This window comes from Variovorax sp. CCNWLW225 (assembly GCF_037204045.1).
Lineage (GTDB): Bacteria > Pseudomonadota > Gammaproteobacteria > Burkholderiales > Burkholderiaceae_C > Variovorax.
On sequence record NZ_JBBCBV010000027.1, the window covers coordinates 1 to 53,524 of the forward strand.

The 53,524-nt window shown below is 67.2% G+C and carries 42 protein-coding genes and 1 riboswitch; of the genes, 9 read left to right on the forward strand and 33 right to left on the reverse strand.

The genetic code is table 11. The features are described 5' to 3' along the window. Positions 1–223: 223 nt before the first annotated feature. Positions 224–2,368 carry a glycoside hydrolase family 3 N-terminal domain-containing protein gene (locus V9L20_RS25510; protein WP_337298678.1) on the reverse strand — a complete coding sequence of 715 codons (2,145 nt, stop codon included), beginning with the start codon at positions 2,366–2,368 and terminating at the stop codon, positions 224–226. A gap of 133 nt (positions 2,369–2,501) precedes the next feature. Between V9L20_RS25510 and V9L20_RS25515 the strand changes: the two genes are divergently transcribed. Genes V9L20_RS25515 through V9L20_RS25530 form a run of 4 tightly spaced genes read left to right on the forward strand, consistent with a single transcriptional unit; the run spans position 2,502 to position 9,204 of the window. Next, positions 2,502–3,797 carry a glucoamylase family protein gene (locus V9L20_RS25515; protein WP_337298679.1) on the forward strand — a complete coding sequence of 432 codons (1,296 nt, stop codon included), beginning with the start codon at positions 2,502–2,504 and terminating at the stop codon, positions 3,795–3,797. After that, positions 3,794–5,182 (forward strand): glycoside hydrolase family 15 protein, encoded by a 1,389-nt coding sequence (locus V9L20_RS25520; protein ID WP_337298680.1) that lies wholly within the window; start codon positions 3,794–3,796, stop codon positions 5,180–5,182. The genes V9L20_RS25515 and V9L20_RS25520 overlap by 4 nt, the downstream gene beginning before the upstream one ends. A 3-nt stretch (positions 5,183–5,185) precedes the next feature. Beyond that, a complete protein-coding gene (locus V9L20_RS25525) occupies positions 5,186–6,946 on the forward strand; it encodes an ABC transporter ATP-binding protein/permease (protein WP_337298681.1) in 1,761 nt (586 codons plus the stop codon). Next, positions 6,943–9,204: a CocE/NonD family hydrolase gene (locus tag V9L20_RS25530; protein ID WP_337298682.1), complete on the forward strand. Its 2,262-nt coding sequence runs from the start codon at positions 6,943–6,945 to the stop codon at positions 9,202–9,204. The genes V9L20_RS25525 and V9L20_RS25530 overlap by 4 nt, the downstream gene beginning before the upstream one ends. Here V9L20_RS25530 and V9L20_RS25535 read toward each other — a convergent pair. From V9L20_RS25535 to V9L20_RS25545, 3 genes are all read right to left on the reverse strand, one after another. Next, a complete protein-coding gene (locus V9L20_RS25535; protein ID WP_337298683.1) occupies positions 9,189–10,862 on the reverse strand; it encodes an alpha-amylase family glycosyl hydrolase in 1,674 nt (557 codons plus the stop codon). The genes V9L20_RS25530 and V9L20_RS25535 overlap by 16 nt on opposite strands. 304 nt (positions 10,863–11,166) lie before the next feature. After that, positions 11,167–12,597 carry an aldehyde dehydrogenase family protein gene (locus V9L20_RS25540; protein WP_337298684.1) on the reverse strand — a complete coding sequence of 477 codons (1,431 nt, stop codon included), beginning with the start codon at positions 12,595–12,597 and terminating at the stop codon, positions 11,167–11,169. 13 nt (positions 12,598–12,610) lie between these two features. Then, positions 12,611–13,633 carry an alpha/beta fold hydrolase gene (locus tag V9L20_RS25545; RefSeq protein WP_337298685.1) on the reverse strand — a complete coding sequence of 341 codons (1,023 nt, stop codon included), beginning with the start codon at positions 13,631–13,633 and terminating at the stop codon, positions 12,611–12,613. 346 nt (positions 13,634–13,979) lie between these two features. On the opposite strand from V9L20_RS25545, the gene V9L20_RS25550 reads away from it, so the two are divergent. Then, entirely contained in the window at positions 13,980–14,801 is an 822-nt protein-coding gene (locus V9L20_RS25550; RefSeq protein ID WP_337298686.1) for an alpha/beta fold hydrolase, read from the forward strand. A gap of 29 nt (positions 14,802–14,830) precedes the next feature. On the opposite strand, the gene V9L20_RS25555 is transcribed toward V9L20_RS25550, so the two are convergent. From V9L20_RS25555 to V9L20_RS25610, 12 genes are all read right to left on the reverse strand, one after another. Continuing rightward, positions 14,831–18,586 carry a molybdopterin cofactor-binding domain-containing protein gene (locus V9L20_RS25555; protein WP_337298687.1) on the reverse strand — a complete coding sequence of 1,252 codons (3,756 nt, stop codon included), beginning with the start codon at positions 18,584–18,586 and terminating at the stop codon, positions 14,831–14,833. A 58-nt stretch (positions 18,587–18,644) separates the two neighbouring features. Beyond that, positions 18,645–19,145 (reverse strand): (2Fe-2S)-binding protein, encoded by a 501-nt coding sequence (locus V9L20_RS25560; RefSeq protein WP_337298688.1) that lies wholly within the window; start codon positions 19,143–19,145, stop codon positions 18,645–18,647. Next, positions 19,123–20,283, reverse strand: a complete 1,161-nt coding sequence (locus V9L20_RS25565) for an ABC transporter substrate-binding protein (RefSeq protein ID WP_337298689.1) — start codon at positions 20,281–20,283, stop codon at positions 19,123–19,125. Before V9L20_RS25565 ends, V9L20_RS25560 begins: the two co-directional genes overlap by 23 nt. Positions 20,284–20,348: 65 nt before the next feature. Next, complete coding sequence (gene pncA / locus V9L20_RS25570) at positions 20,349–21,071, reverse strand: bifunctional nicotinamidase/pyrazinamidase (RefSeq protein ID WP_258503351.1); 723 nt, start codon at positions 21,069–21,071, stop codon at positions 20,349–20,351. Positions 21,072–21,119: 48 nt separating this feature from the next. Beyond that, the gene (locus V9L20_RS25575) at positions 21,120–21,854 is read right to left on the reverse strand and encodes an ABC transporter ATP-binding protein (protein ID WP_337298690.1); all 735 of its coding nucleotides are present in this window, start codon (positions 21,852–21,854) and stop codon (positions 21,120–21,122) included. Positions 21,855–21,912: 58 nt separating this feature from the next. Further along, on the reverse strand, positions 21,913–22,728 hold the full coding sequence (locus V9L20_RS25580) for an ABC transporter ATP-binding protein (protein ID WP_337298691.1): 816 nt from the start codon (positions 22,726–22,728) through the stop codon (positions 21,913–21,915). Beyond that, entirely contained in the window at positions 22,725–24,647 is a 1,923-nt protein-coding gene (locus tag V9L20_RS25585) for an ABC transporter permease (protein ID WP_337298692.1), read from the reverse strand. The genes V9L20_RS25580 and V9L20_RS25585 overlap by 4 nt, the downstream gene beginning before the upstream one ends. A gap of 23 nt (positions 24,648–24,670) precedes the next feature. After that, complete coding sequence (locus V9L20_RS25590; RefSeq protein ID WP_443098628.1) at positions 24,671–25,876, reverse strand: ABC transporter substrate-binding protein; 1,206 nt, start codon at positions 25,874–25,876, stop codon at positions 24,671–24,673. 82 nt (positions 25,877–25,958) lie between these two features. Further along, on the reverse strand, positions 25,959–26,543 hold the full coding sequence (locus V9L20_RS25595) for an amino acid synthesis family protein (protein ID WP_337298693.1): 585 nt from the start codon (positions 26,541–26,543) through the stop codon (positions 25,959–25,961). A gap of 34 nt (positions 26,544–26,577) precedes the next feature. Next, positions 26,578–27,219 (reverse strand): amino acid synthesis family protein, encoded by a 642-nt coding sequence (locus V9L20_RS25600; protein ID WP_126746691.1) that lies wholly within the window; start codon positions 27,217–27,219, stop codon positions 26,578–26,580. Positions 27,220–27,239: 20 nt separating this feature from the next. Then, complete coding sequence (locus tag V9L20_RS25605) at positions 27,240–28,157, reverse strand: UPF0280 family protein (RefSeq protein WP_337298694.1); 918 nt, start codon at positions 28,155–28,157, stop codon at positions 27,240–27,242. 161 nt (positions 28,158–28,318) lie between these two features. Continuing rightward, positions 28,319–29,953 (reverse strand): 6-hydroxynicotinate reductase, encoded by a 1,635-nt coding sequence (locus tag V9L20_RS25610; RefSeq protein ID WP_337298695.1) that lies wholly within the window; start codon positions 29,951–29,953, stop codon positions 28,319–28,321. 315 nt (positions 29,954–30,268) lie between these two features. Between V9L20_RS25610 and V9L20_RS25615 the strand changes: the two genes are divergently transcribed. Genes V9L20_RS25615 through V9L20_RS25625 form a run of 3 tightly spaced genes read left to right on the forward strand, consistent with a single transcriptional unit; the run spans position 30,269 to position 32,974 of the window. Further along, a complete protein-coding gene (locus V9L20_RS25615) occupies positions 30,269–31,042 on the forward strand; it encodes a ferredoxin--NADP reductase (protein WP_258503341.1) in 774 nt (257 codons plus the stop codon). A 19-nt stretch (positions 31,043–31,061) separates the two neighbouring features. Further along, positions 31,062–31,820 (forward strand): TetR family transcriptional regulator, encoded by a 759-nt coding sequence (locus V9L20_RS25620; protein WP_337298696.1) that lies wholly within the window; start codon positions 31,062–31,064, stop codon positions 31,818–31,820. Then, on the forward strand, positions 31,775–32,974 hold the full coding sequence (locus V9L20_RS25625) for an amidohydrolase family protein (RefSeq protein ID WP_337298697.1): 1,200 nt from the start codon (positions 31,775–31,777) through the stop codon (positions 32,972–32,974). Before V9L20_RS25620 ends, V9L20_RS25625 begins: the two co-directional genes overlap by 46 nt. Before the next feature lie 127 nt (positions 32,975–33,101). On the opposite strand, the gene V9L20_RS25630 is transcribed toward V9L20_RS25625, so the two are convergent. The 5 genes from V9L20_RS25630 to V9L20_RS25650 form a co-directional block, all read right to left on the reverse strand. Next, entirely contained in the window at positions 33,102–33,491 is a 390-nt protein-coding gene (locus tag V9L20_RS25630) for a GtrA family protein (RefSeq protein WP_337298698.1), read from the reverse strand. Continuing rightward, complete coding sequence (locus tag V9L20_RS25635) at positions 33,488–34,462, reverse strand: glycosyltransferase family 2 protein (protein ID WP_337298699.1); 975 nt, start codon at positions 34,460–34,462, stop codon at positions 33,488–33,490. The genes V9L20_RS25630 and V9L20_RS25635 overlap by 4 nt, the downstream gene beginning before the upstream one ends. Then, positions 34,459–36,276 carry an ArnT family glycosyltransferase gene (locus tag V9L20_RS25640; protein ID WP_443098629.1) on the reverse strand — a complete coding sequence of 606 codons (1,818 nt, stop codon included), beginning with the start codon at positions 36,274–36,276 and terminating at the stop codon, positions 34,459–34,461. Before V9L20_RS25640 ends, V9L20_RS25635 begins: the two co-directional genes overlap by 4 nt. 52 nt (positions 36,277–36,328) lie before the next feature. Beyond that, positions 36,329–39,043, reverse strand: a complete 2,715-nt coding sequence (gene metH / locus V9L20_RS25645) for a methionine synthase (protein ID WP_443098630.1) — start codon at positions 39,041–39,043, stop codon at positions 36,329–36,331. A 60-nt stretch (positions 39,044–39,103) separates the two neighbouring features. Next, a riboswitch (S-adenosyl-L-homocysteine riboswitch) is annotated at positions 39,104–39,209 on the reverse strand. A 48-nt stretch (positions 39,210–39,257) separates the two neighbouring features. Continuing rightward, complete coding sequence (locus tag V9L20_RS25650; protein WP_337298702.1) at positions 39,258–39,719, reverse strand: PACE efflux transporter; 462 nt, start codon at positions 39,717–39,719, stop codon at positions 39,258–39,260. A gap of 104 nt (positions 39,720–39,823) precedes the next feature. On the opposite strand from V9L20_RS25650, the gene V9L20_RS25655 reads away from it, so the two are divergent. Continuing rightward, positions 39,824–40,741: a LysR family transcriptional regulator gene (locus tag V9L20_RS25655; RefSeq protein ID WP_337298703.1), complete on the forward strand. Its 918-nt coding sequence runs from the start codon at positions 39,824–39,826 to the stop codon at positions 40,739–40,741. Here the strand turns inward: V9L20_RS25655 and V9L20_RS25660 are convergent, their stop codons facing one another. The 12 genes from V9L20_RS25660 to hutC all read right to left on the reverse strand — a co-directional run bounded on the left by V9L20_RS25660 (position 40,742) and on the right by hutC (position 53,368). After that, complete coding sequence (locus V9L20_RS25660) at positions 40,742–41,542, reverse strand: SH3 domain-containing protein (protein WP_337298704.1); 801 nt, start codon at positions 41,540–41,542, stop codon at positions 40,742–40,744. Between the two features lie 84 nt (positions 41,543–41,626). Beyond that, a complete protein-coding gene (locus V9L20_RS25665) occupies positions 41,627–42,676 on the reverse strand; it encodes a homocysteine S-methyltransferase family protein (protein WP_281149082.1) in 1,050 nt (349 codons plus the stop codon). A gap of 48 nt (positions 42,677–42,724) precedes the next feature. After that, positions 42,725–43,540 carry an N-formylglutamate deformylase gene (hutG, locus tag V9L20_RS25670; protein ID WP_337298705.1) on the reverse strand — a complete coding sequence of 272 codons (816 nt, stop codon included), beginning with the start codon at positions 43,538–43,540 and terminating at the stop codon, positions 42,725–42,727. A 5-nt stretch (positions 43,541–43,545) separates the two neighbouring features. Next, the gene (locus V9L20_RS25675) at positions 43,546–44,931 is read right to left on the reverse strand and encodes a formimidoylglutamate deiminase (RefSeq protein WP_337298706.1); all 1,386 of its coding nucleotides are present in this window, start codon (positions 44,929–44,931) and stop codon (positions 43,546–43,548) included. Beyond that, a complete protein-coding gene (gene hutI / locus V9L20_RS25680) occupies positions 44,928–46,178 on the reverse strand; it encodes an imidazolonepropionase (protein ID WP_337298707.1) in 1,251 nt (416 codons plus the stop codon). The genes V9L20_RS25675 and hutI overlap by 4 nt, the downstream gene beginning before the upstream one ends. Positions 46,179–46,202: 24 nt before the next feature. Beyond that, positions 46,203–46,775, reverse strand: coding sequence for a HutD/Ves family protein (locus tag V9L20_RS25685; protein ID WP_258503315.1), 573 nt, complete (start codon positions 46,773–46,775; stop codon positions 46,203–46,205). Positions 46,776–46,917: 142 nt separating this feature from the next. Continuing rightward, positions 46,918–47,586: an amino acid ABC transporter permease gene (locus tag V9L20_RS25690; protein ID WP_337298708.1), complete on the reverse strand. Its 669-nt coding sequence runs from the start codon at positions 47,584–47,586 to the stop codon at positions 46,918–46,920. Between the two features lie 12 nt (positions 47,587–47,598). Then, entirely contained in the window at positions 47,599–48,351 is a 753-nt protein-coding gene (locus V9L20_RS25695) for a transporter substrate-binding domain-containing protein (RefSeq protein ID WP_258503311.1), read from the reverse strand. Between the two features lie 51 nt (positions 48,352–48,402). Then, entirely contained in the window at positions 48,403–49,134 is a 732-nt protein-coding gene (locus V9L20_RS25700; RefSeq protein ID WP_337298709.1) for an IclR family transcriptional regulator, read from the reverse strand. A 141-nt stretch (positions 49,135–49,275) separates the two neighbouring features. Then, positions 49,276–50,994: a urocanate hydratase gene (gene hutU / locus V9L20_RS25705; protein WP_337298710.1), complete on the reverse strand. Its 1,719-nt coding sequence runs from the start codon at positions 50,992–50,994 to the stop codon at positions 49,276–49,278. Between the two features lie 23 nt (positions 50,995–51,017). After that, positions 51,018–52,571 carry a histidine ammonia-lyase gene (gene hutH, locus V9L20_RS25710; protein WP_337298711.1) on the reverse strand — a complete coding sequence of 518 codons (1,554 nt, stop codon included), beginning with the start codon at positions 52,569–52,571 and terminating at the stop codon, positions 51,018–51,020. A 59-nt stretch (positions 52,572–52,630) separates the two neighbouring features. Continuing rightward, complete coding sequence (gene hutC, locus V9L20_RS25715; protein ID WP_281149069.1) at positions 52,631–53,368, reverse strand: histidine utilization repressor; 738 nt, start codon at positions 53,366–53,368, stop codon at positions 52,631–52,633. Between the last annotated feature and the right edge of the window lie 156 nt (positions 53,369–53,524).

A 53,524-nucleotide genomic window follows, 5' to 3' on the forward strand; every position in this document is an offset into this window, starting at 1 on the left:
GTTCAACCCTTCCCGCGGGCCCGGGCGCGTCTTGCACGCGGGGGGATCATAAAACATGCTGGTGCGGCGCGGACTTCTCGTGCGCGCTGCTGCAGCAGGCATTTCTTGTGTCGAACTCTGAGGTTACAGTCGGCAAAAAAAGCCGGACGTCGAGCGTCCGATCCACATGAAAAGGCACGTATGGATTCGCCGCTAGGAAGCGTCATATGAAATCCGCAGTGCTTCAGTGCAACTCGATGACTTGGCGCAGCAACCCTGATTCCTCAGCACTCGGCCCGACAAAGATCTCCACCTCGCCTGCCTCGAACAAAGGCTGCAGGTCCGGCCCGAGGTAGCGCAACTCGGCCGCCGGCAGTTCCAGGTTCACCGAGCCGGCAACGCCAGGCATCAATCGCAGCTTCGCGTAGCCCTTGAGTTCCAGCAACGGCCGCGTGACACGGCTTCGCTTGCCACGAATGAACAGGAAGACTGTTTCTTCAGCCTCGCGCGCACCAACGTTGCGCAGTTTGACGCTGATCTTCAGCGTGTCCTGCTCGCACACGCGGCGCGGCTCGGCCTGAAGCTCTTCGTAGATAAACCGGCCGTAGGTCAAGCCGTGGCCGAAGGCATACAGCGGTGTGTTTTCGACGTCCTGGTACTTGCTCGTGAAGTAGTCGGCAGGGTTGATTGGACGGCCGGTGGGACGTTGGCCGAAGTAGATAGGCACCTGCCCGACGGCGCGCGGCCAGCTCATCGGCGTGCGACCGCCAGGCGACAGCCGGCCCGTGACCACATCGGCGATCGCATGGCCGGCTTCGATGCCGATGAACCACGCAGCCAGGAGCGCATCGGCGTGCTGGGCCAGCCAGGGGACGACCAGCGGGCGGCCCGAGAACAAGATCGCGATGACGGGGATGCCGAGCGCGTGTGCGCGTGCCGTTACCGCTTCGGCCAGGGCCTGTTGCAGGCCGGGAAGCGCGGGCGTGGCGCGGCTCGCCGCCTCGCCGCTCATCGTGGCACGCTCGCCCAGGCACAGCAGGATGGCGTCGGCGCCGTCGCAGAGCGCAATGGCAGCTTCGATGCCGCTGTCGTCACCATCTTCGATGGCGACGCCGGGTGCATGGCGAATGTCGGTGTGCGGAAGCGCGGCCCGCAAGCCGGCAAGCACGCTGACGGCCGGCTCGTGTTCGCCGGCACCCCACCACGGGCCTTTCATCTCGGTGCTTGCGTCGGCCAGCGGACCGATGACGCACAGTGCCTTCGGCGCAGCAGGCAAGGGGAGGGTGTCCCGCTCGTTCTTCAGCATGACGATGGCCTTGCGGCCAGCGTCTCGCGACAGCGTGTGCCGCTCGGCGACAACCGCCGCAGGCTCCGGTGTCGCGCCGCGGCGGTAGGGGTCGTCGAACAGGCCGAGCTGCTCCTTGAGCCGCAACACGCGGCGCACACTCGCGTCGATCTCTTCGATGGTCACCCGTCCCTGCTCGAGCGCGATCGGCAGGCCCTTGCGATACGCGTCGGCCATCATGTCCATGTCGACGCCGGCCTTCAGCGCCAGCACCGCGGCATCGACGAGATCGGCCGCGACGCCGTGCTTGATCAATTCCGCGATCGCGTTGTAGTCGCTGACGATGACGCCGTCCCAGCCCATCTCTCCGCGCAGCCAGTCGCGCAGCAAGGGGATGTGCGCCGTCATCGGCACGCCGTTGAGATCGGTGAAGGCGGGCATCAGCGTCGCAACGCCGGCGCGCACCGCTGCTGCGAAGCCCGGCAGATGCACCTCGCGCAAGGTGCGCTCCGAGATGTCCACGGCGGCGTACTCCCGCCCCGCGTTGACTGCGCCGTACGCGACGAAATGCTTGGCGCAAGCGGCCAGCGATTCGGCCGATGACAGGTCGGCCCCCTGGAAGCCGCGCACCTTCGCCTGTGCGATGCGTGCGTTCAGCCAGGGGTCTTCGCCGGGTCCTTCCGCGGTCCGGCCCCAGCGTGGATCGCGCGATACGTCGAGCATCGGCGCGAAAGTCATCGCCAGGCCGTCGGCAGCGCCTTCGCGCGCGGCCTCGCGCGCCGTTCGCTCCCAGAGGTCTTCGTCGAAGGTGCCGGCCTCGGCAAGCGGAATCGGGAAGAGCGTGCGATGGCCATGAATGATGTCCAGGCCGATCAGCAGTGGAATGCCAAGCCGTGACTTCTCGACGGCCAGCCGCTGCATCTCGTGCGTGGGACCGGCGCCGACCATGTTCAGCAGATTGCCGACGGTGCCGTCGATGATGGACTGCGTGGAGTCTCCAGCGAGCACCGGCCCGGTGACCGTGTAGCTGGAGGCAGTCATCGTCAGTTGACCCAGCTTTTCGGCTAGCGTCATCCGGGCCATGAGGGTGTCGATGCGGCTCATCAGGGATTTCGAATAGAACCCAGGGGCCTTAATGATGGCATGCTGCGGGCGGAGAGTGCTCGGCCGCGTTGCGCTGCCGACAATTCGGTGAAACCAAACGTGTTACCGAGACGAACAACGAAAGGAGCCGTTCGTGCTGAAGGATGACAGGAACCCGAGGGCACTGGCAGCCCTGCCCGATGAAGCCTTGATCGACGCCGTGCAGAGGCAGACCTTCCGCTATTTCTGGGACGGTGCGGATGCCGCCAGTGGCTTGGCGCTCGACCGCCGCACGCTCGTCGGCGCCACGGGCGAAGACTTGGCGGACGAAAGGGTCGCGATCGGCGGCACCGGCTTCGGCATCATGGCCTTGATCGTCGCGGTGGAGCGCGGCTGGGTCGCGCGGGACGCAGCGCTGGAGCGCCTGGGGCGCATGCGGGACGCGCTCTTGCGCGCCAAGCGCTACCACGGCGCCTTCCCGCACTTCATGGACGGGGCGAGTGGCGCCACGATCCCGATGAGCCCCAAGGACGACGCGGGCGACCTGGTCGAAACCTCGTTCCTTTGCATGGGCCTGCTGTGTGCGCGCCAGTATTTCAGCGAGGACACGGCCATGGCGCGCCGGTTGCGCGACGACATCGACACGCTGTGGCACGAGGTCGAATGGAACTGGTTTACCCAAGGCGGACAGGATGTGCTGTATTGGCACTGGAGCCCGAACCACGGCTGGGCCATGAACCATCAGGTGCACGGCTGGAACGAGTGCCTCATCACCTACTTTCTGGCGGCGGCCGCGCCACGCCATGCGATCGATCCGAAGGTCTACCACCGCGGCTATGCCTCCGGCCCCGACTTCCTCAACGGCCACTCGTATCACGGCATCGAACTGCCGCTGGGCCCGCCTAACGCCGGCCCGCTGTTCTTTGCGCACTACTCGTTCTGTGGCCTCGATCCACGCGGCCTGAAGGATCGCTATGCCGACTACTGGGATCTGAACAGCCGCCACGTGCAGATCAACCGCGCCCATTGTGTCGCCAATCCTCGGGGCTATGCGGGCTACGGCGAATCGTGTTGGGGACTGACCGCGAGCGACGACCCCGACGGCTACCTTGCGCACGATCCGAACAACGACAACGGCACCATCTCGCCGACGGCCGCACTGGCCAGCCTGCCGTACGCGCCGGCCGAGGTCATGCGGGTGCTGCGGCATTTCCTCACCGCGCATGGCGAGCGGGTGTGGAGAGACTACGGCTTCGTCGATGCGTTCTGCGAGCAGCGAGGATGGTTCGCAGACACCTATCTTGCGATCGACCAGGGGCCGATCGTCGTGATGATGGAGAACCATCGCACGGGCCTTTTGTGGAAACTGTTCATGAGCGTGCCTGAAGTGCAGGCCGGGCTGCGGCGCCTGGACTTCAGCAGCCCGCATCTCGTGCCACCGGAAGCATGAAGTCCAGCGCGTCGAGCCTGCAAGACCCGGCTTTCGAGTCCTGGCTCGAAACACAGCTGCGCCATTCAGCGGCGGCGATGCTGACCAGCATCTCGCCGGTGTCGATCGTCAAGCATCGCCCGGGCTTCGGCCAGACCATACGCCCGCTTGCCGGCGCCATCGTCGCCTCGCCCGTCCTCGCCGACTACAACCCCGACCCCGACTACTTCTTTCATTGGTTCCGCGATTCCGCGGTCGTCATCGATGCACTGCGCCTGCTCTACGCCGAAGGGCGCGTCGGCGATGAAGCCCTGCAGCACCTGCGCGACTTCACTCGCTTCAGCCTCGACTTGAACCGGCTCGACGGCCGCGCGGCTGCCGCGGTGGAGGACCGCAGCGCGTGCGTGGCCCCCGAGCTCCTGCAGTACCTGCGCGAGGACCATGACCTTGCGAAAGCTTTCGGCGACCTGGTGACCGCCGAGACACGGGTGAACCCCGACGGCACGCTCGACGCCTGCCGATGGAATCGCCCCCAGCATGACGGCGCCCCGCTGCGCGCGCTGGCCCTGCTGCGCTGGGCAGCCGGCGGGCACCTCGACGCGCTGCTGCTGGCGGAGGTTTCCAAGCTGATCCGCTTCGATCTCGACTTCACGCTGCGTTATTGGCGCGAGCCGTCATACGACATCTGGGAGGAGGAACTCGGCCACCACTACTACACACTGCGAGTTGCAGGGGCCGCGTTGGCCGAAGGCGCGGCATGGCTGGAGGGCTCGGGCGACACCGCGAAGGCGCAGCGCTGCCGGGAAGAGTCGCAGGCCGTGCTGCGGCTGCTCGACGACTACTGGGTCGATGAACGGGACGGCGCGGCACACGGCTACTACCGCTCACGTGCGCTGGTGGATGGGCGGCCCGGTCCGAAGGCGCTGGACATCGCGGTGATCCTGTCGGCGATCCACAGCTCCGGCACCGGGGACGCGCACGGACCGTCCGATCCGCGCATGCAGGACACGCTGGCGCGCCTGGACGCGCTGTTCGATGCGGCCTATCCGATCAACCATGGCCGGGGCGCAGGCCGCGGTGCGGCAATGGGTCGCTACGGCGGCGACGTGTACTACTCGGGCGGCGCGTACTACTTCTCGACCCTCGGCGCCGCCGAGTTCTGTTTCCGCGCCGCGGCGGCGATGGGCGGCGATGCACGCCATTGGAACGAGTGGATGGGGCGCGGTGACGCCTACCTCGCCACCGTGCGCGCGTACACGCCCGCGGGCGGCGATCTGTCGGAACAGTTCGACCAGCGCAGCGGCGCGCAGACCTCTGCGAAGCAACTGGCATGGAGCCACGCCGCGTTCATTTCGTGCGTCTCAACGCGCCGCATCGCGGCCGCTGCCTGCGAGGCGTCGCAGTAGGCAATGAGCGCGAGGCCGGAGAACCGCGTCGAGCCAGCCGCAAGGACCGGCTTCTTCCGCCAGGTCAGCGAGCTGCTCGGCGCCTTGCGCGTGTCCCCGGTCGCGAGGACGCTTGTCGCGCTGATGGCCGCGATCGTCGTGGTCGTCGCGCTCACGGCGTATGGGCAGATCGAGCTCAACAGCTGGAACAAGCCGTTCTACGATGCAATCTCGCGTCGCGACCTGAACGAATTCGTGGTGCAGGTCGGCGTCTTCGCGATCATTGCGGGTGTGCTGCTGGTCTTGAATGTCGCGCAGAGATGGCTGGGCGAAACCTTGCAACTGAAGCTGCGCGAGGCCGTGGTCAAGGACCTGGTAGGGCTGTGGCTGCAGCCCCGCCGTGCGTTCTGGCTCCAGGCCAGCGGACCGATGGGGGCCCACCCCGACCAGCGCATGCACGACGACACGCTGAAGCTGTGCGATCTGTCGGTCGCCCTCGGCGTAGGTCTGTTGCAGGCAGCGGTGCTGTTCGGCAGCTTTGCGAGTGTGCTGTGGGTCCTCTCCAAGGACTTCAGTCTCTTTTTCGATGGCAGGGACCACGTGCTGCCGGGCTTCATGCTGTGGGCGGCCATCGCTTATGCGATCGCCGGGTCGCTGGTCACTTACTGGGTCGGCAACGGCCTGATCGCGCGCAACGCCGAGCGCTACGCGCGTGAAGGCGAACTGCGCTTTTCGCTGACGCGCATCAACGAGCATCTCGACGGCATCTCCCTGGCGGGCGGCGAGGCCGACGAGAAGCGCCGCGTCGCCATGCATTTCGGCGACGTCTTGCGCGCTACCTCTCGCGTGGTGCTCGGGCTGACCAACCTGACCTGGGTCACCGCAGGCTTCGGCTGGGTCACCATCATCGCGCCGACGCTGGTGGCCGCACCCCTCTACTTCTCAGGGAAAGTTTCGTTCGGCGGCCTGATGATGGCCGCCGCGGCCTTCACACAGGCTCAGTCGTCGCTGCGCTGGTTTGTCGACAACTTCAGCATCATTGCCGACTGGCGCGCCACGCTGCTGCGAGTCGCCGACCTGCGCCGGATGCTGGCGTCCGATCTGGAGGCACAGGCAGGCGGCAGCCGCATCGCCTATGAGGAGGGCGAAGCCGAGGCGCTCGCGATCGAATCGCTCGAGGTTCGCTCCTGGAGCGGCCACGACCGGCTGGACGCCCAGGAGCTCGTTGTGCACCGCGGCCAACGCGTCTTGATCCTCGGCACACCGGGCACCGAGAAGACCTTGCTGTTCCGGGCGCTCGCGGGCCTTTGGCCCTGGGGCTCCGGCACCGTACGCCGGCCCGCCGGCGAGGCGATCCACTACATGCCGCGCGGCACGCCCTACATTCCCCGCGGCACGCTGGCCGAGGTGCTGTCGTATGCGATGGAACCGGCAAGCTACCCCAGAGAAGCCATGGTGGCCGCACTGGCGAGTGTGGGCCTCCAGCGCCTGGAACCCTTGCTGAACAAGACAGCTCGCTGGGAGCGCGAGCTCAGCATGGACGAGCAGTTGCGCCTGGGCTTCGCCCGGGTGGCGCTGCAGGCACCGCCCTGGCTGGTGATGGACGAAGCCTTCGGCGCGTTCGACGACGACACGCTCGCACTCATCATCGATGTTCTGGGCAAGCTCGCGCACACGGGCGTTGTCCACATAGGCTCGGCCGGACAAGCGCACGACCGGCTGTTCACGCAGGTGGTGCATCTGGTCAAGGCACCCAACGCCGTGCCCGAGGAGCAGCGACCATGAGACGCCCCGAGTCGACCTTCAGTCGTGCGCGTCGCGCCCTCATGCGGCTGATTCCTGTGCTGCCCGCGTGGGCCTGGGCGGCGGATTTCGGCTTCCGGCCACCGCGCGATCCTGAGGATGCCACCGCGGCGGACCTGATGCGCGATCTGGCCCAGCGCATCCTGCCTGTGTACCAGGAGGCGGACACCGACGTCTTTCTGGCCAACCTGGCCGCCCTGCAGATCGTCAGCGGCGCCTATCGTGCAGCCTCCGACAGCAGCGCGTCACTTCGCAGCCGCCGCAAAGGCAAGCCGTTCGACGACCTGGTCCAGCGTGCGATCCTCGACGGTATCTATGCGCGTGCGCGCGCACTCGAAGCGGAGGCGCGCCTCGGCTTTGCCGAAGCCTTCGCGCGCGCGTTCCAGGAACTGGTGTCGCCGCTCGACAACGCGCAAGCCCAGGCCATCATGGCGCGGCTCGAAATCCCGGCGGCCGTGTACAGAGAGCCGCTACGCCAAGCTTTCGATCTGTGGCGCGCGAAAGGCAGCCTCCCGCAGGCCGATGCGCTGGCGCTCGTGCGAACCTGGCATTCGTACCAGTCGCGCCGCAGCTTCGCTGCGCTGCTGCCCGAATTGTTCGCGGCGGAAAACCGCGCCCGCTATGTGGCGGAGACCGACCTCAGGATTCCGGTGCGCGGCGGTGTCATCTTCGCGAGCCTGGTTCGGCCCGGCCGCACGAGCGATGCTCTGCCGACGCTGCTGCGCTTCACGCTCGACCCCGCCGAGGACGACGCCCATCGCAGCGCCGTCAAAGGCTACGTCGGCGTCACGGCGTACGTGCGCGGACGCATGCCCGACGGCACGGGCGCCGTGTGGCCGTTCATCCGCGACGGCGAAGACGCCGCCGCCGTCATCGACTGGATTGCCCAGCAGGCGTGGAGCGACGGCCGCGTGTGCATGCTCGGCGACGGCTACTCCGGCTACGCCGCCTGGGCCGCCGCCCGCTTGAGACCGGCCGCCCTCAAGGCCATCGCCACCATCGCGCCGATGGCGCCGGGCATCGACTTTCCGAAGGCCGGGCAAATCTTTCGCAACGCCATGGTCCGCTGGGCACAGGAGCATGCGAATGCCGAGCCGCTGCGGGCCGGCCCAGACGCCAACCCGGACGCGACATGGCAGGCACTCGACGCGCGGTGGTATCGAGGCAATCGCCCTTACTGGGACATCGACCGCGTCCTGATCGGCAAGCGCAGCAGGCTGATCCGCACCTGGCTGACGCACCCCAGCCACGACCGCTACTGGCAGAAGTTCCTGCCGTCGGCGCAGCAGTTTGCGCGCATCGACATTCCGGTGCTCAGCTTTGCCGGCTACTACGGCGCCGACGCCGGCGCGCTCTACTTTCACCAAGAGCATCTTCGCAACCGGCCGCAGGCCGACACGACGCTGCTGCTCGGCCCCTACGACGCGGCCTCGATTCGGCTCGGCACGGCGCCGACGCTGCGCGGCTACACGCTGGACCCCGTCGCACGCGTCGACCTGCCCGAGCTGCGCTTGCAATGGTTCGACCACATCCTGAAGGGCGCGAACAAGCCGTCTCTGCTGATGGACCGCATCAACTACCAGGTGATGGGCGCGGACCAGTGGCGCCATGTGCCGGCGCTGGAAGCGCCGAAGCGCACCCCGCTACGCCTTTACCTCGACACCCGCGAGCGCGAGGAACCGCGCCGCCTGTTGCCGACGGCGTCCGAAGGCGGTGGCAACGCGCGGCTTTCGGTCGATCTGGCCGATCGGCGTGACGTGCGCATCCCGTGGCCGGACGCGCTGCGCGCAAACCAACTGCCGACGCGCAACCGCATCAGCTTTGCCAGTGATCCGCTCCTGGAGGACACCGAGATCGTCGGTAGCCTGCGCGGCGTGTTCGACATCACGCCCTCGCGCCAGGACGTGGACTTCAACGTCTCGGTGTACGAGCAGACGGCAAGCGGCGAATACCGGCTGCTGTTCGATCCCTACGACTTCCGCGCCAGCTACGCCGCCAATCGCGTGCGCCGCAGGCTTCTGCGGGCTGGCGAACGTCAGCTGCTTGCGTTCACCGCCGAACGCGTGACGGCGTGCAGGCTGGCGGCAGGCAGCCGCATCGTGCTGCTGATTGGCCTCAACAGGCGCGCCGACCGGCAGGTCAACTACGGCAGCGGCAAGGACGTGAATTCGGAAACCATCGCCGACGCGAAGTGGCCCGTGCGCGTGCGTTGGCACGCGCGCAGCTACGTCGAGATATAGACCGGCAAGCCTTGATTGCCCATCGTGTCGTCGGGGCCCTTGTCGCTCGCGGTGCCGATAACGACGCCTTCGCAAGGCGCCAGCACCAGAGGCCCCTGGATGAACTCGGCGCGCGCAGCATCGGTCGATGCCAGCACGATCGGCTGGCGCGGCGTCAACGCCGGCGAGATCGGCGCCGGGCTGGCGCCGAAGTTGAGCAGCACCACCAGCCGCTGCCCTTCGCCGTTGCGCGCATAGGCGAGCACCTCGCCCTCGGTGTCAAGCGCTTCATAGTTGCCCCGGTTCAGCGCAGGCTGCCTGCGGCGCAACGCAATAAGGCGGCGGTAGAGCGTCAGCATCGACCCTGCGTCGCGTGATTGCGCTTCCACATTGTTCGTGGGCCAATCGGACGCCAGGCGCAGCCACGGCGCACCGGTCGTGAAGCCCGCGTGCTCTTCGGCGCTCCACTGCATGGGTGTTCGCTCCGGGTCGCGGCCCAGGCCCATGCCGGGCTTGTTCTTCTCGAACGGGTCCTGCACTTCATCGGCGGGAATGGGAACGTCCGTCATGCCGATCTCGTCGCCGTAGTAGAGCGTTGGCGTGCCGCGCAGCGTGAGCAGCAGCATGGCCGCGAGGCGCGCCATCTGTGGCCCGACGCGGCTCGCAATGCGGGATCTGTCGTGGTTGCCCAGCACCCAGTTCGGCTGGGCACCCGCGGGCAGGGCGGCTTCGTAGTCGCGCACGAAGCGGTCGATGCGCGCCGCCTGCCACTCGGTCGCAATCAGCTGAAAGTTGAAGGGCAGCTGCACGCCTTCGAGCACACCTTCGGCGTTGAGTCCGTAGTAGGCGACCAGCCGCGTGAGCGGCAGGTAGAGCTCGCCAATCAGCACGCGCGACGAGCGTGTGTCGCTGAACGCGTCGACCACCCGGCGCATCTCGGCCACGATGGGCTGCACCTCCGGCAGGTCCGTGTTGTAGAGCATCAACCAGCGAAAGAACGGGTCTTGGCCCTCCACGAAGTCCGGATTCGGCGGGTTGTCGCGGAACTCCGCGTCCTTGATGATTTGAGAGAGCACGTCGACGCGGAATCCATCGACGCCGCGCCGAAGCCAGAAGCGCAGCACCTCATACATCGCGGCTCGCACTTCGGGGTTGCGCCAATTGAGGTCGGGCTGCTCCTTCAGGAACGAATGGGCGTAATACTGGCCGGTGGCCGGATCGAAAGCCCAGGCCGGCCCGCCAAAATTGCTGAGCCAGTTGTTGGGCGGCCCGCCGTCCGGTGCCGGGTCGCGCCAGATGTACCAGTCGCGTCGCGCATCGCTGCGCGCGCTGCGGCTCTGCACGAACCACGGATGACGGTCCGACGTGTGGTTGGGCACGAAGTCCAGGATGATCTTGAGCCCCCTCGCGTGCGCCTCCTGCACCAGCGCATCGAAGCCGTCCAGCGTCCCGAAGCGCGGATCGACGTCGCAAAAATCGGAGATGTCGTACCCGAAGTCAGCCATCGGCGAGGGATAGATCGGCGAGATCCAGACCGCATCCACGCCGAGCGAGACCAGATGATCCAGCCGGGCGCGAATTCCCCCCAAGTCTCCGACGCCATCGCCGTTGCTGTCCTGGAACGAACGCGGATAGACCTGATAGACGATTCCGCATTTCCACCAATCGTCGGCTGACATCTTGATCCCCTCATGGTCGGTTTCGAGCGGGTTTATTGTCTCTAGAAAGTGAGCCGGGGGTCACGAGCGCTCGACCACGCCAACCAGCACCGTGTCGGCCTTCTTGATCGCGTCGTCTGCCTGCTGCGACATGGCCCGCGCAAGATTCGACGTGGCCACCCTCATCTGCTCAAGTTGATCGGAGCGCGGCTGCCAGCTATTCCTGCCTTCGATTACCAGCCGGCTGGCACAGACGAAGACCACGAAGGCGGTCGTGCGGAAGGCGATGAAACTGCCCCATTGCTTTCATCGTCCTTTCATTTTTTCAAGCAAGCTTGTTTGCGGCGGCAATGGTCTTGGGCTCCAGGAAGGCCTCCATGCCAAAGACGCCAAACTCCCTGCCGATGCCCGACTGCTTGACGCCGCCGAACGGTGCGCTCAACTCGGGGACGATGCGGTTGACCAGCACGGTGCCGGCGCGCAGTTGCGAAGCCACGCGCAGAGCGCGCTCCGGCTGCGACGAGAACACGTACGCCTGCAAGCCGTATGCGGAGTCGTTCGCGATGGCAATGGCTTCGTCGTCGTCGCCATAGCCGATCACCGAGAGCACCGGGCCGAAGATCTCCTGGCGCGCGATGTCCATGTGGTTGTGCACACCGGCAAACACGGTGGGCTGCACGAACCAGCCTTTGCCAATACCGTTCGGACGGCCTTCGCCGCCGGCCACGAGCATTGCGCCCTGCGCGAGCCCGCGGCGAATGAAATGCTGCACGCGCTCGAACTGCGCCTTGCTCGCGAGCGGCCCGATGGCCGTGGCAGGGTCGCGCGGGTCGCCCACGCGCATGGCGGCCACGGCTGCCTGCAAGTGTTCGATGGCCTCGGCCATGTGCTCGTGCGGAACCAGCAGACGGGTGCCGGCCACGCAAGCCTGCCCGTTGTTCATGAAAGCGGCATTCAGCGCCATGGGCAGCACCGCCGCCAGGTCGGCGTCGTCGAGCACTACGGTGGCCGATTTGCCCGAAAGCGCGAGGCTCACGCGCTTCATGGTGTCTACCCCCGCGCGCGCAATCAGCTTTCCGGTCTGCGTGGAACCGGTGAATGAGATTTTCGCGATGTCCGGGCTGGTGGAAATCTCGTCGCCCACGTCGCTGCCGCGCCCGAGCAGCACGTTGAATACGCCAGCCGCCAAGCCCGCGTCGTGCAACGCCTCGGTGACGACCTGTGCCTGCAACGGCCCCAGCTCGCTGGGCTTGATGACCGAGGCGCAGCCCGCGGCAACGGCCGAAGCCAGCTTGCTGCAGATGCTTCCGGCGGCGGCGTTCCAGGGTGCGATGAGGCCGGCAACGCCGACCGGCTCCATCACCACGGTGGCCTCGCCCAGGCGGCGCTCGAAGGCGTAGTCGCGCAGCGCCTGCGCCGTGGTGGCAAAGCACTGCGACGCGTAGTTGCTCACCCACTGCGCACGGGCGAGCGGGCCGCCGTACTCCTCGATGGTGGCATCGCGGATCTGATCCGTGCGCGCCAGCACGGCGGCTTCGAGCTGCCTGAGCATCTCGATGCGCTGCGCCTTGGTGCTGGCCGCAAGCGCCGGCTGCGCGCGGTTCGCGGCGGCAATCGCGCGCTTCGCATCCTCGCGGTTGGCGAGCGTCACCCTGCCGATGGTTTGCTCGGTTGCCGGGTTGGCGATCTCCAGCCGCTCGCTGCCCTGCACGGGCACGAAGGCGCCGTCGATGTATGCGTGGTCGATGCTCCACATGGGGTCCGCTCCTTCACCGGCGCGCCACGTCGATCACGGCCTTGGCAAAGGCTTCGGGCGCTTCCTGCGGCAGGTTGTGGCCGATGCCGCCGCTGACCAGCCGATGCTCGTAGCGGCCCGAGAACTTGCTCGCATAGGCGCTCGGCTGCGGATGCGGCGCGCCGTTGGCATCGCCTTCGAGTGTGATTGTCGGCACGCCGATCACCGGTGCCTTGGCCAGCCGGTCCTCGAGCGCTTGGTACTTGGCCTCGCCATCGGCCAGGCCAAGGCGCCAGCGGTAGTTGTGGACGGTGATCGCCACGTGGTCGGGGTTCTCGAACGCCACGGCGCTGCGCTCGAACGTGGCCGCATCGAAGTTCCACTTCGGCGATGCAAGCTGCCAGATGAGCTTGGCGAAGTCGTGGCGGTTCTTCTCGTAGCCCGCGCGGCCACGCTCGGTTGCAAAGTAGTACTGGTACCACCACTGCAGCTCGGCCTCGGGCGGCAGCGGGTTCTTGCCGGCCGCCTGGCTGCCGATGAGATAGCCGCTCACCGACACCAGCGCCTTCACGCGCTCCGGCCACAGCGCGGCCATGATGCACGCCGTGCGCGCGCCCCAGTCGCAGCCGGCCACCGTGGCGGTCTTGATCTTCAGGGCGTCCATCAGCGCAATGATGTCGACGGCGACGACCGATTGCTGCCCGTTGCGCGGTGTGTCCGCCGAGAGAAAGCGCGTGGTGCCGTAGCCGCGCAGATACGGCACGATCACGCGGAAGCCCGCGGCGGCAAGCTGCGGTGCAACGTCCACGAACATGTGGATGTCGTAGGGCCAGCCGTGCAGCAGGATTACCGGCGCTCCGCTGGCCGGCCCGGCTTCGTAGTAGCCGATGTTGAGGCTGCCGGCTTCGATGCTCTTGAGTGGCTCGAGCCGCCTGGCGCTGCCCGCGGCCGTGGACTGGGCGAAAGCGGGCACCATCGAAGTCAGCTGCACGGCGGCCATGCCGAACGCGGCCTTGGCAAGAAAAGAGCGGCGGGGCAGCTGGAGCGAAGCGGTCATTTGAAATTCCTTTCAGGGGTAGGTGATGGCAATCTGGAAGAGGGTTTGTCAGCCGGATCGATGCGCATCTCCCAACTGATGAAAGCGATTGTTCAGCGCTGAGGTCGCGGTGCGAGTGGCTTTCGTATGCCTCTGTATCCACGCCGGTTTTGCCAACAATAAATTTCAAACCGCCGCAACCGGGCGAGGAGTGATGCGCCACTCGTTCGCAAGGTAATGTCGCAAATCCCTCCGTAGACACACAGGCATACAGAGAACGCCTGCCGGGCTGCATGCGCTCCTAGACTCGACGCGGCCGGCTATCCAGCCGACCTTTTATTCAACGTCGAACAAGGAAAAGATCGTCATGACAAAGTTCTCCCGCCGCATCGGCATGGCCCTGATCGCCGGCGCAGCAGGCCTGGCCGTACTCGTGCCACTTCAGTCCCTTGCGCAGCCGGCCGCGAGCGCGCGGCAGCAGGCAAAGCCCACGGTGGTGCTCGTGCATGGGGCGTTCGCCGATTCGTCCAGTTGGGACGGCGTAGTGCGCGGCCTGCAGGCGCGGCACTACCCGGTAATTGCCGCTGCGAACCCGCTGCGTGGCCCCAAGTTCGATGCAGCGGCCGTCGCGAGCGTGGTCGATTCGATCAAAGGGTCCGTCGTTCTCGTCGGCCATTCGTATGGCGGATCGGTCATCTCGGCGGCCGCCAGCGGAAAGACCAATGTGAAGGCGCTGGTCTTCGTCGCGGCGTTCGCGCCTGATGCGGGCGAGACGGCGCTCGGCCTCACCGGAAAATTTCCGGGCAGCACGCTCGGCCCGACGCTCGCACCGCCGGTGCCGCTGCCCGACGGCGGCAAGGACCTGTACATCCAGCAGGACAAGTTTCCCGCGCAGTTCGCGGCCGACGTGCCCGTTGGCAAAGCGCGCCTGATGGCCGTGGGGCAACGCCCCATTGCCGAGGCGGCACTGAACGAGCCTTCTTCCGAGGCACCGGCGTGGAAGTCGGTGCCCTCGTGGTCTGTCTACGGCAGCGGCGACAAGAACATTCCGCCCGCGGCCTTGGCCTTCATGGCCGAGCGCGCGAAGTCAGTGAAGACCGTCGTGGTCAAGGGTGCGTCGCATGTCGTGATGACGTCGCATCCCGATGCGGTGGCAAAGCTGATTGCCGAGGCGGCATCGGCGCGGTGAGGAAGGCGCCTGGTCCGCGTCCGGCGGCGTCATCGCCCCGATGCGGCCCGCACGCGCGCCACCTGCGCCTGCAGGTCGGTCCACGCCGGCTCCTGCGGTGCGAAGCGTGCGCGCATGTAGCCGGCAAGTTCGGCAATCTGACGGTCGTCGAGCGCGTCGCGAAACGCCGGCATGAAGCCGATGTCGCGGCTCGCGGGTTCGCGCACGCCATCGAGAATGGTGCGCAGCAGGTTGTCGGGCCGCGTGCTCGTGAGGTTGCTGTTCAGCGCAAGCGGCGTGTTCACGCCGAGCAGCGTCGGGCCGTCGCCATCGTGGTGGCACGACGCGCAGGCGCTGTCGAACATGCGCTGCGCGGGGCCGAGCAACTGACCCTGCGCGCGCGCCGCGGTGTCAACAACCCGTTGCGCCGCGGCTTGCGGTTGCGCCACGGGCTCCGGGTTGAACGACGCAAGGTAGGTGGCCATGGCGCGCACGTCGGCATCGGGCACCTGCGCCAGTTCGCGCACCACCTCCGCCATGGGGCCGCCCGCGATGCCGTGGCGCTGCGTGTGGCCCTGGCGCAAGTAACGATAGAGCTCGTCGGCGTCCCACGGCACGGCCGATTTTGAAAGGCCGGTGAGCGCGGGCGCTTCCCAGCCGTCGATCATTGCGCCCGAGAGGAATGCACTGCCGCCCTGCTCCGCACCGAGTGCGTTGCGCGGCGTGTGGCAGGCGCCGCAGTGGCCCAGGCCGTTGACCAGGTAGGCGCCGCGGTTCCACTCCGCGCTTTGCGTGGCCACCGGCTGCAGCGGCGCCGGGTCATGAAAGAGCGCGTTCCAGCCGGCCATCAACGGCCGCATGCTGAACGGGAACTTCAACTCGGCCTTCGGCGTTTCGGCGCGCACGGCCGGCATGGACATGAAGTACGCGTAGAGCGCCTGCAGGTCGTCGTCGCTCGTCTTGGCGAATGCCGTGTACGGAAAGGCCGGGTACAGGTGGTGGCCGTCGCGAGAGACGCCTTCGCGCATCGCGCGCTGGAAGGCGCTGAACGACCAACGGCCCAGGCCTGTGTCGGCATCGGGCGTGAGGTTGGTGGTGTAGAGCGTGCCGAACGGCGTTTCCATTGCGCGGCCACCTGCGTTGGGCACGCCGCCCGGTGCGGTGTGGCACACGGCGCAATCGCCGAGGGCGGCGAGCACGCGGCCGCGTTCGATGGTGGCTTCGCTGTAGACCGGGGCGCTGAGCGAAACGGGGGCGATGGCGGAGCGCCAGCCGAGCAGGCCGGCGATGAGGCCGATGCCGCCGATGAAGAGGGCCGCGCCGGTGGCGAAGAGGCCCTTGCGTTGGGGCCAGGCTGCATCTGTCTTGCTCCTTCCCCTCCCGGGGGAAGGTTGGGATGGGGGCACGGCAGCGTCACCCTTCGAGCGCCGCTCGCCCCCACCCCCGCCCTCCCCCGAAAGGGGAGGGAGCAAAACCCGGTTCAGTTCGGCCAGCACCTTCTCCGGCGTGAACGGCGGCTCGCGAAACCTCACCCCCGTCGCATCGAAAATCGCATTCGCGATCGCCGCAGTCCCCGGCACCGAAGACGATTCGCCCGCACCCAGAGAAGGCTCGCCGGGCCGCGGCATGTGCATGATCTCGATCACCGGCACTTCGCGGAAGTTGATGATCGGGTAGCTGCCCCACTCGCGGCTTGCGACCACGCCGGTGGGCAACACGCCCGGCAGCTGCGAGCCACCGTTAGAGCCTTCGCCTTGCTGCGGCGGTGCGAACTGCACCTCTTCCTTCAATGCGCGGCTGGTGGTCTGGATCACATTGCCATGCACCTGGTGCTCGACGCCCGCGGGGTTGATCATCAGCCCCGCGTCGTGCCCCACCACCACGCGGCGCACATGCACTTCGCCGGTCTTGCGATTGACCTCGACATCGGCCACCCATGCAGCCCATGCGGCGCCGAAGCCGGGCCACTTGCTGTGGATGTAGCGTGCGTAGGCAAAGCCCTGACCAAAGAGAATGTCACCCCCCGCGCCGAGCCCGCCGTCGGCGTTTTCCTGCGGGCCGGTGCGCATGCGCCAGCCGGCCTTCTGCGCGGTGGCCTGCACCAGCTCGACGGCGCGCGGATCGTTCAGGTGGCGCAGGCGGAACTGCACCGGGTCGACGCCCGCCGCGGTGGCGAGCTCGTCGATGTACGACTCGTGCGCGAACGAACTCGGCAGCGCCGACACGCCGCGCAGCCACGAGGCCCGCACGATCGGTGCCATGTCGTTGACCTTCACGCGCAGGTTGTCGTAGCCGTAGGGCGGGCGTGCCGTTCGGTCGCCCATTTCGAAGGCTTGCGCCACCGGCTCGATGGTGCGCGTGAGCAGCAGCGCGAGCGTGGGTGCGCCGTTCGATGGATACGAGGTCTCGAAGTCGTAGGCGGCGATGCGGCCGTCGGCCATCAGGCCGCCATCCACTTCCATGAGCTGCGCGGCGCCCTTGGGCTCCCAGGCATGCTCCTGTTCGCGCGTGAGCTGCACGCGCACGGGGGCGCCCACTGCACGCGCGAGCAGCGCCGCATCGGCGGCCACGTCGTCGGCACCGTTGCGGCCATAGCAGCCCGCGGCTTCCATGCGAACCACGTCGACCTGCACGTCGTCGACGCCCATGAGCCTGGCGAGATCGGCGCGCAGCACATGCGGGTTCTGCGAACCGGCCCATACGCGAAGCTGCGTGCCGCTGCCATCCCGCGGTTGCCAGTCGGCCAGCGCGCACGAAGGGCCGATGGACGCATGCATCTGGTACGGCCACACATAGGTGCGGTGCATCGGCTGCGCGGCGGCGGCAAGTGCGCCATCGACGTCGCCTTCGTCCACCAGCAGGCGCTGCGTCGACGGGTTGTCGCGCAAGGCCTGCGCCAGGTTGGAGAGGTCCGGCATGCCGGGCCACGGCTTCCACGCCACGCGCAGTTCGCGCAGTGCCTGCTCCGCGTGCTCTTCGCGCTCGGCCACGATGCCGACGAAATCGCGGATCACGACCACCGCGCGAATGCCCGGTATGTGCGCAATGGACGATTCGTCGACCGACTCGAGCGTGTTGCCGATGAAGTCGCCGTGGTCCGCGCCGGCGTACGGCGGACGCACCACGCGGCCATGCAGCATGCCCGGCACGCGCATGTCGTGCACGAAGATGCTTTCGCCCGCGAGCTTGGCGGGAATGTCCACGCGCGGCTGGCGCGTGCCGACGACGCGGTAGTCGGCCGGGTTCTTGGGCTGCGCACCGGGGTCGAGCCGTAGCACGGTACGCTGCCCTGCCAACAGGTCGGCATAGGTCACCCGGCGGTCGGTCTCTTCGATCACGCGCACCATGCCATTGCGAATCTGCAGTGCGTCGGCGGCCGTGCCAAGGCGCTCGGCGGCGCGCGCCAGCAGCCATGCGCGCGCCTGCGCGGCAGCCAGGCGCAGCGGCTGCGAATGGATCTGGATCGAGGCGCTTGCGATGGTCGCGCCCTGGTTGGGCGCGCGCGCGGTGTCGCCGAGCATCATGCGCACGCAGGGCATGCCCAGGTCGAGTTCTTCCGCCACGATCTGCGCGAGCGCGGTCTGTATGCCGGTGCCCAGGTCGACGTGGCCGTTGAGCGCCGAGGCGCTGCCGTCGTCCCATACCGCGAGCAGGATCTCGTCGCCTTCGATGGGGTTTCCCGCTACGGCTGTGGGCTGGCCCTTGGCGGGTGGGGGCGCGGGTGGGGTTTCGCGCACTACCAGCAGCACGCCGGTGGCGGCGAGAAACTCCGCGCGTGTCCGGGGCAGGTCGGCGCGCCGTGTCATGGTCTTTGCTCCCCGCATTGCCCCCTCTCCCAGAGGGAGAGGGGATAAGACGAGGCGTTCATGGACGGATCGCCTCTTGCATGCGCAGCGCAGCGCGCTGCACCGCATCCAGAATTTCAATATGCGTTCCGCAGCGGCACAGGTTGCCCGACAGTTCGCTGCGAATGCGCGCCTCGCTCGCATGCGGGTCGCGCGCAAGCAGCGCCGCGGCCTGCATCACCATGCCGTTCAGGCAATAGCCGCACTGCGCGGCCTGCGCGTCTTCGAATGCGGCCTGCACGGGGTGCCAATGGCCACGCGTGCCCAGCCCCTCGAGCGTGGTGACAGCACGGCCCGCCACGCCATGCGCGGGAATCACGCAGGCCCGTGCGGCCACACCGTCCACATGCACCGTGCAGGCGCCGCACTGGCCCAGGCCGCAGCCGTACTTGGGCCCATTCAGGCCCAGGTCGTTGCGCAGCAGGTGCAGCAGCGTGGCCTCGCGCGGCACGCCCGCAATCGAACAGGCCTGTCCGTTGACCTGCAGCTTCAGCGGCTCAGCGCCGCAAGTGGCCGTCACGGGTGTACATCTCCAGGTCGACGAACGTCGAGCCGTTGTGGTTCCTCGCGCTGTATTCGACCGGGAAATCGCCGAAGCGCGTGCTGCCGATGCTCTCCATCCCCGCGATGAAGCTGTCGCGCGTGAGTGTCTTGCCGCCGCGGCGCAGGCCCTCGACCATCACGCGCGAAGCGATGTAGCCTTCGAGCGTGGTGTAGCTGTCGATCTTCTCGCCGAACTCCGCGCGGTCGCGCTGGTAGTCGGCCACGATGGGCACACGCACGGCTTCCGGCGGCGGCACGATGCTGGCCGTGACCAGCCCGGCCAGCTTGCCCTCGAGCCGCTTGGCGGAACCTGCCGCATCGGTAATGCCCACCGACAGCGTGTAGAGCGGCGCAGCCCCGCCGCTCGCGCGGTAGTCGCGTATGAAGACCTCGACCATGCGCCCCGCCATGATCATCAGCACCGCGCCGGGCTTGGCCTCGGCCAGGCCGGCGACCACCTGCTTGGCGTCTTCGGCGGTGATGGCAAGCGGCAGCGTCTTCACGACCTGCACCTTGTAGTCGGCCGCAAGCTGCTCGCAGGTGGCAAGGTTCGACTTGCCGAAGGCGCTGTCCTGGTAGACCACCGCAATCGACGAGAGGCTGATGGTCGAGAGATGGCTGATGATCTTGCGCAGCTCCAGGTCGTAGCCCGCGCGCACGTGGAACAGCAGGCGGTTGACCTTGGCGCGGAACGAGCTGGTGCCCACCAGCGGCGCAAACATGGGAACGCCGGCCTTCTCGGCCAGCGGCATTGCGGCCACCAGGTTGCCGGTGGCCACGTAGCCCGCCAGAGCGAACACCTTTTCCTCGTCGATCAGCTTGGCCGTGTTGACGGCCGTCTTCGCGGGGTCATAGGCATCGTCGTACGTCACCAGCTCGAGCTTGCGTCCGTTAATGCCGCCGGACTTGTTGACACGGTCGAAGTAGAGCTTGATGCCCGCGCGGTAGTCGATGCCGAAGTCCTTGGCCGGACCGCTGAAGACGGCCGACTGGCCGATGCGGATGATGCTGTCGGTGACGCCGTTTTCCGCGCGCGCCGGGCGCAGGAGCCCGGGTCCGATTGCCAGGGCTGCGCCGCCCGCCACGAGGGAGCGCCTCGAAATGGAAGTCTTCATGCGTCGTCGGTTTGTTGTGGTTGTTGTTGCCGTTGGAAGAATGAACGCGATGGCGGCACGTGCGTTCAGGCGGTCTGGATGTCGGCGGACTGGATGCGCTTGACGCCCTTGGCGGTCATCTGCTTCCATGCCGCGGCGAGCGAGCCGTTGAGGTCGATGGCGCGCGTGGCGTCTTCGATCACATACACCTCGAAGCCGGCCTTGCGCGCATCGAGCGCGGTCCAGGCCACGCAGAAGTCGGTGGCCAGGCCGGCCACATACACCGTCTTGATGCCGCGCTGCTTGAGATAGCCGCCCAGGCCCGTGGCGGTCTTGCGATCGGCCTCCTCGAAGGCCGAATAACTGTCCACGCCCTTGTGGAAGCCCTTGCGGATGATGACCTGCGCGGTCGGCAGCTTCAGGTCCTTGTGCAGGGCCGCGTCGTCGGTGCCCTGCACGCAGTGGTCGGGCCAGAGCACTTGCGTGCCGTAAGAAAGCTTGATGCTGCTGAACGGCTTCTGGCCCGCATGCGCGCTCGCGAAGGACGCATGGCCCTGCGTGTGCCAGTCTTGCGTGACGACGATGTTCTCGAACGACTCGGCCAGCTTGTTGATCACCGGCACCACCTCGGCGCCGCCCTTCACAGGCAGCGTGCCGCCGTCGACAAAGCAGTTCTGCACGTCTATGACGATCAGCGCGGACTTGTCGTTCGGCTTGATCTTCGGCGCCGCGAACAGCGCCCCGGCCGCACCCAGCATGCTCAATGCAGCCGTGGACTTGAGAAGGTATCTTCGCTGCGTGTCGTGCATGGTGTGTGCTCCGGTGGTTGATGACAAAAAATCGAAGGAGCCCGAGGGTTAGACGCTCAGGTAGGCGCGGCGCACTTCCTCGTTGGCCGCAAGCTCCGCCATGGTGGCGTGATAGCGGATCTGGCCCTTTTCGAGCACATAGGCGCGGTCGGACACCAGTTCGGCAAAATGCATGTTCTGCTCCGACAGCAGGATGCTCACGCCCTGCGCCTTGAGCTCCAGGATCATGTTGGCCATCTGCTCGACGATGACCGGTGCCACGCCTTCCGAAGGCTCGTCGAGCAGCACCAGGTACGGGTTGCCCATGAGCGTGCGCGCCACGGTCAGCATCTGCTGCTCGCCGCCGCTCATGCGGCCGCCGGGACGGTTGGGCATTTCGCCCAGGTTCGGAAAGAGCTTGAACAGCCGCTCTGGGGTCCACAGCGGCGCCTCGCTGCCATCGGCCCAGCGGCGCGGCGCCTGCTTGCCGACCTCGAGGTTTTCCATCACCGTGAGGTCGGTGAACACGCGGCGGTCTTCGGGCACAAAGCCGAGGCCGAGCTTTGCCGCGTGATGGGGTTCGCTCTTCGAGATGTCGTGGCCCAGAAAGCTCACGTGCCCCTTGCGCTTGGGGAGCATGCCGATCAGCGTCTTCAGCGTGGTCGACTTGCCGGCGCCGTTGCGCCCCATGAGCGCAACGACCTCGCCCCGGCGCACTTCGAGATCGACGTCGTACAGGATCTGTGCGGCGCCGTACCAGGCGCACAGCGCGCTGGCCTTCAACAGTGTTTCATGCGTGCTCATTGAATACCTCCGCCCAGCAGGCTGCGGTGCCAAGCGCCTTCGGGCGGCCGTGCGGCGCTCATGCAACGGCTCCCACCGCCGCGTTCACCTCGGCGGCTTTTTCTGCAATCTTCTCGAAGGTCTTGCCGCTGCCGAAGTACACCTCCTGCACTTTCGGATGGTCGCGGATCTCGAGCGGCTTGCCTTGCGCGATGAGGCGGCCGCGCGCCAGCACGATCATGCGGTCGGCGTACGCAAAGACCACGTCCATGCTGTGCTCGGTAAAGAGCACGGCCATGCCGCGGTCGATGACCAGCTGCTTGGTCAGCGCCATCAGCGAATTGCGCTCCTTGGGCGCCATGCCGGCGGTGGGCTCGTCCATCAGCAGCAGCTTGGGCGCATTGGCCATGGCGATTGCGAGCTCGACGCGCTTGACGTCGCCGTAGGCGAGCTCGCTGCAGGGGCGATCGGCCTGCGCCTTCATGCCGACCTGCTCGAGCAGCGCCAGGGCCTCGTCGCGCCGGTGGTCGGCGGCGCGGCGCCACATCGAGAACAGCTTGCCGTCGTGCGAGAGCAGCGCCATCTGCACGTTCTCGACCACGGTGAGCGACGCGAAGGTTTCGGCAATCTGGAAGGTGCGGCCCACGCCCATGCGCCAGATGGCGCGCGGCTTGCGGCCTATCAGTTCCTCGCCGGCGAAGCGTATCGAGCCCTGGTCGGCCTTGAGTTGGCCGTTCACCATGTTGAAGGTGGTCGACTTGCCGGCGCCGTTGGGGCCGATCAGCGCGAGCAGTTCGCCGGGCGCGAGATCGAAGCTGATGCCGTCGACCGCCTTGACGCCGCCGAAGGACTTGCCCAGGTTCTCGACCTTGAGCAGGGGAGCGTTCGCGCTCATGCTTTCACTTCCTCGAGTTTGGCCGTTTCGCGTGCGCCGCGGGTGCGGATGCGCCCGGACAGCTGCTTGGCGAAGCCCGCAATGCCCTGCGGGAACAGCAGCACCAGCAGCAGGATGATGGCGCCGAGCATGGCGCGCCAATAGTCGGTGTTGCGCGCGACCGTGTCGTGCAGCCACGTGAAGGTGACGGCACCGACCACCGGCCCGGCCAGCGTCTGGATGCCGCCGAGCAGCACCATCACCAGGCCATCGACCGACTTGCCGACGCTCAGCGATTCCGGCGAGATGCTTCCCTTGGAGAAAGCGTAGAGCGCGCCGGCCAGGCCCGCGGCGGTGCCCGCGATCACGAAGGCGACCCACTGCATGCGCTTGACGTCGATGCCGATTGCGTCGGCGCGCAGCACCGAATCGCGCCCCGCCCGCAGCGCATAGCCGAACGGTGAAAACAGCACGCGGCGCAGCCCCAGAACGCCCAGCGACACCAGCGCCAGCGTGAGCCAGTAGTACACGCGCTTGTCCGACAGCCACTCGGCCGGCCAGACGCCGGTGAGCCCGTTGCTGCCGCCGGTGAAGGTGTCCCACTGGTAGGTGATGGCCCAGGTGATCTGCGCAAAGGCCAGCGTGAGCATGGCAAGGTAGACGCCGGACAGCCGCACGGCGAACCAGCCGTAGACGAAGGCGCCGATGGCTGCGACCAGCGGCGCGACCACGAGCGCCAGCTCCATCGGCATGCCGCTTGCGCGCACCAGCAGCGCCGCGCCGTACGCCCCCAGGCCGAAGTACGCCGCATGCCCGAACGAATGCATGCCGGCCGGCCCCATGATGAAGTGCAGGCTGGCCGCGAACAGCGCGGCGATGAGCAGGTCGATCATCAGCACCGTGGTGTAGGGCGAGTCCGCGGTGAGCAACGGTGCCGCCGCCAGCACCAGGCCGAACACCGCCGCGGCCACCACGTACGTCTTGCTGGCGCGGCGCAGCGGTTCTTCCTGCATGCCGACGTACCGGCTCGGCGCCTGCGGCCGGCCGAATAGGCCCCACGGCCGCCACACCAGCACCACGGCCATCACCAGAAAGTCCACCACCAGCGTGAGCTTGGAGAACGAGACGCTGATGCCGAACACATCGACCACGCCCAGCCAGATGCAGATGGCCTTGATCTCGGCGATCAAGAGCGCTGCCGCATAGGCGCCCGGAATCGATCCCATGCCGCCGACGACCACGACGACGAAGGCCGCGCCGATGGTGTTCAGGTCCATCTCGAGCGTGGCCGGCTCGCGCGGCAGCTGCAGCGCACCGCCAAGGCCCGCAAGCAATGCACCGAGCGCGAACACCGCCGTGAACAGCCACGCCTGGTTGACGCCCAGCGCGCTGACCATCTCGCGGTCTTGCGTGGCGGCGCGCACCAGCGTGCCGAAGCGTGTGCGCGTGAGCAGCATCCACACCAGGCCGAGCACCAGCGGCCCGACGACGATGAGGAACAGGTCATAGGACGGAAACTGCCGCCCCAGGATCATGACCGAGCCCGACAGGCCCGGCGCGCGCGGCCCGAGCAGTTCGTCCGGGCCCCAGAGCCAGAGCACCGCATCCTTGATGACGAGGACGAGCGCAAAAGTGGCGAGCAGCTGGAACAGTTCGGGCGCCTTGTAGATGCGGCGCAGCAGCACCACCTCGATCACGGCGCCCAGAATGCCGACAGCCAGCGCCGCCAGCAGCAGCGCGGGCCAGAAGCCCAGGCTGCCGCCGAGCTTCTCGACCAGCGTGTAGGCGATGTAGATGCCCACCATGAAGAACGAGCCATGCGCGAAATTCACGATCCGCGTGACGCCGAAGATCAGCGACAGGCCGGCTGCCACGAGAAAGAGCGACGACGCGCTCGCAAGCCCGTTGAGCAGCTGGACGATGAAACCTGAAAAACTCATGACCCGTTCACCTTGCTGCCCGTTCAGTCCGCCGCGCGGGTTTTCTTGATTTCAGCCGGCGTCGGCTGGTACTTGGCATCGGCGCCGTCGAGGTAGGTGTAGTTCACCATCACACCCTTGCCGTTTTCGTTCTTGGTGCGGCCCACGAAGGCGCCCATGGTCGACTGGTGGTCTTCGGGACGGAAGGTGATCTTGCCGAACGGCGAATCGACCTGCAGGCCCTTGAAGGCGGCCACCAGCTTCTCGGTGTCGGTGCTCTTGGCCTTGGCAATGCCCGCCGCGGCCGACTTGATCATGCTGTAGCCCACCACTGAGCCCAGGCGCGGATAGTCCTTGAACTTGGCCTGGTAGGCCTGCTCGAACTTCTTGTGCTCCGGCGTGGTGATGCCGTACCAGGGATAGCCGGTCACGATCCAGCCGTTGGGCGCTTCGTCCTTCAGCGGATCGAGGTACTCGGGCTCGCCCGTCAGCACGCTCACCACCTCGCGGTCCTTGAACAGGCCGCGCGTGTTGCCTTCGCGCACGAACTTGGAAAGGTCGGCGCCGAACAGCACGTTGAAGATCGCGTCGGGCTTGGCATCGGCCAGCGCCTGCGCCACGCTGCCCGCGTCGACCTTGCCCAGGGGCGTGGCCTGCTCGGCCACGAACTCCACGTCGGGCTGCGCAGCCTTGAGCAACTGCTTGAAGGCTGCCACGGCCGACTGGCCGTATTCGTAGTTGGGGTACACGATGGCCCAGCGCTTCTTCTTGAGCTTGGCGGCCTCGGGCACCAGCATGGCGGCCTGCATGTAGGTGCCGGGGCGCAGGCGGAAGGTGTACTGGTTGCCGCCCTGCCAGGTGATCTTGTCGGTCAGCGGTTCGCCGGCAAGGAAGAAGAACTTCTTCTGCTTGGCAAAGTCGGTCACGGCCAGGCCGGTGTTCGACAGGAAGGTGCCGGCGAGCATGTCGACCTTTTCGCGCGAGACGAGTTCTTCGGCCACGCGCACGGCGTCGCCGGGGTTGGCGTTGTCGTCGCGCGTGATCAGCTCGATCTTCTTGCCGTTGACGCCGCCCGCGGCATTGATTTCATCGACGGCGAGTTCCATCCCCTTCTTGTAGGGCTCGAGGAAGGCAGGCTGCGCCTTGTAGCTGTTGATCTCACCGATCTTGATGACGCCTTGCGCCTGCGCGACCGGAATCAGTGCGACGGTGAGCGCAGCGAGCGACACCACGTTGAAGGCAAAACGCATGGTCATGGGGAACTCCTCGTTGAAATGGTCAATGGAACCGAATAAATGCAATGGGCGCAAGCTGCAGGCCTGGGGATGAGCGTCATTTGAGGCCGTCTTCGCCCTTGATGTCGGCGACCTGCAGGCCTCCGATGCGAGGCAGCGGACGGCCGCTGTCGGTGACGGCCACCGCCACCACGATCTCGTTGGCGCGCGGTGCATCGGACACGCGGGCCTCGACGGCGTCGAAATGGCTGCGCACGAAGGCGGCGTCCTTGTGGCCGAGCGGCACGTCGATGGCGGTGCCCAGCGTGCCGCGCTTCTTGGCAGAAGGCACCAGCGCCGCGCCCTTTTCAACGGCCACGCGCAGCGGCGCGCCCAGCTTGGGATGCAGGATGGCGGCCGCGTGCTCGAGCTCGCCGTTCTCGCCCACGATGGCGGCCTTGCCGTAGCTCTGCGCCTGGCCGGGCTCGATGCCGAGTGCCTTCACGGCCTTCTGGCCGAGCAGCGCGCCCAGCTCTTCGCCGATGGCGATCAGCTCGTCGAGGTTCTCGCTGAAGCGGCCCGCATAGGGGTTCTCGATCACGGCAATGGCCACCGCGCGGCGCGTGGGCGGCGTGATGTCCTTGCCCATTTCCTTGCGGGTTTCGTCGATCTGGACGACGAGCTTGCGGATGTTGGCGGTCATGTCTTGTGTTCCTTCTTGTCTCTTCTGGAGCGGCTCAGCGCAGGCCGTCCCACTTGCTGATGTCCTTGGCGAGCAGGCCGCCCACGCGCGCATGCACGCGGTAGCCCGTGCTCATGGCCAGGATGAAGACGATCTCGTCGGCCGCGGGCGCGCCGGGCACGCGCACTTCAATGGCGTCGAACTGGCCGCGCACGTAGCTGGCGTTGATGTTGGTGAGCGGCACGTCGAGCGCCGCACCGGGCGGGCCGACCTTCTTGGTCGAGGGCACGATGGAAAGCGCGTTGCCGGGCTGGCCGGTTTTTTCTTCGGCCTTGCCCGCGGTGTAGGCGGCGCGGCTGCCCTTCCAGCCGAGCAGCTCGCGCATCGCGTAGCCGCCGGGCACATGCCAGAGCGCGCCGTGCTCCAGCTCGCCCGCGGCACCGACGATGGCGCCCTTTCCGTAGGTGGCAATCTGCTCCAGGGGCACGTCCATGGCGGCATGCAGCCGGTGCGCCATGTCGACGCCCACGGGGTCGAGCAGCGCCATCATCGGCAGGATGTCGGGCTCGTAGCGGCCCGCAAAAGGATTGGTCAGCACCGCGCCGATGGCACCGCGCACCAACGGGGTGTCGGCGCGCGGGCCGAACTCGTGGTGGATGTGCTCGACATGGGTGAAGACGCGGCGTATATCGATCATGAAAGGAACCTTGCTTTTCGTTAAGCAAATACTGAACCAACTGCCACGGAGGCCGCCGCCGGCAGCGCCTTCGAGCATAAGGGTTCGACAAGTCGCCACTGCCCCTGGCAAACGAGCAGAACGGCCCAGACGAGCCCGCCTTTTTGCAGCACCTTGGCGCAGACCGCCCCCGTATCGAGCGCGCTTTGTACCTGCGAAGGCGCCAGCGGCGGCACATCGACCGTGACCAGGATGTCGCCCAGGTCGCTATCGTCCTTGCATTCATTCGCCGGGCGCCGTTGGATGGCTGCATCGTCCACGTCGACGGCGTTGGCAATCACGGTGGCGGCCGCGTCGGCTTGCGCGGCCGTGGCGGCAAGCACCGTCACGCTGTCGGCAATGCCCAGCGAAAAACTGCGGCCGCGCCAGCCGCTGGTGGCCACGCCGCGCACCGGCTGATCGGCCTTGATCTCGAACTGGCCGTCGGTGGTGAGGATGCTGCTTTCACCATCGACATGCTTGCGCCAATCGAAGCGCGCCAGGTCGGAGTAGACGCCCACGCGCGCCGACTGGCCGGGCGCGAGGTGCAGCGCGATGTCGCCGCCGTTGTTGATCCACGCGCGTTCGATGCCTGGCCGGTCGTAGAACGCGATGAGTTCCTGTGCCACGGAGCCGGCCACCGCCGCCATCGGCGTGACGAACATCGGCGAGAACGCGGCGCACGCATTCCACATGCGCTTGGCAATCACGCCGCGCGGGCGCATGTTGTCGCTTGCGGGCAGGCGCAAGAGCGGCAGCTCGCGCACCAGTTCGTCGAGCACGTGGACAAAGCGCGCCCAGGCCGCGTCGTGCGCGGCCGCGACGGCGTACGGGTCGCCATGCGCCTCGGCCACGATGTCGATCGGGCCATGGTTGAAATGCCAGCGGTTCGCGTCGAGCGCGGTACGTTGGGCGGTCATGGCTCACCCCCGGGGTTCGCGCATTGCTCCCTCCCCTTCCGGGGGAGGGTTGGGGTGGGGGCACGCGGCGTATCCAAGGGGCGCTCTGCCCGCCCCCATCCCAGCCTTCCCCCAGAGGGGGAAGGAGCAACGGTCACGGCGCACATCGACATGGGCATCGCTCAGCCCAGCATCGGGGCATGCCCCAGCGGCCACGGGTTGGCGTCGTCCATCACGAGCCACTGCCGCGCCAGCGGCGCACCGTCTTCCTGCCACGCACCGCGGGCGAGCGCCTGCTCGAGCGAGAAGATGTGCTCCATGTGGCCGCCGAGCGCTGCGTAGTCGTCCTGCCGCATGCTGAACTCGATGGGCGCCACGATGGCCGGCGTGGGCACGGTGCCAAAACTGTTGTCGGGCATGCGCATGACGTCCGCCATCACGGTGATGCCGCCGCCGGGCCATACATACGCCGGCGCGCCGCCGCAGGTGACGTTGACGAGCGCGCGCTTGATGGCGCGCGTGAGCAGCACCGGGTTTTCGGTGACGCCCGCACGCAGGCTACCGCCCGCACCGCCGAGGAACAGCACCGTGCACAGTGAGGGTTCGCAGTTCTCTCCGATGCGCTCGACGATGCGCTTCACTTCGGCGGGCATTTCCTGTTCGACGGGCTTCAGTGCCTCGTCGAGCACATACCACTGCGCGTGCTCGCCGGTGGTCGATGTCATCAGAAGGCGCAGGCCCGGGCGCGCCACGCCCTCTTCCCATCCTTCGATGATCGAGAGCGGATCGGCAATGTCGGTGCCGCCCCAGCCGTTGCCTGGGTTCGCCACCTGGAAGTAGCGCCCCGGCGTGGACTTGCGCCCCAGCATCTGGATGCCCGAAGGCGCCATGTCGAGGCACCGCCCGGCCTGATGCTCGGTCAGCACGCCGGTGATGTGGTCGTCGACCACCACCACCTCGTCGGCCACGCCCGCGAACTGGCGCGCGAAGATGCCGACCGCCGCCGAGCCGCAGCCCACGCGCATGCGTTGCTCTTCGACCCCGTTGACGATGGGCGCCTTGCCGGCCTGGATGACGAGCGTGGAGCCGCCGTCGATGGTGCACTCCACCGCCTTCTTGTTGCCCAGCAGCTGCATCAGCTCGGCCGTCATGCGGCCTTCCTTCTTGCTGCCGCCGGTGAGGTGGTGCACGCCGCCTAGCGAGAGCATCTGCGAGCCGTATTCGGCCGTGGTGACGTGGCCGACCACCTCGCCGCGGTAGCGCACGTTGGCCTGTTCGGAGCCCAGGAAGCGGTCGGTGTCGATCTTCACCTTGAAGCTGCAGTAGCTGAAGATGCCTTCGGTAACGACCGTGACCATGTCGACGCCCTGGGCTTTCGAGGCCACGATGAAGGGGGCCGGCTTGTAGTCGGGGTAGGTGGTGGACGAGCCCACGCCGGTGACGAAGACCTCGTCGGCGTGCAGCAGGTCGCCGTTCCAGTCGGGGGCGTTTGATTCGGCCACTTCCGCTGTTTCCGGTTTGTCGGCGGCCGGCCGGTCGAAGGGCACCAGCTTGGGCGCCTCGCCCGCAATCTCGCGGCGCAGCAGCACCACGGGGTCGACGCGCACCAGCACGCCCTCGCGGTTGGCATAGCGGTCGCAGGCGCCCGTGCGGCCGTCGGAAATCTGGCACAGCACGGGGCAGGCATTGCACTCGACCTTGGCGGTGCTCATGCGCTCGTTGCGCGGCGGCGCCTTGCCGAAGGCGCTGCTGCCGGCTTCTGCGACCACCGGCATGTCCATGCCGGGCATTCCGTCTGTCTTGGTGTGTTCGGTCATCGGGGCGATCTCGTGGGCAGTGTGTGTGGGGCAATCCGGTGTGGCGGGGTTTGCAACAAACGTGCCGTCTGCCCGCTTGTGCCCCGTCTGCCGTTTGTGTAGCATTCCCTACACTTTCATGTTGCGTTCACTACATTCGCGGTCAATGTAGCAAACAGGCCCGATGCTTGCAATGGTGTTTTCTCGCGGTGTTCATCGGGGTTTTTCCGACCAACGACAATGGAGGGTTCGCAGCCGGCCGACGGCTAGCGCCCCAAAGGCGTGCATTTCGGCTCAGCCACCTTCCCCAGTTACCAACCAACTCTTGAGTTCCGTATGAGTGCATTCAGCGAAGAACGCGTCCTGAGCGTCCACCACTGGACCGACCGCCTGTTCACCTTCACCACCACGCGCGACCCGGCGCTGCGTTTCTCGAACGGCCATTTCACGATGATCGGCCTGAAGGTGAACAACAAGCCCCTGCTGCGCGCGTACAGCATCGTGAGCCCGAACTACGAGGAACATCTCGAGTTCCTGAGCATCAAGGTGGAAGAAGGCCCGCTCACCTCGAAGCTGCAGCACATCCAGGTGGGCGACACCATCATCGTGGGCCGCAAGCCCACCGGCACGCTGCTCATCGACTACACGCTGCCGGGCAAGCGCCTGTACCTGTTCGGCACGGGCACGGGGCTCGCACCGTTCATGAGCATCATCCGCGACCCGGACACCTACGAGAAGTTCGAGCAGGTCATCCTGGTGCACGGCGTGCGCCAGGTCGACGAGCTGGCCTATCACGACCTCGTGACCGACCACCTGCCCAAGCATGAGTTCCTTGGCGAAATGGTGGAGAAGCAGCTGCTCTACTACCCCACGGTCACGCGCGAGGAGTTCCGCAACCAGGGCCGCATCACCGACCTGATCTCGAGCAACAAGCTCACCGACGACCTCGGCCTGCCTCCCATCAACCCCGCGGAAGACCGCGTGATGCTGTGCGGCAGCCCCGGCCTCCTGGTCGACCTGAAGCACATCCTGGAGGCACGCGGCTTCAAGGAAGGCAACACTTCGACCCCAGGCGACTTCGTGGTCGAGCGCGCGTTCGCTGAAAAATAAGCCAAGCCTCACGCGCACAATGGCCGACAGCCGCTCCGCCAGCACCAAGCCCCAGCGCCGCACCGGCGTGCGCGAGGCGGCGGCGCAGGCCACGCGCGACAGCATCCTGAAGGCGGCGACCAAGGTGTTCGCCAAGTACGGCTACGACGGCGGCAGCGTCGAGAAGATCTCGAAGGCCGCCAAGTCGTACGACCGGATGATCTACTACTACTTCGGCAGCAAGGAAGGCCTCTTCATTGCGGTGCTCGAGGGCATCTACCAGCGCATGGACGACGCCGAGGCCGCGATTGCGCTCGACGCCTCGCGGCCCGTGGAGGCGCTGACCGAAGTCATTCGCTTCGTGCTGGGCTACTACCGCAAGAACCCCGAGTTCGTGACGCTGCTGAACACCGAGAACCTGCACAAGGGCCGGCACATTTCCAAGTCGCTCAGGGCGCGCGAATACTCGTCGCGGGCGGTGGCGATCATTGCGGAGATCCTCGCGAGCGGCGCGGCGCAGGGGCTGTTCCGCAAAGACCTGATTGCGCGCGACATCTACCTGCTGATTGCATCAACCGGCTACTTCTACACCTCCAACCGGCACACGCTCACCGCGTTTCTGGGCGAGCCGCTGGAATCGGCCGAGGCGATCACGCACTGGGAAGACTTCGTGATCGAGACCCTGCTGCGCACCGTGCGCGCGGACGAGGCGCAAGACAACAACATCCCACCCCACGACCAGGACCACACGAAATGGCAGAAATCGCAGCCGGCGGCAAGTCGGGCAAAGTCGTCATAAAGAACATCGGGCTCTTGCTCTCGGGCGACATCGACAAGCCCATCCTCGACGCGGACACCATCGTGGTGAACGACGGCCTGATCGTTGCGGTGGGCAAGGAGAAAGACTGCGACCTCGAAGGCGCGAAGACCGTCATCGACGCGAAGAAGACCTGCGTGGCGCCCGGCCTGATCGACAGCCACGTGCACCCGGTGTTCGGCGACTGGACGCCGCGCCAGGGGCAGATCGGCTGGATCGACTCCACCATGAACGGCGGCGTGACCACCATGATTTCGGCCGGCGAGGTGCACCTGCCCGGCCGCCCGAAAGACATCGTGGGCCTGAAGGCGCTGGCCATCACGGCGCAGCGCGCGTTCGACAACTTCCGTCCCGGCGGCGTGAAGGTGCTGGCAGGAGCGCCCGTCATCGAAAAAGGCATGGTCGAGAGCGACTTCAAGGAGCTTGCCGAAGCGGGCGTGGGCCTGCTCGGCGAAGTGGGACTGGGCTCGGTGAAGGCCGGCTACGAAGCCAAGGAGATGGTGGCCTGGGCGCGCAAGTACGGCATTCAGAGCACCATTCACACGGGCGGTCCGTCCATTCCAGGCTCGGGCCTGATCGACAAGGACGTGGTGCTCGAGGCCGACGCCGACATCATCGGCCACATCAACGGCGGCCACACCTCATTGCCCGAGGCGCATGTGTGCGAGCTGTGCGAGAAGAGCTCGCGCGCCATCGAGATCGTGCACAACGGCAACGAGAAGGTGGCCATTGCGGCGGCCAAGGCGGCGCTCGAACTCAAGTGCCCGCACCGCGTGATCCTCGGCACCGACGGGCCGGCCGGCTCGGGCGTGCAGCCGCTGGGCATTCTGCGCATGGTGGCCATGCTCTCGTCCATTGCCAATATTCCGGCCGAGCTGGTGTTCTGCTTTGCCACGGGCAACACGGCGAAGATCCGCAAGCTGAACTGCGGGCTCATCGAAGTGGGCCGCGATGCCGACTTCGTCTTCATGGACCGCGCGCAGCATTCGCCTGCGCCCGGCCTGCTGGAGAGCGTGCAGCTCGGCGACATTCCGGGCGTGGGCATGGTGATGATCGACGGTATCGTGCGCTGCGGCCGCAGCCGCAACACGCCGCCGGCAACCGAGATTCCAGTCGTCGTCTCAGGCGCGCACTGAGAGCCAGCGCTTCTCTTTCTCCTTCCCCCTCTGGGGGAAGGTCGGGATGGGGGCAGGCAGAGCGTCCGATGGATGCGCCGCGAGCCCCCACCCCTGCCCTCCCCCAGAGAGGGAGGCAGCAACACCTCTACTTCGCGCGAAACACCAGATAGCGCGCGGACAGGAAGTTCACCACCAGCCCCGCGCAGCTGCCCAGCGCCACGCCGGCAGCCGGTGCCCAAGGGCCGGTGAACCAATGCAGCACAAGCACATACGCCCCATAGTTGACGACCGCACCGCCCAGCATCGTCACGAGGTAGCCGAGGTACTCGCGCAGCACGGACGCATTGGCGCTTCGGGCGCTGAAGGTATAGCGGCGGTTCAACGCCCACGTAGCGGTGGCAGCCGCAAGAAACGACAGCACCCGCGCCCCGTACCAACCCAGCAGCGGCGCTGCAAGGTACAGCACGGTCACGTCGACCACGAAGCCGATCGCCCCCACCACGGCGAACGACAGGAACTCCCGGCCGAGCTTCATCTGGGTGCGCAGTGGCGCACGCCCGGTGTGGCAAGGTAGCGCAGGCGCTTGGCCTCGCGGCGGCCGAGCCGGATGGCGTGCATCACCACGCCGCAAACCATCGAGAGCATGGCGGCCAGCATGGCGCCGGTCGCCAGCACCGCCGTGGGGAGCCGCGGCACCAGGCCGGTGTTCATGTAGGTGAGCAGCAGCGGAATGACCAGCGCGATGGCGCCCGCCGCGAGCAGCGCCGCAATGATCGAGAAGAACTGCAGCGGCCGTTCGCTGATGAACAGCTTGCAGATGGTCTTCAGGATTCGCCAGCCGTCGCGGTACGTCGAGAGCTTGCTGTGCGAGCCTTCGGGCCGCGTGCTGTAGGCGGTGTCGAGCTCGGCATAGGGCATGCGCAGCTCCAGCGCGTGCACCGTGAGCTCGGTCTCGATCTCGAACCCGTGCGAAAGCGCCGGAAACGACTTGGCGTAGCGGCGCGAGAACACGCGGTAGCCCGAGAGCATGTCCGTCAGCCCGCCGCCGAAGAGCTGCGCCACGGCGCCTGTGAGCAGCCGGTTGCCGAAGCGGTGGCCGGCGCGGTAGGTGAGCGCGTTCTGCCCGTCGTCCACGCGACAGCCCACCACCATGTCGAGGTTGCCCGCCACCAGCGCATCCACCAGCCGGCGTGCGCTGGCCACGTCGTAGGTGGCGTCTCCGTCGACGGTCACGTACACGTCGGCCTCGACATCGGCAAACATGCGCCGCACCACATTGCCCTTGCCCGGCGCGGCCACGTGCGTCACGAATGCGCCGCTCGCACGCGCGATGGCGGCCGTGTCGTCGGTCGAGTTGTTGTCGAAGACGTGGATCTCGGCCTCGGGCAGCGCCGCCTGGAACTGCGCGACCACCTGCGCGATGGACAGCGCCTCGTTGTAGCAGGGGATCACCGCCGCAATGCGCATCGGCGCGCGGGCTGCCGCGTGTTGGTCGAGATCGGTCATGGTGCGGGAGGAAGAATACGGTAGACCCGGCTGCCGTCTTTCTCGTACTGCAGGGTGAAATATTTGTCGAAATCGGTTCTGCCGCTGAACACCGGCACCACCGAATTCGGAAGAACGACAGCCACGAAGCCCAGGCCGCCGAGCTTGCCCGCCAGGTCCTTGCCTGACAGGCGGCCGAAGTCGGTGTAGCGCCACGGCCCGAGGGTATCGCCCCAGATGGGGTTGGGGCCGTAGTAGATCGCCTCGTTGAGGTTGATCTGGTAGACGCGGCCGGTGGCGGTGCGGCGCAGGTAATCCATTACCGCATAGCCCGGCACGTGCTGGCGCAGGAACGCTTCGCGCTGCTCCTGGGTGGGCGAAATCATCGCGACCTTGCCCGCAGTCTGGCGCACGGACACCGCGGCCAGCACGGCCAACAGCAGCACAGCCACCCAGTCGCCGACAAGGCCCGCGCGGCCCGAAGGAGCCCCCTCGACGGGGTTGACGACAGGGTTGGCGATTTGCCCGGCCTTGGGGCCGAACACGCGGCGCAAACCCGCGGCGATCCAGCCGAACAGCACCTGCCAGCCGATCGCCGCCGTGAACGCGAGCAACGGAAACGACGCTGTGAGGTAGCGGGGATAGCGCGAGGTCACCAGCCACACCGCTATGGAATAAAAGCAGAACCAGCCCGCAGCCCGCACCGCGGCGGAGCGCTTCCACATGGCGCTGAAGGGCAGCAGCACCACCGACCAGATCAGCACGTTCGGCCGCGCGGCGTGATCGCGCACGTCGGCCAGCTGCTGCACATAGTCGGCCGGAATCCAGTCGGTAAAGCCGAACACGCGCGCGCCGATCGGGTTGAACGGGTCGCCGGTCATGATGGCGTTGCGCGCATACCAGTACACGCACGGAATCAGAAAGCAAAGCAGCGCGAGCGCCCAGGCCTTGGGCCGGCGCTCATGCCACACGACGAACAGCGCCACCAGCGGCAGGAAGGTGAGCGCCTGGTACTTGGAGCCCGCGGCCACGCCAAGGCAGAACGCCGCCACGCCGAGCCAACGCATGCCGCTGTGCACCGGCTGCGATTCGCGCCACCACCACAGCGCCACGCACGCACTCAGCACGAAGAGCGCCACGCCCATGTCGATGAGCGCATTCGAATAGTCGCCAATGCCGAGCCAGATGGCCGCGCCGATGCAGGCGGTGAGCCGGTTGGCATGCTGCATGCCAAGGCGGAAGACCATCACCACCGACAACGCACCGGCCAGCGCATTGAGGAAGTGCGGCAGCACGTCGTCGCCCACCTGCAGCGCGGCGGCATAGAGCAGGTTGTAGTTGTACGGAAACCAGGGGTAGCGCAGCCACTCGTGGATGCCCAACCCGCCCTGCTCCGCCACCTGCCGCGCATAGGGCAGGTGGTACATCAGCTCGTCGAAGGCGGCGGGCGGCGCGAGCGGCGCAACCAGCGCGGGCAGCGCCACCAGCGCCAATGCCATCGCGGCGATCTTGTCGGCGCGGGTCCACGGCGCGGCGGGCGCGGTGCCGGCCCGAAGCGTGCGCAGTTCGCGCAGCCAGGGGCGCAACTGCAAGGCAGCTGCGAACACGCTGGCGGCAATCAGCGCGACGGTGGCGCCCACCTTGAAGGCACCGAAGATGGCCAATGCCTGGAAGCCGCAGATGAAGATGCCCACGCCCAGGGCCGCGGCCATCGAGGCTTCGAGCCAGGCGTCCCGACGCGTCGGCGGCGCAAGGCGCGCCAGCACTGCGCGCCCAAAGCCCCAGCAGCCGACGACAAAGACGGCCAGCGCCGCGTAGTGCGCGGCAGCAAATATCAACTTCTGAATAACAACTCCCGGCGCCGGTCGGCCATGCCGGCCGGCAGGTTCAAAGGTTCGGCGCCAGCAGGCGCTCGAGATCGGATTCGCTTTCCTTGCGCCGTGCGGCCTGGTCCTGCAGCTGGTCGTGCCCGATCTTGCCGACGTTGAAGTACGTCGAGTCGGGGTGGCTCAGGTAGAAACCACTGACGCTGGCGGCGGGCATCATAGCGAGGCTTTCCGTCAGGGTCATGCCAATGTCCGCGCAGTTCAGAAGGTCGAACATCGGGCGCTTCACGCTGTGGTCCGGGCAGGCCGGGTAGCCGGGCGCGGGGCGAATGCCGCGGTATTTCTCCGCGATCATGTCTTCGTTGCTCAGTCCCTCGTCGGGCGCATAGCCCCAGAGGTCGGTGCGCACGCGGTGGTGCAGCGCCTCGGCAAAGGCCTCGGCCAGCCGGTCGGCCAGCGCCTTCAGCATGATGGCGGAGTAGTCGTCGAGGTCGTCGATGAAATACTTTTCTTTCTTCTCGACACCGAGGCCCGCCGTCACCGCGAACACGCCCACGTAGTCTTTCAGGCCGCTCTCTTTGGGCGCGACGAAGTCGGCCAGGCAGCGGCTCGGCCGGGTGACGCCGTCGATCACCTGCTTCTCGGTCTGCTGGCGCATGCCGTACCAGGTCATGGCAACTTCGCTGCGCGTCTCGTCGGTGTAGAGCTCGATGTCGTCGTCGTTCACCGTGTTGGCGGGCCAGAAGCCGACCACGCCGCTCGCGCTGAGCCAGCGGCCCTCGATCAGGCGCTTGAGCATGCGCTGGCCGTCGGCGTACACGCGCACGGCTTCGGTGCCCACGATCTCGTCTTTCAGGATGGCCGGAAACGGGCCGGCCAGGTCCCAGGTCTGGAAGAAGGGGCCCCAGTCGATGTACTTCGCGAGCTCCGTAAGGTCGAAGTTCTTGAACACGCGCCGGCCGATGAACTTGGGCACGGGCGGCGTGTAGTGGGTCCAGTCGATGGGCGTCTTGTTGGCGCGCGCCTTGGCCAGCGGCCACATCGGCACCTGCTTCTTGTTGGCGTGCTGCGTGCGCACCTTCTCGTAGTCGGCGTTGATCTCGTCGATGTACGCGGTGGCCTGGTCGCTCAAGAGGCTCTGCGCCACGCTCACGCTGCGCGAGGCGTCGGGCACGTAGACCACCGGGCCTTCGTAGTGCGGCGCAATCTTGACGGCCGTGTGCACGCGGCTGGTGGTGGCGCCGCCGATGAGCAGCGGAATCTTCTTGATGCGGAAGTGATCGTCCTTCTGCATCTCGCCGGCCACGTACTGCATTTCTTCCAGGCTGGGCGTGATGAGGCCCGAGAGACCGACGATGTCCGCGCCCTCGACCTTGGCCTTGGCCAGAATTTCGTGGCACGGGACCATCACGCCCATGTTCACCACTTCGAAGTTGTTGCACTGGAGCACCACGGTCACGATGTTCTTGCCGATGTCGTGCACGTCGCCCTTCACCGTGGCAATGATGATCTTGCCCTTGGTGCGCACGTCGCGGCCGGCGGCCTCGTCCTGGCGCTTTTCTTCCTCGATGTAGGGAATGAGGTGGGCCACGGCCGACTTCATCACGCGCGCCGACTTCACCACCTGCGGCAGGAACATCTTGCCCTGGCCGAACAGGTCGCCCACGATGTTCATGCCGTCCATCAGCGGCCCTTCGATCACGTGCAGCGGGCGCCCGCCCTTGGCGAGGATCTGCTGGTAGGCCTCTTCGGTGTCTTCGACGATGAAGTCGGTAATGCCGTGCACCATAGCGTGCGAGAGGCGCTGGTTCACATGCACCGGGTTCTCTGGCGTGCCGCGCCACTCGAGCTTCTTGCTGTCGTCCTTGGCGCCGCTCTTGGCGGTTTCGGCCACTTCGACGAGCCGTTCCCCCGCATCGGATCGCCGATTGAGCACCACGTCTTCCACGCGCTCGCGCAGGGTCGGCTCGAGGTCGTCGTACACGCCCACCATGCCGGCATTGACGATGCCCATGTCCATGCCCGCCTTGATGGCGTGGTACAGGAACACCGTGTGAATCGCTTCGCGCACCGGGTCGTTCCCGCGAAAGCTGAAGCTCACGTTGCTCACGCCGCCCGACACCTTGGCGCCCGGCAGGTTGGCCTTGATCCAGCGCACCGCGTTGATGAAGTCGACCGCGTAGTTGTCGTGCTCCTCGATGCCGGTGGCAATCGCGAAGATGTTCGGGTCGAAGATGATGTCCTCGGGCGGAAAGCCCACCTCGTCCACCAGGATGCGGTAGGCCCGCTCGCAGATCTCGATCTTGCGTTCGTAGGTGTCGGCCTGGCCCTTCTCGTCGAAAGCCATCACCACCGCCGCGGCGCCGTAGCGCTTCACCAGCTTGGCCTCTTGCTTGAACTTGTCGACCCCCTCCTTCATGGAGATGGAGTTGACGATGCCCTTGCCCTGGATGCAGCGCAGGCCCGCCTCGATCACTTCCCACTTGGAGCTGTCGACCATCACCGGCACGCGCGCGATGTCGGGCTCGCTCGCAATCAGGTTCAAAAAGCGGACCATCGCGGCCTTGCTGTCGAGCATGGCCTCGTCCATGTTGATGTCGATCACCTGGGCGCCGTTCTCGACCTGCTGGCGCGCAACGGCCAGGGCATCTTCGAACTGGCCGTTCAGGATCATCCGCGCGAAAGCCTTGGAGCCGGTGACGTTGGTGCGCTCGCCGATGTTGACGAACAGCGACCCCGAATCGATGGCGACCGGTTCGAGGCCGGACAACTTCATCGGGGGAACGGAGGGCGCGGGAACATCGCTCATGGGGGGCTCACCTGTGCAGGAAAAAACGTCAGGTGAGCGTCGTTTGCGGCTTGCGCCCCGGCCAACGGGGCGCCTTCCAAGCCTGACGGCGGGCCGGTTGACTTGGGCCGCCGCTGCAACGCTCCTTGGAAGGGAGCGCAATTTTACCGGCTGCGGCAAGGGCCACGGCCTTGGGGGATGTTCAGGCCCCTTGCCCGGCCGCGGCGGCTGCGGCAGTGCTGACGGGCGCGGCCGAGGCCGGCAAGCCGAACACCCGGTCGAAGGCCCAGTTGAAGACGAAGGTGTAGACCAGGAAGAAGACCACCAGCCCCAGGTCCATCACCAGCGCCTGCCAGAGCGACACGCCCAGGCCCCAGGCAAAGAGCGGCACCAGGAAGGCGATCAGCCCGCCCTCGAAGCCGATGGCATGCGCAATGCGCCGGCGCACGCTGCGCCCGCGCACCGCCTGGCGCGACTCCCAGCGCTCGAACAACGCGTTGAAAACCAGGTTCCAGACCACCGCGATGACCGAGGCCGCCACCGCCAGCACGCCGGAATGGCCCAGCCCGGCATCCGTCATCAGCGCCAGGCCGGCACTGGCGGCCACGATGGCGATTCCCTCGTAAAGGGTGATGTAGACGACGCGGCGCTGAAACCCCTGCATGAACTTTTCCTCTGGCAAATGAAGGTGATGGCTGGACTTTATTTGCCCCGTGCTGATATAAAAAGTTAAGTTATTTCAATTTAATTGATAGATCGGAGCGGCTGATGGCCTTTTCCAGCGACACCGTCGAAGTCTTCCTGTCCGTGATCGACCACGGCTCTTTCTCGGCGGCGGCGCGCGCGCTGCACAAAGTGCCCTCGGCCGTGAGCATGGCCATTGCCAACCTGGAGGCCGAACTCGCGCTGCCACTCTTCGACCGCAGCGGCCGCGAGCCCCAGCCGACCGCGGCGGCCCGCTCGCTGGAGCCGCAGGCGCGGCTCTTGGCGGCCCAGTTGAAGCAGCTGCAGGTGCAGGCCCTGGCGCTCACGCAAGGGCTCGAAAACCGCCTCACGCTGGCCATTGCGCCCGAGCTGCTGGCCGCGCCGTGGAGCGCGCCGCTGGCTGCGCTGGCCGAGGAATATCCGCTGCTGCAGGTGGAGGTGCTGGCTGCTCCGCAAGCCGACGCGCTGGCGCTGCTGCACAGCGGGCGCGCGCAACTGGCGCTGGTGTTCGAGCGCCCCAGCCTCGACGGCCGCGAGGGTTTCCAGGAAGTGGGCAGCGACACCATGGTGGCCGTGATGGCGCCCCACCATCCCGTGCTGCTTGCGGCGGCTGGCGAACGCCTGCGCGAGGAACACCTCACGAACACGCGGCAGATCGTGGTGGCGGGGCGCGACCTGGCGACGAGCGACCCGCGCTTCGTGTTCGCGCGCCACGTCTGGCGCACCGACAACGCGCTGGCCGCGCTCAGCCTGATCACCGCCGGGCTCGGCTGGGGCTGGCTGCCGCGCAACTTTGCCAAGCCCCACGTGGCCGCCGGCGCGCTGGTCGAGATTCCGTTCGAAAACCTCAGCAACGGGCTCGACCTGTGGGTCGACGTGGTGTGGTCGCGCGAGCGGCCGCTGGGGCTGGGCGCGCAGCGCTTCGTGGCGCTGATTGCGCGTGACCGGCAGGCCGCGGCGGGGATTGCGCCTGCGGGCTAGCTAGTCGCGGTGGCCGTGTCCGCCGCCCTTGCCGCCGCCTCCGCCGTGGCCTCCACCCTTGCCGCCGCCGTCGCCTCCGTGGCGACCGCCCCCTCCGCCACCACCGCCCCCGTCACCACGGCCATGCCGGCCACCGCCTCCGCCCGGATGCATTTGCGGCTGGCCGGGCGGCGGTCCGGGTCGGAAGGCCGGCTGCGGCCGCGGCGGCTTGAAGCCGGGGTCCGACGGTGGGCGGAAGTCCGGCCGGGGCTGCGGTGGCCGGTGGCCCTGTGCGTGCTGCGGGCGAACGCCCGGCCCCGGCGCGGGCTTGAAGCCCGGGCCCGGCCACGGCTTGGGTTGCCAAGCCGGCCGCACCGGCGGCGGCGGACGCCAGCCGGGCATCGGCGGAGGCGGCGGCCGGCTGCCCCACCAGCGCCGCTCGCCGTACCAGGGCCGGTCGCGGTAGTAGTTGGACCAGTAGTTGCCGATCACGAAGGTCACGACCGGCACGCCGATCACGGCCGCGTAGGTCGAGAGCGGCACGCGCTGCTCCTGGTAGGCGTAGTCGAGGCTGCGCGCCCAGACCCAGCCGCGCCCGCCGTCGGGCAGCACCACGTCGCACCAGCTATAGCCGCCGGTACAACCCATCACGTCGAGCGGCTGGCCCGGCGCGAGGCGTGCCACCAGCGGGTAGTCGCCTGAGGGGCCCGCGCGCATGTTGACGGTGCCGCGCGTGAAGGCCTGCTGCGCCGAGGCCGCCAGGGGCAGCGCCAAGGCAAGCGCGCCGATGCCGACCCAGCGCGTGGGAAATGTGTAGTTCATGAATAGGCTTCCTTTGCGCCGCCAGCCTAGGCGGCGGCCCGGATGCCGTCAATCAGCCGGGGGCGCGAACGCCCCGGGGCCTGGTCAGGCCGCTTCGCGGTAGAAGCCGGCGTTGTTGTTCAACAGCCTTCCGGGCACAGGCGCCACGGCCTGGCCGATGGCGGCGATGTGGTCCGGCGTGGTGCCGCAGCAGCCGCCGACGATATTCACCAGCCCTTCGGCCGCAAACTCGTGCAGCAGCCGCGAGGTGACGTCCGGCGTCTCGTCGAAGCCGGTTTCGCTCATCGGGTTGGGCAGGCCCGCGTTCGGGTAGCAGCTGATGAAGGTGTCGCCCGCCACTTTGGCGAGTTCCTGGATGTAGGGGCGCATCAGCGCCGCGCCCAGCGCGCAGTTCAGCCCCACGGCCAGCGGCTGCGCATGGCGCACGCTGTGCCAGAAGGCGGTCACGGTCTGGCCGCTCAGGATGCGGCCCGAGGCGTCGGTCACGGTGCCGCTGATGATGAGCGGCAGGCGTTGGCCGCTGTTGTCGAAGTACTCGTCGACCGCGAACAGCGCGGCCTTGGCGTTGAGCGTGTCGAAAATCGTTTCGACCAGGATCACGTCGGCGCCGCCTTCGACCAGCGCCTCGGTCTGCTCGTAGTAGGCCGCGCGCAGCTGCTCGAAGTCGACGTTGCGCGCACCGGGGTCGTTCACGTCGGGGCTGATGCTCGCGGTCTTGGGCGTCGGGCCCAGGGCGCCGGCCACGAAGCGGGGTTTGTCGGGCGTGCTGAACTTGTCGCAGGCCGCGCGCGCGAGCTTGGCCGACTCGAGGTTCATTTCGCGCGCCAGGTGCGCCATCTTGTAGTCCTCCTGCGCGATGGTGGTCGCGCCGAAGGTGTTGGTCTCGATGAGGTCGGCGCCCGCCGCAAGGTAGCCCTCGTGGATGTCGCGGATCACGTCGGGCCGCGTCAGCGAGAGCAGCTCATTGTTGCCCTTCACGTCGCGCTCGAAGTCCTTGAAGCGCTCACCGCGGTACTGCTCTTCGGTGAGCTTGAAGCGCTGGATCATCGTGCCCATGGCGCCGTCGAGGATGGCGATGCGCTTTTCGAGGATGCCGGCGAGTGCCTGGCCGCGGGTGTAGATGACGGGCTTCATAGACCCCGATTGTAGGAAGCGGGGCTGCCCCTCGCGGCCGTCGGTGCTTTAGCGGCTTTCGACGAAAGCCAGCACCGCCTCGATCATCCGCCGCACATGCGGCTTCACGCCCGCCGCCACCTCGGGCAGGTAGTCGAAGGGCAGCTTCTCCTGCATGTAGCTCGACTGCGTCATTTCCAGTTGCACCGCATGCACGCCCGCCGCGGGGTTGCCGTACTGGCGCGTGATGTGGCCGCCCTTGAAGCGGCCGTTGAGCACGCCGGAATAGCCGGGGGCCGATTCGGCGATGCCAAGCAGCGTGGCTGCGAGCGCCGGGTCGCAGCTGGTGCCGTTGCCGGTGCCCAGGTTCAGGTCGGGCAGCTTGCCTTCGAAGAAGCGCGGCAGCACCGAGCGGATCGAATGGGCGTCCCACAGTGCGATGGTGCCGTGCGCCGCCTTCAGGCGGTCGAGCTCGGCTTGCAGCTGCTGGTGGTATGGGCGCCAGATTGCCTCGCGCCGCGCGGCGACTTCCTCGTCGTCCGGTAGATCGTCGCTGGACGCGTAGACGGGCGTGTCGTCGAAGGTGTCGACGGGGCACAGGCCAGTGACGCTCTGGCCCGGGTACAGGCTCGCGCCATCCGGCGGACGGTTCAGGTCGATCACGTAGCGCGAATGCGTGGCAACGAGCACCGAGGCGCCGAGTTCGTCGGCAAAGTCGTAGAGCCGCTCGAGGTGCCAGTCGGTGTCGGGCACATGGCGCGCCTCTTCGGTAAAGCGGGCGGCCAGCGCGGGCGGCACGTAGGTGCCGACGTGCGGCATGGAGATGAGCAAAGGACGCGTGCCCTGGCGAAAGCGGAATGCGGGTTCGGTGGTGGTGAAACTCATGGGGCTCAATTTTCCAGAAGAAGCTGGCCGCGCGCTGCGACGAATGCGGCGGCGGCCTCGTTGTGCAGTGCATGGCGGCCCGCCTGCACGCGCGGCCGGCCTGCCACCCACACGGCATCGATGGCCGACGTGCGGTGGCTGGCAAAGACGTGCGACGACAGCATGTCGGGCGCTGGCAAGCCCTGCAGCGCGAGCTGCGCGGCATCGAGCACGACGAAGTCGGCTTGCTGCCCCACCGCCAGCCCGCCGATGGGCCGGCCCGAGGCCTGCGCGCCGCCGCGCACCGCTTCGAGCGTGAGCGCGGTGGCCACGTGCGGCTGCGCGGCACTGGCGCCGACGTTGCGCTGCCCTTTGCCCAGGCGCTGGCTGTATTCGAGCATCAGCAGCTCTTCGGCCGCGTTCACGGTGGCATGGCTGTCGGAGCCCACGCCCCAGGCGCCGCCATGGTGGCGCCATGCCGAAAAGTCGAAGATGCCATCGCCGAGGTTGGCTTCGGTGGTGGGACACAGGCCGGCCACCGCGCCGCTCTTTGCGCCGCGCTCGTATTCGGCCATGTCCATGTGCGTGGCATGCACGAGGCACCAGCGCGCATCGACCGGTGCATGGTCGAGCAGCCAGGCCACCGGGCGCTGGCCGCTCCAGGCCATGCAATCGTCGACTTCCTTGGTCTGCTCGGCAATGTGGATGTGGATCGGGGCGGCGGGGTCGATGGCTTCGAGGCCCGCCACGGCTTCGCGCAGGGCACCAGGCGGCACGGCGCGCAGCGAGTGCGGCGCAAGGCCCAGCCGAGCGCCCTGTGCGTCGCACACGGGCTTGAGCGCATCGAGCAGGCGCAGCATCGAGTCGGTCGAGCGGATGAAGCGGCGCTGCCCTTCGTTGGGCGGCAGGCCGCCGAAGCCGCTGGTCTGGTAGAGCACGGGCAGCAGCGTGAAGCCGATGCCCACCTTTTGCGCGGCGCGCAGCAGTGCGAGGCTGAGCGTTGCGTCGTCTGCATAGGGGCGGCCGTCGGCATCGTGGTGCACGTATTGAAACTCGCACACGCTGGTGTAGCCGGCTTCGAGCATCTCGGCATAGAGCCAGGTGGCAATGGCTTCCATGTGCTGCGGACCAAGGCGGGCGGCAAAGCGGTACATCAGCGTGCGCCAGCTCCAGAAGCTGTCGTGCTGCTCGGCGCGGTGTTCGGTGAGCCCTGCGAAGGCGCGCTGGAAGGCATGCGAATGCAGGTTGGGCATGCCGGGGATCACGGGGCCGCTCGCCGCCTGCGCGCCGGCGGGAGGCCGGGCAGCGGACTGCACCTGCGTGAGCTGGCCGGCATCGTTCCACGACAAGAGAACGTTGCTGGCCCATCCGCCGGGCAGCAATGCATCGGCCGCGAACAGTGTGCGCGTCATGCGGCCGCTCCCACGGCAATGCGGCCTTGCCGCACGACGGTGCGCACCGGGCGCTGGCCGAACCAGTAGGCCAACTCGGCCGCTTCGCGCACATTCCACAGCACGAAGTTGGCAGGCATGCCTGCGGCGATGGCGCCGTGCGTGTCCTGCAGGCCCAGCGCGCGCGCCGCGTGCACCGTAACGCCGGCCAGCGCCTCGGGCACGGTCAGGCGGAACAGCGTGCACGCCATGTTCATCATCAACAGCAGGCTCAGCGCCGGCGATGTGCCGGGGTTGTGGTCCGTCGACACGGCCATCGGCACGCCGGCGGCGCGCAGCGCCTCGATGGGCGGCAGGTGCGTGTCGCGCAGCGTGTAGTAGGCGCCGGGCAGCAGCACGGCCACGGTGCCTGACCGGCGCATGGCCTCGATGCCTTCGGCCGACAGGTGCTCGATGTGGTCGCACGAGAGCGCGCCGTAGCGCGCGGCCAGCGCCGCGCCGCCCATGTCGGAAAGCTGCTCGGCATGCAGCTTGACGGGCAGGCCCAGCGCTTGCGCGGCCTTGAAGACCTGCTCGGTTTCAGCCAGCGAAAACGCGATGCGTTCGCAGAACACGTCCACCGCATCGACCAGCCCTTCGGCGGCAAGCGCGGGCAGCATCTGGCTGCAGACGAGGTCGATGTAGTCGCCGCTGCGGCCTGCGTATTCGGGCGGCAGCGCATGCGCGCCGAGAAAGGTGGTGCGCACGGTCACGCCGTAAACCTCGCCAAGGCGCCGCGCCACGCCCAGCTGCTTGCGCTCATGCTCGAGCGAAAGGCCGTACCCCGACTTGATCTCGATGGCGCAGACGCCGTCGGCCAGCAATTGCTCGAGCCGCTGCGCGGCCTGCGCGAAGAGCGTGTCTTCATCGGCTTCGCGCGTGGCGCGCACCGACGAGACGATGCCGCCGCCCGCCTTGGCCACCTCTTCGTAGCTCGCGCCTGCAAGCCGCATCGCGAACTCGTTGGCGCGCTGGCCGCCGTAGACCAGGTGGGTATGGCAATCGACCAGCCCCGGCGTGACGAGCGCGCCGCCGCCGTCGTGCGGTGCAACGCCGGCAAATTCGGCGGGCAGCGCCTGGCGTGCGCCTATCCAGCGGACCATGCCCCCTGCCACCGCAATGGCGGCATCGGCAGCCGCTTCGGGTGCGGTGCCCGGCGCCGCATCGGGCGCGAGGCGAAGGCCAGTCCAGAGGCCATCGGCCGAGGGGTACGAGATTGCGGATGTCATGGGTCTCTTTCGGTATTCCAGAGCTTACGCCGGCACGATGCGAACCGCCGCCAACCGCGCGCCTTCGTCCTCCGGCACGGCTTGCCACGCCTGCGCGTCTTCGGCCCAGTACACGCCCTCGCCCTCGGCGCGCGCCTCGCCGTTCAGGCGCCATGTGCCGCGCAGCGCAAGCAGCACGCCGTGCGGCGCGGGCTCCACCACCGAGGGCTCGGCAAGCACCTGCACTTCGGCGCGCCACCGGCCGCGCCGCGCCATGATGTTGAAGTCGTTCGATGCGCCGCCGAGCAGCGCGCAATCGATCGCCTCGTCGCCGCTGAAAGTGAAGGGCCGGTGCGGCGCGTCGAGCCGGTGGTCCGTTCGTCCGTCGGGTGTGAAGAGCCGCACGCCATCGCCTTCGAGCAGCATGATGCTGCGGTCGACGCCTTCGAACACCGAGAAAGGCCCCGGCGCCGCAATGGTGGCGATGCTCGCGCGCCAGCTGAAGTCGTCGAGCCCCGCGCCCTCGGGCCAGCTGATGATTTCCTGCGTGGTGCCGCCGCCGTTCTTCCATGGCTTGGCCGGGAGCGATGCGCGGGAGAAGCGCTGCACGCGTTTCATGGCCGGTCCTCTTGCTCCTTCCCCTTCCGGGGGAAGGCCGGGATGGGGGCAGTGCCCGGCGAGCGCCGAGCGCGGGTCGAGGCCGTCGTGCCCCCACCCCAACCCTCCCCCGACAGGGGAGGGAGAAAGACGAAATGCAGGTTCATCGCATCAGCCCGCCCTGCCGCAGCTTCTGCTCGAAGTGCCTGAGAACCAGCGTCATCGTGCCCGTGAGCACGAAGTACACGAGCGCGATGGCAAGGTACACCTCGAGCGAGCGGTACGACACGCTGATGATCTTCTGCCCCTCATGCATCACGTCGTGAATGGTGAGCAGCGACACCAGCGCCGAGTTCTTGATGAGCGCAATGAACTCGTTGCCCAGCGGCGGGATCATGCGCACCACCGCCTGCGGCAGCACGATCTCGCGCATCGCCGTGGCGGGTGTCATGCCCAGCGACTGGGCCGCGAGGGTCTGGCCCTTGTCGATCGACTGGATGGCGCCGCGCACGATCTCCGACACATACGCGCCCGAATACACGCCCAGCCCCAGCACGCCGCACAGGAAGGCCGGCAGCAAGATGCCGAAGTGCGGCAGGCCGAAGAACAAGATGAACAGCTGCACCAGCAGCGGCGTGCCGCGAATCGCCGCCACATAGGCAGTGCATAGGCCGTAGAGCCAGCGCCGCTTGGGGTTGAGCCGCCCGATGCCGACCACGAGACCCAGCATGCAGCCGAGGGCGAGCGCGCAGGCGGTAATTTCCACCGTGACGAGCGCGCCGCGCAGCAGGTCGGGCCAGCCTTGCCAGACCGGCGAGAAATCGAGATCCATGAGCCGGCCGGATTACTTGGCGCTGGCGTTGAACCACTTCGCGACGATTTGCGCATAGGTGCCGTCGGCCTTGAGCTTCTCGATGGCGCCGTTCACTGCCTTGGTGAGCTCGGGCGTGTCCTTGCGGATGGCCATGCCATATTCCTCGGTGGTGATCTGCTCGGGCAGCACCTTCAGGCCGCCGCGCGTGCGCACGTACTGGTAAGCGGCGGGCTTGCCGGTCACAGCCGCATCGGCGCGGCCGATGTCCACCAGGTTGAACATTTCCTGGTTCTTCTCGACTTCCATCAGCTGCACCTGCGGATACTTTTCCTTGGTGTAGGAGACCGACTTGGTGCCCACCTGCACGCTGACCTTCTTGCCGTTGATGTCGGCCGGCATCTTGATGGCCGTGTTCCCGTCCTTCACCATCACGACCAGGCCGCCCGCGTAGTAGGGCACGGTGAAGTCGACGACCTTCTTGCGCTCGTCGGTGATGTAGATGGCCGAGACGGCCATGTCGAAGCGCTTGGAGATGAGTCCCGGCACCAGGCCCTTGAAGTCGATGTCGATCCACTCGATCTTGCGGCCCAGCGTCTTGCCGATCGCTTCGACCAGCTCCACGTCGAAACCCGTGCGCTTGCCGTTCTCGACGAACTCCATCGGCGGAAAGGTGGCATCGGTGGCCACGCGCAGCGGCTCGCCCTGCGCTTGCGCGGTGGCGGCAAAGCCGAAGAAGGCAAGGCTGGAGAGTGCGGCGGCAATGAGGGTGCGGCGGGTGTTCATGTGAAAGCTTCCGTGGGTTGAAAAAGAAAAGAAACCGTGCGCAATGGCTGGCTACTGCAGCGCGCGTGAAATGCGCGCCGCCGTGACGACGGTCATGTGCAGCAATGCAGCTTCCATGCCTTCGACACGCGTGAGCGGGGCCATGAGCGTGATCGCGCCGCGCAGGCGACGGCCCGATGCGAGCACCGGTGCGCTCGCGCCCCACACGCCGGCGTCGACCTCGCCATGCGTCACGGCATGGCCGGCTTCGCGAATCGCGTCGAGCTCTGCGGCGCGCTGTGCGCGGCGCTCGGCGCTTTCGCCGAATGCGTCGAGCAATGCATCGCGCTGGTCGGTCGGCAAGTGGGCCAGCAGGCACTTGGCACTGGCGCCGTCACGGGCCGGCACGCTGCGGCCCCGGTCGAACGAACAGCGCAGCGACTGTTCGCTGTCGATCATCTCGAGGCACACCACGCGATCGTTCACGGCCGTGACCAGCGCCACGCTTTCGCGGCTCTGCTGTGCGAGCGCGCGCATGTCGGCGCGCGCCGCCATCACGAGGTCGGAGTTGCCGTCGAAGCCGGTTGCAAGCTGCACGCTCACGGGCCCGGGCGAGTAGCGCCCGTCGGCCTCCATGACGAAGCCCCAGCGCCGCAGCGTTGCGATCTGCCGGTACAGCGTGCTCTGCGAAAGGCCGGTGGCCTGCATCAGCTCAGCTGCCGACATGGCCGCCTTGCTTTGCGCCAGCACCGACAGCACCAGCAGGGCTCGGTCGTTGTGGGCGGAAGCTTCGGGCGGCGTCATCGGGAGCGGCGGCGAGAGGTCGAAAAGTGGGTGCGGCGTGCAGTATCTTGTTGGCCGTTCCCACGTCCAAGCCTTCATTCCCACTGAGTGGGAATCGGCGCGTTTTTTCTTTTTACCTTCGTCTTACTGCTTCGCTCCGGGTCAGCGCACCATCGGTAACTTGAGGCCCTGCTTCTTTGCCGTGGCCACGGCAATGTCGTAGCCCGCATCGGCATGGCGCATGACGCCGGTGGCCGGGTCGTTCCACAGCACGCGCTCGATGCGCTTGGCGGCTGCATCGGTGCCGTCGCACACGATGACCACGCCCGAGTGCTGCGAATAGCCCATGCCCACGCCGCCGCCGTGATGCAGGCTGACCCAGGTGGCGCCGCCCGCTGTGTTGAGCAGTGCGTTGAGCAGCGGCCAGTCGCTCACGGCATCGGTGCCGTCCTTCATTGCCTCGGTCTCGCGGTTGGGGCTGGCCACGGAGCCGGTGTCCAGGTGGTCGCGGCCGATGACGATGGGCGCCTTGAGTTCGCCGTTCTTCACCATCTCGTTGAAGGCCAGGCCGGCGATGTGGCGCTCGCCCAGGCCCAGCCAGCAGATGCGCGCCGGCAGGCCCTGGAACGCGATGCGCTCGCGCGCCATGTCGAGCCAGCGATGCGTGTGGGTGTTCTCGGGGAACAGCTCCTTGATCTTGGCGTCGGTCTTGTAGATGTCTTCGGGGTCGCCCGACAGCGCCACCCAGCGGAACGGTCCCTTGCCTTCGCAGAACAGCGGGCGGATGTAGGCCGGCACGAAGCCCGGAAAGTCGAACGCATTCTTCACGCCTTCGTCGAAAGCGACCTGGCGGATGTTGTTGCCGTAGTCGACCGTGGGAATGCCCATGGCCTGGAAGTCGAGCATGGCCTGCACGTGCACGGCGCACGACTTCGCAGCGGCTTTCTTGAGCGCGTCATGCTGCGAGGCGTCCTTCATCGCGGCCTGCCATTGCGGCACGGTCCAGCCCGACGGCAGGTAGCCGTTGATGAGGTCGTGCGCCGAGGTCTGGTCGGTCACAAGGTCGGGCTTGATGCCGCCGGCCTTCGCGCGCTTGACCAGCTCGGGCAACACGTCGGCCGCGTTGCCGAGCAGTGCGATCGACACGGCTTCCTTCGCATCGCAATGCTGCTTGATGAGCTCGAGCGCATGGTCGATGTCGCGCGCCTGCTTGTCGACGTAGCGCGTGCGCAGGCGAAAGTCGATGCTGGTCTGCTGGCACTCGATGTTGAGCGACACCGCGCCCGCCAGCGTGGCCGCGAGCGGCTGCGCACCGCCCATGCCGCCGAGGCCGGCCGTGAGGATCCACTTGCCCGCGAGGCTGTTGTTGTAGTGCTGGCGGCCGGCTTCGACAAAGGTTTCGAAGGTGCCCTGCACGATGCCCTGGCTGCCGATGTAGATCCAGCTGCCCGCGGTCATCTGGCCGTACATGAAGAGGCCCTGGCGATCGAGCTCGTTGAAGTGCTCCCAGTTGGCCCACTTGGGCACCAGGTTCGAATTGGCGAGCAGCACGCGCGGCGCGTTCTCGTGCGTCTTGAACACGCCGACCGGCTTGCCCGATTGAATGAGCAGCGTCTCGTCGTCGTTCAGTTCCTTCAGCGAAGCGAGGATCTGGTCATAGCAAGCCCAGTTGCGCGCGGCGCGGCCGATGCCGCCGTACACCACGAGATCTTGCGGGCGCTCGGCCACCTCGGCGTCGAGGTTGTTCTGCAGCATGCGGAACGGGGCTTCGGTGAGCCAGCTCTTGCAGTTCAGTTCGCTGCCGCGCGGCGCGCGGATCACGCGCGTGGGGTCATGGCGCGGGTCGGTGTTTTGCATCGGGAGCTTTTCGGGTGCGTTCATGGGAGGTTCTCCTTGATCGGTGTTCAGGCGTGGCTGGGCAGGATGTTCAAAAGCGCGGCGGGCAACTCGGCCTTGAGCGCCCACTGGCGCATGGCTTCGATATCGGGCGCGAGATAGCGGTCGGCTTCAAGAAACGCGACCTTCTGGCGGATGTTGGCGAACTCGGCTTCGACCAGCGGCGAGCTCTTCAGGTTTCGGTTCAGTTCAATGCCTTGCGCCGCCGCTATGGCTTCAATGCCGACGACCACCGCCGTGTTGTTGACCATGTCGCCCAGGCGGCGCGCCGCGAACGTGGCCATGGACACATGATCTTCCTGGTTGGCCGAAGTGGGCAGGCTGTCGACGCTGGCGGGATGCGCGAGCGACTTGTTCTCCGAAGCCAGCGCGGCCGCCGTGACCTGCGCGATCATGAAGCCGGAGTTCAGGCCGCCGTCGCGCACCAGGAACGGCGGCAGGCCCGAAATTCCAGTGTCGAGCAAGAGCGCGAGGCGCCGCTCGGAAATGGCGCCGACCTCGCTCACGGCCAGCGCAATGATGTCGGCCGCAAAGGCCACCGGCTCGGCGTGGAAGTTGCCGCCCGAGATCACTTCGCCGGTATCGGTAAAGACCAGCGGGTTGTCCGATGCGGCATTGGCCTCGATCACCAGCACGCGCGCGGCATGCGCGAGGTTGTCGAGGCAGGCACCCATGACCTGCGGAATGCATCGCACCGAATACGGGTCTTGCACGCGGCCGCACGCCGCGTGCGACGGCACGATCTCGCTGCCTTCGAGCAGCGTGCGCACCGCGGCCGCGACGGCAATTTGCCCCGGCTGGCCGCGTGCGGCGTGAATGCGCGCATCGAACGGTTTGATCGAACCCTGGATGGCTTCGAGCGAGAGCGCGCCCGACATCAACGCCGAGGCGAACACGTCTTCGGCACCGAACAGGCCGGCCAACGCGAGCGCGGTCGACACCTGCGTGCCGTTGAGCAGCGCCAGGCCTTCCTTGGGGCCGAGCACGAAGGGCTCGAGGCCGACGAGGCGCATGGCCTCGGCACCGCTGACCACGGCACCGTCCGCAGTGGTCGCCTCGCCCTCGCCGATCAGCACGCAGGCCATGTGCGCGAGCGGCGCAAGATCACCCGAGGCGCCGACCGAGCCCTTGCATGGAATGCGCGGCATCACGCCCGCATTGAACAGCGCCAGCAAGGCGTCGACCAGCGCGGGCCGCACACCCGAGTGCCCGCGCGCCAGGCTCACGGCCTTGGTGGCCAGCACCATGCGCACGACAGGCGCGGCCAGCGGCTCGCCGGTGCCCACGCTGTGCGAAAGCACGAGGTTGCGCTGCAGCTCGGCCAAGTGGTCGTTGCCGATGCGCGTGCTCGCGAGCTTGCCGAAGCCGGTGTTGATGCCGTAGACCACCTGGTCGTTCTCGACGATGTGGCGCACCGCCGCTTCGGCGCGCGCCATGCCGTCCTGCACCGACGGATCGAGCGCCAGCCGCACGCCGCCGGCCTGGATGCGGCGCAGCATGGCGAGGTCCACCTTGCCGGGCGTGAGAGTCAGGGTGGCGGGAGTGTGATTGTTTGTTGGCATATGAACCTGTCTATACAAGTGGTTGCAAGAGAAGACCTGCGGTTTCCGCGACAAAAAAATCAGCCGAACGAGGGGTTGCCGTCGGCTTTGAAACGGCTGCCCAGGCTGTAGCGCGAGGCGGGGTGCAGGCAGCGCACCCAGGTGACTGGCGTGTTGCGCGTCCAGGTGCGGCGCGTGAGCAGCAGGCAGGGGTCGGTGGGTTCCATCGCCAGCCGGCCGGCCTGCTCGGCGGTGGGCAGCACGGCATCGACGACATGCTCGATCTGGTCGAAGGGCACGTTGCGCACCAGGTATTCGCTGGGCGCAACGGCGGCAAAGTCCTGCTCGAGAAAGTCGGGCACGACCTGCGGATTGACGTACCGTTCCTCGAGCTGCACCGGGGTGTCGTTCTCCAGGTGCAGGCACACGCTGTGGAACACCGAGGTGCCCGCGCGCATGTCGAGCCAGGCCGCCACGTCGGGTGAGGCGGCAATGCGTTCCACGGCCAGCATTTCGCAGCGGTAGTCGTGGCCCCGCTGGCGGATTTCGCTGGCGATGTTGGCAATCTGCAGCAGCGTGGACTGGGGCTTGTTCTCGGCCACAAAGCTGCCGACACCGGCCATGCGCACGATGCGGCCCTGTTCCATCAACTCGCGCAACGCGCGGTTCACGGTCATTCGCGAGATGCCGAACTGGGCAACCAGTTCGCTTTCGGAGGGCAGGCGGTGGCCGGCGGGCCAGGTGCCGTCCTGGATCTTGCGGGAGATGTGATCCTTGACTTGCGCATAGAGCGCGAGGGAGGGGAGGTCGCGCTTCATGTCAGCGCTCCATCCACGCTGTTGTTCTTGGCGCTGTTTTTGGTGCTGTTTTTGGTGCTGTTGTTCAGGGCGCGTGCACAGGCCACCGGGTACTCCCCTCCGCGAATGTCCCCCGGGCTTCGCCCTCCTCCTTTATTTCGCTGCGCGGAGCACCCG

What these genes read in the sequence shown, in the direction of transcription:
- V9L20_RS25635 (WP_337298699.1), bottom strand. Translation starts at nt 34,462, where the DNA reads ATGACCGATCTCGACCAACACGCGGCAGCCCGCGCGCCGATGCGCATT.
- V9L20_RS25625 (WP_337298697.1), top strand. Translation starts at nt 31,775, where the DNA reads ATGGCAGAAATCGCAGCCGGCGGCAAGTCGGGCAAAGTCGTCATAAAG.
- V9L20_RS25675 (WP_337298706.1), bottom strand. Translation starts at nt 44,931, where the DNA reads ATGACGCGCACACTGTTCGCGGCCGATGCATTGCTGCCCGGCGGATGG.
- V9L20_RS25590 (WP_443098628.1), bottom strand. Translation starts at nt 25,876, where the DNA reads ATGCGTTTTGCCTTCAACGTGGTGTCGCTCGCTGCGCTCACCGTCGCA.
- V9L20_RS25540 (WP_337298684.1), bottom strand. Translation starts at nt 12,597, where the DNA reads ATGTGGAGCATCGACCACGCATACATCGACGGCGCCTTCGTGCCCGTG.
- V9L20_RS25620 (WP_337298696.1), top strand. Translation starts at nt 31,062, where the DNA reads ATGGCCGACAGCCGCTCCGCCAGCACCAAGCCCCAGCGCCGCACCGGC.
- V9L20_RS25595 (WP_337298693.1), bottom strand. Translation starts at nt 26,543, where the DNA reads ATGACCGCCAACATCCGCAAGCTCGTCGTCCAGATCGACGAAACCCGC.
- V9L20_RS25690 (WP_337298708.1), bottom strand. Translation starts at nt 47,586, where the DNA reads ATGGATCTCGATTTCTCGCCGGTCTGGCAAGGCTGGCCCGACCTGCTG.
- V9L20_RS25525 (WP_337298681.1), top strand. Translation starts at nt 5,186, where the DNA reads ATGAGCGCGAGGCCGGAGAACCGCGTCGAGCCAGCCGCAAGGACCGGC.
- V9L20_RS25610 (WP_337298695.1), bottom strand. Translation starts at nt 29,953, where the DNA reads ATGACCGAACACACCAAGACAGACGGAATGCCCGGCATGGACATGCCG.
- hutH (WP_337298711.1), bottom strand. Translation starts at nt 52,571, where the DNA reads ATGCCAACAAACAATCACACTCCCGCCACCCTGACTCTCACGCCCGGC.
- V9L20_RS25685 (WP_258503315.1), bottom strand. Translation starts at nt 46,775, where the DNA reads ATGAAACGCGTGCAGCGCTTCTCCCGCGCATCGCTCCCGGCCAAGCCA.
- V9L20_RS25630 (WP_337298698.1), bottom strand. Translation starts at nt 33,491, where the DNA reads ATGAAGCTCGGCCGGGAGTTCCTGTCGTTCGCCGTGGTGGGGGCGATC.
- V9L20_RS25655 (WP_337298703.1), top strand. Translation starts at nt 39,824, where the DNA reads ATGGCCTTTTCCAGCGACACCGTCGAAGTCTTCCTGTCCGTGATCGAC.
- V9L20_RS25575 (WP_337298690.1), bottom strand. Translation starts at nt 21,854, where the DNA reads ATGAGCACGCATGAAACACTGTTGAAGGCCAGCGCGCTGTGCGCCTGG.
- V9L20_RS25580 (WP_337298691.1), bottom strand. Translation starts at nt 22,728, where the DNA reads ATGAGCGCGAACGCTCCCCTGCTCAAGGTCGAGAACCTGGGCAAGTCC.
- hutG (WP_337298705.1), bottom strand. Translation starts at nt 43,540, where the DNA reads ATGAGTTTCACCACCACCGAACCCGCATTCCGCTTTCGCCAGGGCACG.
- V9L20_RS25600 (WP_126746691.1), bottom strand. Translation starts at nt 27,219, where the DNA reads ATGATCGATATACGCCGCGTCTTCACCCATGTCGAGCACATCCACCAC.
- metH (WP_443098630.1), bottom strand. Translation starts at nt 39,043, where the DNA reads ATGAAGTTGTCCGGCCTCGAACCGGTCGCCATCGATTCGGGGTCGCTG.
- pncA (WP_258503351.1), bottom strand. Translation starts at nt 21,071, where the DNA reads ATGCACGACACGCAGCGAAGATACCTTCTCAAGTCCACGGCTGCATTG.
- V9L20_RS25585 (WP_337298692.1), bottom strand. Translation starts at nt 24,647, where the DNA reads ATGAGTTTTTCAGGTTTCATCGTCCAGCTGCTCAACGGGCTTGCGAGC.
- V9L20_RS25545 (WP_337298685.1), bottom strand. Translation starts at nt 13,633, where the DNA reads ATGACCGCTTCGCTCCAGCTGCCCCGCCGCTCTTTTCTTGCCAAGGCC.
- V9L20_RS25550 (WP_337298686.1), top strand. Translation starts at nt 13,980, where the DNA reads ATGACAAAGTTCTCCCGCCGCATCGGCATGGCCCTGATCGCCGGCGCA.
- V9L20_RS25535 (WP_337298683.1), bottom strand. Translation starts at nt 10,862, where the DNA reads ATGTCAGCCGACGATTGGTGGAAATGCGGAATCGTCTATCAGGTCTAT.
- V9L20_RS25615 (WP_258503341.1), top strand. Translation starts at nt 30,269, where the DNA reads ATGAGTGCATTCAGCGAAGAACGCGTCCTGAGCGTCCACCACTGGACC.
- V9L20_RS25650 (WP_337298702.1), bottom strand. Translation starts at nt 39,719, where the DNA reads ATGCAGGGGTTTCAGCGCCGCGTCGTCTACATCACCCTTTACGAGGGA.
- V9L20_RS25660 (WP_337298704.1), bottom strand. Translation starts at nt 41,542, where the DNA reads ATGAACTACACATTTCCCACGCGCTGGGTCGGCATCGGCGCGCTTGCC.
- V9L20_RS25565 (WP_337298689.1), bottom strand. Translation starts at nt 20,283, where the DNA reads ATGAAGACTTCCATTTCGAGGCGCTCCCTCGTGGCGGGCGGCGCAGCC.
- V9L20_RS25510 (WP_337298678.1), bottom strand. Translation starts at nt 2,368, where the DNA reads ATGAGCCGCATCGACACCCTCATGGCCCGGATGACGCTAGCCGAAAAG.
- V9L20_RS25530 (WP_337298682.1), top strand. Translation starts at nt 6,943, where the DNA reads ATGAGACGCCCCGAGTCGACCTTCAGTCGTGCGCGTCGCGCCCTCATG.
- V9L20_RS25700 (WP_337298709.1), bottom strand. Translation starts at nt 49,134, where the DNA reads ATGACGCCGCCCGAAGCTTCCGCCCACAACGACCGAGCCCTGCTGGTG.
- V9L20_RS25605 (WP_337298694.1), bottom strand. Translation starts at nt 28,157, where the DNA reads ATGACCGCCCAACGTACCGCGCTCGACGCGAACCGCTGGCATTTCAAC.
- V9L20_RS25695 (WP_258503311.1), bottom strand. Translation starts at nt 48,351, where the DNA reads ATGAACACCCGCCGCACCCTCATTGCCGCCGCACTCTCCAGCCTTGCC.
- V9L20_RS25665 (WP_281149082.1), bottom strand. Translation starts at nt 42,676, where the DNA reads ATGAAGCCCGTCATCTACACCCGCGGCCAGGCACTCGCCGGCATCCTC.
- V9L20_RS25555 (WP_337298687.1), bottom strand. Translation starts at nt 18,586, where the DNA reads ATGACACGGCGCGCCGACCTGCCCCGGACACGCGCGGAGTTTCTCGCC.
- hutU (WP_337298710.1), bottom strand. Translation starts at nt 50,994, where the DNA reads ATGAACGCACCCGAAAAGCTCCCGATGCAAAACACCGACCCGCGCCAT.
- V9L20_RS25520 (WP_337298680.1), top strand. Translation starts at nt 3,794, where the DNA reads ATGAAGTCCAGCGCGTCGAGCCTGCAAGACCCGGCTTTCGAGTCCTGG.
- hutI (WP_337298707.1), bottom strand. Translation starts at nt 46,178, where the DNA reads ATGACATCCGCAATCTCGTACCCCTCGGCCGATGGCCTCTGGACTGGC.
- hutC (WP_281149069.1), bottom strand. Translation starts at nt 53,368, where the DNA reads ATGAAGCGCGACCTCCCCTCCCTCGCGCTCTATGCGCAAGTCAAGGAT.